The organism is Pseudomonas sp. ABFPK (assembly GCF_001586765.1).
Lineage (GTDB): Bacteria > Pseudomonadota > Gammaproteobacteria > Pseudomonadales > Pseudomonadaceae > Aquipseudomonas > Aquipseudomonas asiatica.
In genome coordinates this window covers 1-57,671 of record NZ_LQXW01000078.1, presented here as the reverse complement: position 1 = coordinate 57,671, position 57,671 = coordinate 1, and the positions used below count along the sequence as shown (strand labels likewise).

Sequence of the window (57,671 nt, the reverse complement as noted above, 5' to 3'; positions counted from 1 at the left end):
CGGTAGTGGTGGTTACCCGCACGGTGACGGTATTGCCGGTGGTGACCGACGAAGTACCGCTGAGGTCCCAGTTGTAACGGTTGTTGGAGCGTGCCGTGACCGTGGCGGTCGTGACCGTGAAGGTTTCGGCGGCGGGCCGTGGCGATACGTTGACGGTGACGGTGCCGGCGTTGGACAGGGCCCCCAGCGAGTCACGAGCCTGGTAGGTGAAGGTAGTGGTGAAGGCCGTGGTCACCGTGGCCGGTGGGGTGTAGGTCACCGTGGTGCCGTCGGTACTGACGGTGCCCCGGCCGGCAGCCGGCTGGGTGACGGCAGCAACGCTCAGCGGTACGTTGCCTTCCGGATCGGTGTCGTTGGCCAGCACGTTGATGGTCAAAGGCACGCCCAGGGTGGCGACCGTTTCCGGGTTGGCGGTCGGGGCCTGGTTGGGCGCCACGTTGATGGTGACCGTGGCCGGTTCCGACTTCAGGCCCTTGGCGTCCACCGCCCGGTAGCTGAAGGTGGCCACCACGGGTTGCGTGGCCCCGGCTGGCGGGGTGTAGGTGACCGAGGTGGTGCCGTTCATCACCACGCCGCCAAGACCGGTACCGGGCTGGGTAAGGTCGCTGATGGTCAGCGGTACGTTGCCATCCGGGTCGCTGTCATTCTGCAGCAGGTTGAGGGTAATCGGGATGCCCACGCTGGTACTGCCGGTATCGGCCTGGGCCAGCGGCGGCTGGTTGGCCGCCTCGACCGGCGCGTTGCCGACCACGACTACCGGTTCGACATCGCTGCCGCCGCGTGCCGACTTCACCGTGATGGTGGCTGGTGGCTGCGGCACGTCGTTGACGGTCAGGCTCTGCAGCGTGCCCGCCTTGGACAGGCGACCGTAGCCTTGGGCGATCAGGTCCGGGACCGCCACTTCGTCACTGGAACTGGCCTCTATCAACAGGCGCTTGTTGGCCCAGTCGTAGCGTGCGGTGCCGACCTTGACCACGTCGGTGAGCTTGCTCGACAGCGCGGTTGGCTGGGTACCGCCGGCGCTGTCGCTGGCGGTGACCACCACCACAGCAGGCGGTGCTTCCTGGCCGAACTGCTGGTGGAAGAACAGCCCGTTGTTGTCGGCGGTGAGGGTGTACTGGCACGGCGAAGGCGGGGTGCCGACCAGGGCAATGCCATTGCGCATGCACAGGCTGGCTGCGCTGGGCGCCTTGGCGAACACTTCCGTACGGGTGCCGGTGGCATTGCGCGAATAGGTGGCGCGTTCCAGGCTGACCGGGGTCTGGGCCCGTTGGTCGAGTACCTTGCCTGAAACAGTGAAGGTGTTGGTCTGGATGGTGCCAGCGGGGCCTTGAATGCGCACGAAGTTGGTATTGAAGGGGCTACCGGTCACCGCCTCGGTGATATTGGGGTCGCCGATGTAGGTTTCGATGGCGCCGGTATCGGGGTTGACCTCGGTGTAAGGCCCGCCAACACCCTTCAGCCAAGGGCCGATCGCCCCCGCCAGCGCTCCCCGGAAGTTGCCTGGTGCGCCAATGCCAATGTCCCGGGTGATGTTGATCGCCCGACGCCCCGCCGTGGTGACGTTGACCGTCTCCACCCCGTAGGGATGGGTGATTGTGTAGGTACCGGTACTTGGAACCGAAGCACGGATGCGGATCCGGGCGAAGCTTTGCTGGTCACCATCGACAGGGTTTTCGGCGGCGAAGGCAGCCTCCACCCCGGCTACATAAACCTCCAGTTCATAGCCGCTGTTGCCGACCTGCGGAATGGTGGTTTCCGCCAGGAACCAGAACATCTCGGGAGGCCAGTTGTCCGGGAACACCAGCGGCAGGGTATCGTCATAGATGCCGGGCTCGGGCAACAAGGTACACATGTAGGCCGGTGCCCCCGGCGCGCCTGGCGCACGCGTACTGGTAGCACGGGACTGGCACAGCTCCAGGGACTGGTCGAGGCTGTCCTTGTACCACATCGGATAGCCACCGGTGGCGAAGGTGTAGGGCCCCGGGTCGACATCGGACAGCGCGGCAAACGCGGCGCTGGTAACGGTAAGGGAGAAACCGGCGGCCAACAGCGCACGGCGCGACCAAGTGTTCATGCTGCCTCCTTGAAGGCTGAGCCTTTGTCTGTTCATGGCACCAGCACCACGTCTTCGGTGTCGCTACCGCCGTTGGTACTGGTGACCTGCACCTTGGCCGGCGGGATCGGCGAGAGGCTGGTGCTCAGCGTCTTCACGGCGCCTGTGCCGCTCAGGTTGCCGATCAGCGTGCCGTTGCCGGTGTGTGCGGTGAGCACTGGCGGCGAGGTTTCGTCGCTGGTGCTGGCCACCAGGGTCAGCTCGCCGGTGGACAGACGGAACTGGGCCTGGGTGATAACGACCAGGTCGGTCAGCGGTACATTGGTGGTGGTCAGGCTGCTGGCAGGGATCGCCACGCTGTTGTCGGCGGTCAGCGTCAGGATCGTCCCGGCGGCCGGGTCGAGCACCGACTGGGCGTACCAGGCACCGGTACCGTTGGCCTCGGTGAGGTTCAGGTTGGGTGTCTGGCTGGTCAGGGTGACGCTGGCCGGTGGCGGCGGGGCCATCACGAAGATGTCCTGCTGGGCGCGCAGGTCGCCGTTCTCGGTATGCCGCGAGTAGGTACTGCGTTGCGGCATCAGCGGGGTTGGCAGGGTCACTTCGGAAAGCTTGCCCGAAACCGCGAACAGCTCGGTGCGCAGGTCGATGCCGCCGGGGCCTTCGATGCGCACGTAGTTGGTATTGAAGGGGCTGCCGGTCACCCGTTCTTCCAGGTTCGGGTCGCCGATGAAGCGCTCGCTGCCTTCGGTGTAGGGGCCGTTGACACTGCGCAGGAACGGCCCGACATCGCCTTTCAGGGCGCCGGTGAAGTCGCCTGCGCCGGCAATGCCGATGTCGCGGGTCATGTTGATCGCCCGGCGCCCGGGCGCAGGTACGTCGAACACTTCGACGCCGTAGGGGTGAGTGACCACGTAGGTGCCGGCGGTTGGCACGTCGACCCGGATACGCACCCGGGCGAAGCTGACCTGGTCGCCGTCGACCGGTTCTTCGGCGGCAAATGCCGCTTCGATCGCGGTGCCGTAGCTGAGGTCGATGCCGCGGGTGGCGTCGACGATGGCGGCGTCGGCGGTGAACCAGAACGCCTCGTCAGGGAAGTTGGTGGGGAAGACAATGGGTTGGGTATCGTCGAACACGCCGGGGGTGGGCAGCAGCGTGCACATGTACGAAGGTGCGCCGGGTGCGCCAGGCACACGCGAGCTGACCGCCTTTGTCAGGCACAGGTCGAGGGTACGACCGTGACTGTCCTGGTACCAGGCTGGGAAGCCACCGTTGGCGGGAACATAGGCGCCTGGATCGACAGCGTTCAAGGCAGCCTGCGCCGGGAGTTGGAGCATGCCGGCGAAAATGGCCAATGCCAGCGGGTGGGGTATCGGTCGGTGCATGAGACATTTCCTCCTGCAAACGGGCCCATGGACTTGGGGCGTCTGGCAGGAGATCGGCAATAGGCGTGCCAAGGCAGAAAAAATGTGCTGCAGCCCTTGCAGGGCAAGGGATCCAATTCTCGTGCAAGGGCGATTGCAGGGGGGGGGCGTTGGGCACCGTGTCCCCAAGGTTGGGGACTGGGGCAGGTGGTACCGACCCAATCAATTGAACGCGGCCCTGTAGGTGCTGTCTTGCGGCGAATACCCCATGTAGCCAGCCAAGGCAGGTCGGCCGCAAAGCCCGCCAGCCCTTTGAAATCAAGCCTGAAACCGGTTTCAAAACATTTCTGAACGCGCTAGATTATCCGGCTGTTTTCTTGATGGCCCATCAAGACCACCCCCCATATTGAAAATCAGATGGCGCTTTTCAAGGCCGCACACAGCCGATGAGGATTCGCAATGCCTGAGCATGCCCCCGACAATCCGCGCAGGGACTTTCTGCGCAAGACCTTGACCTTGATCCCTGTGGTCACAGTGGCCAGCACGGGGCTTGGCGTGGGTGCCAGTCAGCTGCTTGCGGCCCCGCAACACGAGCCCAAAGTGCCGGCCACGCCGCCAGCAGGCAACTACCAGCCGACTTTCTTCACTGCCGAGGAGTGGGCCTTCGTGCAGGCTGCCGTCTCGCGCATCATCCCGGCCGACGAACTTGGCCCTGGCGCACTTGAAGCCGGCGCTGCCGAATTCATCGACCGGCAGATGAACACCCCCTACGCAACTGGCGCGCAGTGGTACATGCAAGGCCCTTTCAAGGCCGACGCCGCGCCCGAACTGGGGTACCAGCTGCAACTCAGCCCGCAACAGATCTACCGCCTGGGCATCGCCGCCGTGGATGGCTGGTGCAAGGCCAATTCCGGGCAAGTTTTTGCTGCGCAAGATAGCGCTACCCGAGACCGCATTCTCAGCAAGGTCGAGGCTGGAGAGCTGGTTTTCGACGCCGTGCCAGCCAAGGTGTTCTTCAGCCTGCTGGTGCAGAACACCCGTGAAGGGTTCTTCTGCGACCCGATCCATGGCGGCAACAAAGGCATGGTCGGCTGGACCCAGATCGGCTTCCCCGGCGCCCGTGCCGATTTCATGGATTGGGTCGAGCGCAACGAGCCTTACCCGTTCCCCGCCGTTTCGATCCGTGGCGAGAGGGCCTGAGGCATGGCAACCGTGATGAAGAAAGTGGACGCGGTGATCGTGGGCTTCGGCTGGGCCGGCGCGATCATGGCCAAGGAACTGACCGAGGCGGGGCTGCAAGTGCTGGCCCTGGAGCGGGGGCCGATGCAGGACACCTACCCGGAAGGCAGCTACCCGCAGGTGATCGATGAGCTGACCTACAGCGTGCGCAAGAAGCTGTTCGTCGATGTGTCGAAAGAGACCGTCACCATCCGCCACGGCATGAACGACGTGGCGCTGCCCAATCGCCAGCTCGGTGCCTTCCTGCCGGGCAAAGGTGTAGGTGGCGCAGGCCTGCACTGGTCTGGCGTGCACTTCCGGGTAGACCCGATGGAGCTGCGCATGCGCAGCCACTACGAAGAACGCTACGGGCGCAAGTTCATCCCCGAAGACATGACTATCCAGGACTTCGGGGTCAGCTACGAAGAACTGGAACCGCACTTCGACTTCGCCGAGAAGGTGTTCGGTACCTCTGGCCAGGCCTGGACCGTCAACGGCCAGGTCGTTGGCGAAGGGAAGGGCGGCAACCCCTATGCGCCAGACCGTTCCAGCCCGTTCCCGCTGCCTTCGCAGAAAAACGTGGTGTCGGCCAGGCTGTTCGAAAAGGCGGCGGCCAGCCTGGGCTACAAGCCCTACAACCTGCCCTCGGCCAACACCTCCGGCTCGTACACCAACCCGTACGGGGCGCAGATGGGGCCATGCAACTTCTGCGGTTTCTGCAGCGGCTACGTGTGCTACATGTACTCAAAGGCCTCGCCCAACGTGAACATCCTGCCGGCGCTGCGCCAGGTGCCGAACTTCGAATTGCGGCCCAACGCCCATGTGCTGCGGGTGAACCTGGACGACAGCAAGCGCAAGGCCACCGGCGTCACCTACATCGACGCCCAGGGGCGGGAAGTGGAGCAGCCAGCGGACCTGGTGATTCTGGCGGCATTCCAGTTCAACAACGTGCGCCTGATGCTGCTGTCCGGCATCGGCAAACCGTACGACCCCATCAGGAACGAAGGCGTGGTCGGGCGTAACTTCGCCTACCAGAACATGGGCACGGTCAAGGCGTTCTTCGACAAGGACACCTACACCAACAACTTCATCGGCGCCGGTGGCAACGGCATCGCCATCGATGACTTCAACGCCGACAACTTCGATCATGGCCCGCACGGCTTCGTCGGTGGCTCGCCAATGTGGGTGAACCAGGCCGGCACACGGCCGATTGCCGGCGGCGCCACCCCGCCTGGCACACCGGCCTGGGGCAGCGCCTGGAAGAAGGCCACCGCCGATTACTACACCCACCAGGTGTCGATGGACGCGCATGGTGCCCATCAGTCCTACCGTGGCAACTACCTGGACCTCGACCCGACCTACCGCGACGCCTACGGCCAGCCGCTGCTGCGCATGACCTTCGATTGGCAGGAAAACGACATCAGGATGAACCAGTTCATGGTCGACAAGCTGAGCAAGATCGCCCAGGCGATGAACCCCAAGACCATTGCCGTGCTGGGCAAGAAGGTCAAGGACCACTTCAACACCGCCAGCTACCAGACCACCCACCTGAACGGCGGCGCGATCATGGGCACCGACCCGAAGACCAGTGCCCTGAACCGCTACCTGCAAAGCTGGGACGTGCATAACGTGTTCGTTCCGGGGGCTTCGGCGTTCCCCCAAGGGCTGGGCTACAACCCGACCGGGCTGGTGGCTGCGCTGACCTACTGGTCGGCCCGCGCCATCCGCGAGCAGTACCTGAAAAACCCTGGCCCGCTGGTTCAGGCTTGAGGAGCGATGCGCATGAAGACAATGTTGATCGCAACCCTGCTGGGTGCCAGCGTGGCTGCACAGGCTGCGCCGAATGACGATGCGCAGGTGCGCCAGGGCGAGTACCTGGCCCGCGCCGGCGACTGCGTCGCCTGCCATACCGCCAAGGGCGGCAAGCCGTTCGCCGGTGGGCTGCCGATGGAAACACCGATCGGCACGGTGTACTCCACCAACATCACCCCGGCGGCCAGTGGTATCGGCCAGTACAGCTTCGAAGACTTCGACCAGGCGGTGCGCAAGGGCATCGGCAAGGATGGCAGCACCCTGTATCCCGCCATGCCATACCCGTCCTATGCGCGCGTCAACGAGCAGGACATGCAGGCGCTGTATGCCTACTTCATGAAGGGCGTGGAACCGGTCGAGCAGCCGAACAAGGCCACCGATATCCCTTGGCCGCTGAGCATGCGCTGGCCGCTGGCGGTCTGGCGCGGGTTGTTCGCGCCAGAGGCCAAGCCCTGGCAGGCATCGGCGGCAGCCGACCCGGTGGTCAACCGCGGTGCCTACCTGGTCGAGGGCCTGGGGCACTGTGGTGCGTGCCATACGCCGCGGGCGCTGACCATGCAGGAAAAGGCACTGAGCCCACAGGATGGCGAGCAGTTCCTGGCCGGCAGTGCACCGCTGGAAGGCTGGATTGCCAAGAACCTGCGTGGCGACCACAAGGACGGCCTGGGTAGCTGGAGCGAAGAGCAGCTGGTGCAGTTTCTCAAGACTGGCCGTAGCGACCGCAGCGCCGTGTTCGGTGGCATGAGCGACGTGGTCGAGCACAGCATGCAACACATGAGCGACGCCGACCTGACCGCTATCGCCCGCTACCTGAAGACGTTGCCGCCAAGCAACCCTGACGACCAGCCGCACGTGTACGACAAACAGGTGGCGGATGCGCTATGGAAGGGTGACGACAGCAAGCCCGGGGCGGTGGTGTACATCGACAATTGCGCGGCCTGCCACCGTACCGATGGCCAGGGCTATACCCGCGTGTTCCCGGCCCTGGCCGGCAACCCGGTGGTGCAGACGGCGGATGCCACATCGCTGATCCACGTGGTATTGGCGGGGGGCACGGTGCCGGCGACGCACGCGGCACCGTCGAACTTTACCATGCCGGCTTTCGGCTGGCGCCTGAGTGACCAGGAGGTTGCCGAGGTGGTGAACTTCATTCGCACCAGTTGGGGTAACCAGGGCAGTGTCGTCACTGCCAGTGACGTGAAATCCCTTCGTTAACTGCATCCCTCTGTCTGCACCCCCAATCCACTGTGGGAGCGGGTTTACCCGCGAATGCGTCGGCACATTCAAAATCGCATTCGCGGGTGAACCCGCTCCCACAGGGTTTCGCATTTACTTTTCTATATTTATCAGTTAGTTAAATAGCATTCTTATTGCATTTACTATGCGTGGATATCGCACTCCCGACCAACGGCATGTTGACGAACGCGTGCGATTTTGCTGTATTGAAACCGGTTTCATCGCTATCACAACAATCATAAGGACAGCCCATGACCGCCGCGCCTGCCCATGCCCGCGAACGGGTCACCATCAGCGAAGTAGCGCGTGTCGCTGGCGTTTCCAAGGCCACCGTCTCCCGTTACATCGGCGGTGACCGCCAGTTGCTCGCCGAAGCCACCGCCAAGCGCCTGGAAGAGGTCATCGAGCGCCTCGGTTACCGCCCCAACCAGATGGCCCGTGGCCTGAAGCGCGGCCAGACGCGCCTGATCGGCATGCTGGTGGCCGATATCCTCAACCCCTATTCAGTGGCCGTGATGCATGGCGTGGAAACAGCCTGCCGCCAGCATGGCTACAGCCTGGTGGTGTGCAACACCAACCGCGACGACGAGCAGGAGCGTCACCATCTGGTGGCCCTGCAGTCCTACAACGTCGAAGGGCTGATCGTGAACACGCTTGGCCATCACCCCGGCGAATTGCTCAACCTGCAGCGCGACATCCCCATGGTGCTGGTCGACCGCCAGTTGCCCGAACTGAATGTCGACCTGGTGGGCCTGGACAATGCCGACGCGGTCGAGCAGGCCCTCAACCACCTGCAAGCTCAAGGCTACCGCGACATCCTGGCGGTAACCGAACCCCTCGATGGCACCAGCTCGCGCCTGGAGCGAGTACAGGCGTTCGGCACCTCGGTCAGCCGTCGCCCCGGCATGCGCCAGCAGGTGCTGGAAATCGGCGCCGGGCTGGATGGCCAGCTGGCTTCGTTCCTCGCCGGCGGGGGTCATGGCCCGCAGGCCATCTTCACCTTCAACGGTGTCGCCACCCTGGCCGTGACCCGGGCCCTGCACGAAGCAGGGCGCAATCTGTTCGTGGACGTCGGGCTGATCGCCCTCGACGACCTCGAGTGGTACCCCTTGGTCGGCAGCGGCATCACTGCACTGGCCCAGCCCACCGAGCGAATCGGCGTGGCGGCATTCGAGAGCCTGCTTGGCCGCCTGCGCGGCGACAGCGGGGCAGCCCGGCGCATCGACTTCAAGGCCGAGCTGATCATCCGAGGTTCAACCCAGCCACAGTAATCACAGGCAGGCACCTGCGTGCCTGCTGTCATCAAAAAATGAAACCGGTTTCATAAGGACAAGAACAATGCACTCGAACCCCGTTTCCATCAGCCTCTCCAGCTACGGTGCCGACTTTGTCCGGCAGCGTGGCCAGGAGCAATTCCTTGACCTGCTGGCTGCCGCCGGCGTTACCCGCGTGGAGCTGCGCGAAGAACTGTTCACTTGTGCGCCGGACACTGCAGCGCTGGCTGCAGCCATTGCCGCGCTGCGCCTGGAGTGCCTGTATTCCTCGCCCCTGGAGCTGTGGACAGCACAAGGCGTGCCTGACCCGCAATTGGCGCAAAAGCTGGAAACCGCCCGCGCCCTTGGCGCGGTCGTGCTCAAGGTTTCCCTGGGCCACTACCATGCGGGCTGTGACGTCGCGGCCTTGGCGACGCTGTTGCCGGCGCATGGGCCATTGCTGCTGGTGGAGAACGACCAGACCGCGCAAGGTGGACGGATCGAACCCCTGCAGCAGTTTTTCCAGCGCGCCGACGAGCTCGGGCTGACCCTGGGCATGACCTTCGACATCGGTAACTGGCAGTGGCAGGGCGAGCCTGCCCGACATGCCGCACGCCAGCTGGGCCGCTGGGTGCGCTATGTGCACTGCAAGGCCGTGCAGCGCCGGGCCGATGGGCGCCTGGTTGCCGTACCGCCAGAGGCATCGGACCTGCAGGAGTGGGCCGAGCTGATGGCCGAGTTCACCCCTGGCGTGGTACGCGCTGTCGAGTACCCGCTGTTGAGCGACGATCTGCTGGCGCTGACCCGTGCCCAGGTGCGCGACCTGGCGGCGCTGGGGCAGGGCGTATCGAGTGAGGAGCTGAGCCATGCATGAGCATGACGTGTTGTGTTTCGGCGAGACCATGGCCATGTTCGTCGCCGAGCAGGCCGGCGACCTGGCCAGTGTCGGCCAGTTCGGCAAGCGCATTGCCGGCGCCGACAGCAACGTGGCCATCGGCCTGGCGCGGCTGGGCTTCAAGGTCCGCTGGCTGAGCCGGGTGGGCGACGATTCGCTGGGCCGTTTCGTGCTCGACAGCCTGCGCCGCGAAGGGCTGGACTGCTCCGGCGTCGAGGTGGATGCCAGCTACCCCACCGGCTTCCAGCTCAAGGCCCGCTGCGACGACGGCAGCGACCCGGCGGTGGAGTACTTCCGCCGTGGCTCGGCGGCCAGCCGGCTGTCGCCGGCGTTGCTGCGCCCGGGCTCTCTGCAGGCTCGCCACTTGCACGCCACCGGCATCCCGCCGGCGCTGTCGGAGGGCTGCCGGGCGCTGTCGCATGCATTGATGGATGCCATGCGTGCCGCCGGGCGCAGCATCTCGTTCGACCCCAACCTGCGCCCCTCGCTGTGGCCTGACCAAAGCAGCATGGTGCGCGAAGTCAATGCCCTGGCGGCCAAGGCCGACTGGGTGCTGCCAGGCCTGGAAGAGGGCCGCCTGCTGACCGGGCAGCACACCCCGGCAGACATCGCCGCTTTCTACCTCGACCAAGGGGTGGAACTGGTGGTGATCAAGCTGGGCGACGCCGGTGCCTACTTCCGCACCGCCAAGGGCGAAGGCCAGGTGGCGCCAGTGCCTGTCAGCCAGGTGGTAGACACCGTTGGCGCCGGCGATGCCTTTGCCGTCGGCGTGCTCAGTGCGCTGCTGGAGGGCCACCCGGTAGCCGAGGCAGTGGCGCGTGGCAACTGGTGCGGCAGCCGCGCCGTGCAGTCGCGTGGCGACATGGAAGGGCTGCCGCTGCGCCATGAGCTGCAAGCCCACGACCTGCGCAGAAGCGCCTGAACACTTGACCCCGAAACACCTGTTGCAACAAAAACAACAAGCTCAGGAGAAACGAACCATGCAAAGCCAAAGCCTGGCACCTCGCCGCTGGTGGTACATCATCCCGATCGTGTTCTTCACGTATAGCCTGGCGTACCTGGACCGTGCCAACTACGGGTTCGCCGCCGCTTCCGGCATGGCTGAAGACCTGCATATCACCCCCGCACTGTCTTCGCTGCTGGGGGCACTGTTCTTCCTTGGTTACTTCTTCTTCCAGGTGCCTGGCGCCATCTACGCCGAAAAGCGCAGTGTGAAGAAGCTGATCTTTGTCTGCCTGATCCTCTGGGGCGGCCTTGCCACGCTCACGGGCGTGGTCAGCAACGTCTACATGCTGATCGCCATCCGCTTCCTGCTCGGGGTGGTGGAGGCGGCGGTGATGCCGGCCATGCTGGTGTACCTGTGCCACTGGTTCACCCGCGCCGAGCGTTCGCGCGCCAATACCTTCCTGATCCTCGGCAACCCGGTGACCATCCTGTGGATGTCGGTGGTGTCGGGCTACCTGGTCAAGCATTACGACTGGCGCTGGATGTTCATCATCGAAGGCCTGCCCGCCGTCATCTGGGCGTTCTTCTGGTGGCGCCTGGTGGATGACCGCCCGGCCCAGGTGAACTGGCTGAGCGCGCAGGAAAAGGCCGCCCTTGAGCAGGCGCTGGCTGCCGAGCAGCAAGGTATCAAACCGGTGAAGAACTACCGCGAGGCGTTCCGCTCGCCGCAGGTGATCATCCTTTCGCTGCAGTACTTCTGCTGGAGCATCGGTGTGTATGGCTTCGTGCTGTGGTTGCCGTCGATCCTCAAGCAAGCGGCCAACCTCGACATCGTGCAGGCCGGCTGGCTGTCGTCGGTACCTTACCTGGCGGCGGTGCTGGGCATGGTGGGTGTGTCGTGGGCGTCCGACCGCCTGCAGAAGCGCAAGCGTTTCGTCTGGCCGCCACTGCTGATCGCCGCCGTTGCGTTCTATGGCTCTTACGCCCTGGGCAGCGAGCACTTCTGGCTGTCGTACGCGTTGCTGGTGGTCGCCGGCGCCTGCATGTACGCACCCTATGGCCCGTTCTTCGCGATCGTGCCCGAGATCCTGCCGGCCAACGTCGCCGGTGGTGCCATGGCACTGATCAACAGCATGGGCGCGCTGGGCTCGTTCGGCGGTTCGTGGCTGGTGGGTTACCTCAATGGCGTCACCGGCGGGCCTGGTGCCTCCTACCTGTTCATGTGCGGTGCGCTGCTGGCCGCAGTGGCGCTTACCGCCGCACTCAATACTTCCCAGACATCCGGCCGGGCCAAGCGCGGCAACTCGCGTCTGGCCATGAACCATTAGGAACCTGTGCAATGAAGAAGCGAATCGTCCTGTACAAACGCCTGTCCGACGACTTGATGGCACGCCTGCAAGAGCGCGTCGAGGTGACCTGGGTGGATACCTCCCAGCCCGATGGCCTGGCCCGTCTGCGCGATGCCTTGCCGGGGGCGCACGGGCTGCTGGGAGCCAGCCTGCGCCTGGACGCCAGCCTGCTCGACCTGGCGCCACAGCTTGAAGTGGTGTCCAGCGTTTCGGTCGGTGTCGACAACTACGACATCGCCGAACTCAGCCGGCGTGGCGTGATGTTGACCAACACGCCCGACGTGCTGACCGAAACCACCGCCGACACGGGCTTCGCCTTGATCCTGGCCACCGCCAGGCGGGTGGTGGAGCTGGCGAACTGGGTGCGAGACGGGAACTGGCAGGCCAACCTCGGCCCGGCGCATTTCGGCAGTGATGTGCACGGTAAGACGCTGGGCATCGTCGGCATGGGCCGCATCGGCGAGGCCCTGGCCCGGCGCGCCGCGGCCGGTTTTGGCATGCGTGTGCTGTATCACAGTCAGCGTGCCAAGCCAGAGGTGGAGGCGCGCCATGCTGCGCGTCAATGCAGCCTGGATGAGCTGTTGCAGCAGGCGGATTTCGTTTGCCTGACCGTACCGCTGAGTGCCAGCACCGAAGGCCTGATCGGCGCGCGGGAGCTGGCGCTGATGAAGCCCCAGGCAATCCTGGTGAACATTTCCCGCGGGCGCGTGGTGGATGAGCCAGCGCTTATCGAAGCGTTGCGTGCCCGGCGCATACGCGGCGCCGGCCTGGACGTGTTCGTGCAGGAGCCGCTGTCGGCGCAGTCGCCGTTGTTGCAGCTGGACAACGTGGTGGCGACCCCGCATATCGGCTCGGCGACCGAGGAAACCCGCCAGGCCATGGCGCGCTGTGCGGTGGACAACCTGCTCAGTGCCCTGGCTGGTGAGCGCCCGGCCAACCTGGTGAATGGCTAAAGCCAGGTCCACAAACCTGCGCGGCTCCCACAGGTATGGCGCATTCCTTCAGCAGGTGGGGTTTCTGTGGGAGCGGCCTTGTGTCGCGAAAGGGCTGCAGGGCAGCCCCCGGAGTCAATGCGATTCTGAACGCTGCGCCTGCGCTGGCGCAGCACTCTCCACCGGCTCCAGCGGTGGGTGCTCCTGCGCCGCGTGCATCAGGTCTTCTGTCACCCGCAGCTCGGCACCGGTCGGCGAGAAGGTGGTCGAAGCGGTGAACGGAGCCGGGTGTTCTGCCGCCGGGCGCTTGCCTCGGCGCCACATGAAGAAGCACACCATGGCCAGGTTGACCACGGCAAAGGCCCAGAACAACCCGGCCTCGCCAAACTCGGTCATCATCGGCGAAATCGCCACCGGCGCCATGGCCGAACCCAGCGAGTTGATCAGCAGCAGGCCCTGGATCATCGGCACCAGTGCATCCGATGGCGCGCGGTCGGCCGCATGGCTGACCGCCACCGGGTAAAGGGTGAACACGCCACCGCCCAGCAGGAACAGCATGGCCGGAAGCAGGATCGAGTCAGGCGGCAGGAACACCGTCACCAGCGACAGCAGCACGCACAGCCCGGCCAGGGCGATCAGCACATCCTGGCGGTCCTTGCGGTCAGACCAGCGCCCGACCGGGTATTGCAGCAGCATGGCACCCAGAATTACCCAGGCCATCATGTTGCCGACCTCGCCCACATCCAGGCCGATGCGCTGCAGGTACAGCGGCAGCAGGGCATAGATGCCGGCAATGGCCACACCCGAACCGAAGCAGCCGACCAGGCCCGACGGCGCAACGCCCAGCAACTGGCGCGGCTTGAGCGGTTCGACCTGGTCCAGCAGTGGCGACACCCGCGGCAGGATCACGATGGGCAGTACCGACAGGGCGGCGAGCACGCCGGCCAGCATGAACGGTGCGGTGTCACCCATCTGGGTGATTTCGCCAAGGCCGGCCTGGGCGATGACCCCGGCGCCGTAGAAGGCGATCATGTACAGCGCCAGCAAGCGGCCGCGGATCTTGGCGTCACCGGCCAGCAGCAGCCAGCTTTCGATCACCAGGAACACGCCCACTGCCGCCCAGCCGTTGATCAGGCGCAGCACCGACCACCAGGTGACGTCGTAGAACAGGCCTTGCAGCAGGATGGTCACGGCGATCAGCGAGGCGAAGCTGGTGTAGGCGCGGATATGGCCGATGCGCAGGATCAGCCGGTCGTTGAAGATGGCACCCAGGGTCAGGCCGATGAAGTAGGTCGAGGAGACCACACCGATGGTGGTGGCTGATTCGCCGGCAGCGCCCAGGCGCAGGGTGGTAAGGGAAGACATGAAGCCGTTGCCCAGGGCAATGATGAACAGCCCGAGCAGGGGCGCCAGCGCCATGGCCAGCAAACGCGGAGACATAGGTACCTCTAGTTGGATGAGCGGAATGAGCGCCTTTTCGGACGCGCACACCGGCTCGACCCGAACGGGGCCGAGTGGCTGCACGGATGTGCCTGGGCTGGATGCGACGTTGCCGGTTGCCACCGTTCAAGGCGACGGGCGAAAAGGAAGCGCGATTCTACGGGCTTGCGCGGTTTTGCCCAAGGGGCTTGGGTGTGCGACGAGACGCCGCAGCCTGTGGGCGACACGAATGCGTCTTGGGCGGACATCCCGGGGCCGCAAAGCAGCCCCGGCAATCCCGAAGACTGCGGCATAATGCGGGGCCCACCCCCAAGGAAGGCCCCCCATGTTCGCTTCGCTGTTCGCCGTCCTGGCCCCGGTTTTCATCGTCGCCGGCATCGGCTATGCCTGGGCCCGCAAGGGCCTGGACTACCCCACCGAATTCATCGCCCGGGTGGTGATGACCGTCGGCACCCCGTCGCTGGTGCTGTCCACGCTAAGCCGCACCGAGCTGGACCCGAACGCTTTCACCAGCATGGCCATGGCCTGCCTGCTGTGCACCTTGGGCATGGCCCTGGCCGGCTTGCTGGTGTGCCGCGCTTCGGGCATGCACTGGCGTGTGCTGTTGCCGGCGTTCATGTTCCCCAACACCGGTAACATGGGCCTGCCGATCAGCCTTTATGCCTTTGGCGAACACGGGCTGGCCCTGGCCGTGGCGTTCTTCCTGACACTGTCGATCGTCCAGTTCACCCTCGGCATGGCCATTTCCGGTACTGCGGCTTCGTTCAAGGCACTGCTGCGCAACCCTATCGTGATCAGCCTGGCCGGTGCCATGCCGATCATCTTTCTCGATTTCGAGTTGCCGCGCTGGCTGGCCAATACCGCAGACCTGCTGGGCGGCATGACCATCCCGCTGATGTTGCTGACACTGGGCGTGTCGCTGGCCAGCATTCGCCTGCGCCATGTGGGCAGCGGCATGCTGCTGGGCGGCTTGCGCATTGGCCTGGGGGCAGCCGTGGGCTGGGCGGTAGGTGCGGCGCTGGGCATGGGCAACCTGGAGCGTGCGGTGCTGGTGGTGCAGTCGGCGATGCCGGTGGCGGTGTTCAATTACCTGATGGCGGTGCGCGCCAACCGCGAGCCGGAGCAGGTGGCGAACCTGGTGATGTGTTCCACGGTGCTGTCGTTTGCCTGGTTGCCGGTGGTGCTGGCCTGGTGGATGTAAGTCTGTACCGGCCCTTTCGCGGGTAAACCCGCTCCCACAGGTACTGCGCAGGTCTCAAGGCCTGTGATGGACCTGTGGGAGCGGGTTTACCCGCGAAGAGGCCGGCACGGCAAACGGCTATTTCTCCTGCAACCGCCACCCCTGGCTGGTCAGCACCATCGCCCGGGTTTCCTTGAGCGGTGCTTCATTGCTGGCCACCGCCTTGCCCAGTTCGGCAATGCTGGCCTTGACCCCGTCATCCCCGGCCCAAGCCGGTAACCCGGTGATCTTGTAGGCATAGGTCACATTCGACATCTTCTGCCCGGTCACCTCGCTCGGCTCACTGAACTGCTCGATGGCGGTGACCTGAGCCTTGCCGAAGCACAGCCCGTTATCTGCCTTGTAATACTTGCGGCCTTCGTCGGTGAGGTCATAGGCGTAGTAGATGTCCGTGCGTGCCGCTTGCCACAGGCGGGCGGGCACCTCGGTGCGCGAGATCTCCTTTTCGCTGACCACACCTACCTGGGCCAGGGCATGCAACGCCTTGTTGGTGCCATGGACGTCGAAGTCCTGGGTTCTGGTGGGGAATGAACTGATGACGAAGCAGTGTGGGTACTGGGTATCGAGGTAGGCCTGGGCGGCCTTCTGGAAACTGGCCTCGCTGGTTTCCTCGCTGTTCGAGCAACCGGCCAGGGTTGCCAACAGCGCCAGCGGCACGATCTTCCTGTACATGGTGACACTTCCTTGAGTGACAAAGGCAAACGGGTCGTGCGCGATTAGAACCTACGGGCTAGAGCGGCGCAATCATGGCAAGACGGCATCTCTGCATGTGCTTCGCTGGCCTCTTCGCGGGTAAACCCGCTCCCACAGGGTCACCACAGATCTTGCAAGCTGTGTAAGTACCTGTAGGAGCGGGTTTACCCGCGAAGAGGCCGGTGCAGGCGCTACAAGGCCTTGGCCAGAAACGCCGCAGTGCGGCTTTCAGCACACCCGGCCACCACCTGTGGCGTGCCGCTGACCACCACCTGGCCCCCGGCATCCCCGGCCCCAGGCCCGATGTCGATCACCCAGTCGCTCTGCGCGACCACCCGCATGTCATGCTCGACCACCACCACGCTGTGCCCGCCATCGACCAGGCGGTTGAGCTGCACCAGCAGCCGGTCGATGTCTTGCGGATGCAAGCCGTTGGTAGGTTCGTCAAGTACATACAGCGTCGCCCCGCGGGCCATGCGCTGAAGCTCGGTGGCCAGCTTGATGCGCTGCGCCTCGCCGCCGGACAGTTCGGTGGCCGGCTGCCCCAGGCGCAAATAGCCCAGGCCGATGTCCTGCAGCACCTGCAGGCAGCGGCGCGCCGCTGGCTGCTCGGCGAACACTTGCAGGGCCTGGTCGACGGTCAATTGCAGCACCTGCGCGATGTTCATGCCTTGCCAGCTCACCGCCAGGGTTTCCGGGTTGTAGCGAGCGCCATGGCAGGTCGGGCAGGGCGCATAGACGCTGGGCATGAACAGCAACTCGACACTGACGAAGCCTTCGCCCTCGCAGTTCTCGCAGCGCCCCTTGGCAACGTTGAAGGAGAAACGCCCGGCATCGAAGCCTTGTGCCTTGGCCTGTTCGGTGGCAGCGAACAGCTTGCGTACATGGTCGAACAGGCCGGTGTAGGTGGCCAGGTTGGAACGAGGCGTGCGGCCGATCGGTTTCTGGTCGACCTGCACCAGGCGCTTGATGCTGCCAAGGCCGGCGCTGACAAACCCGCCGCTGGCCTGTTCGGGTTCATCTTCCAGGCTCTGCTCCTCAGGCTCGCTGCGCAGGTCGGCATGGCCCAGGTGCGCCCCCACCAGCTCCAGCAGAGCCTGGCTGACCAGGCTCGACTTGCCCGAGCCGGAAATACCGGTGACGGCGGTAAAGCAACCCAGCGGGAATGCGGCACTGAGGTCGTGCAGGTTGTTGCGGCTGATGCCTTCGAGCCTCAGCCAGTCGCGGGCCTGGCGTGGTGTGCGCGTGGCCTGGGCCGATGTACTGAACAGGTAGGCCCGGGTGCATGACTGCTCGACCCGGGCCAGGCCGGCGGGCGGCCCGCTGTAGAGAATGGTGCCGCCATGCTCGCCAGCGGCAGGCCCTACATCCACCAGCCAGTCGGCGCGACGCATGGTATCCAGGTCGTGCTCCACCACATACACCGAATTGCCAGCCTGCTTCAGGCGCTGCAGCGCTTGGAACAGGGCTTCGCTGTCGGCCGGGTGCAAGCCGGCCGACGGCTCGTCCAGCACGTAGATCACACCGAACAATTGCGAGTTCAGCTGGGTGGCCAGGCGCAGGCGTTGCAGCTCCCCAGAGGAAAGGGTAGGGGTGCTGCGCTCCAGGGCCAGGTAGCCCAGGCCCAGGTCGAGCAGGGGGCCGATGCGTTCGAGCAGTTCGTTGGCGATGCGTTGCGCGGCGAGGCGTTTTTCCAGGGTCAGGTTGCCGTCGTGCTGCTCCAGATAACCTGGCGCAGCAACCTGACGGAACACCTCGGCCAGCGCCTGCAACGACAACCGCGACAGCTCGCCTATGTCGCAGCCGGCGAAGGTTACGTCCAGCGCCTCACGCTTGAGGCGCTTGCCCTGGCACTGCGAGCATGGGCTGGGGCGCATGTACTGCGACACACGCTTGCGCATCTGCGCGCTCTGCGAGTGCATGAAGGTGTGCAGCACGTAGCGCCGGGCACCGCTGAAGGTGCCCTGGTAACTCGGCTCGAGCATGCGCTTGAGCGCAGCGCGGGTCTGCGCCGGGGTCAGGCCGGCATACACCGGCACCGTGGGTGTTTCTTCGGTGTAGAGAATCCAGTCGCGTTGCTGCTGGGGCAGGTCGCGCCAAGGGGTATCGACGTCATAGCCCAGGGTCACCAGAATGTCCCGCAGGTTCTGCCCCTGCCAGGCCATCGGCCAGGCCGCTACGGCCCGTTCGCGGATGGTCAGCGACGGGTCGGGGACCATGGTCGCTTCACTCACTTCATAGACCCGCCCCAGCCCATGGCACTCCGGGCAGGCACCTTGCGGGGTGTTGGGCGAGAAGTCCTCGGCATGCAACATCGGTTGCCCGGCCGGGTAGCTGCCGGCGCGGGAGTAGAGCATGCGGATCGAACTGGACAGGGTAGTCACGCTGCCCACCGAGGAACGTGCACTCGGCGTGCCGCGTTGCTGCTGCAGGGCCACGGCCGGCGGCAAGCCTTCGATGGCGTCGACGTCCGGCACGCCGACCTGATCGATCAGGCGCCGGGCATAGGGCGCCACCGATTCGAAGTAGCGGCGCTGGGCTTCGGCGTAGAGGGTGGAGAAGGCCAGCGAGGACTTGCCCGAGCCGGACACCCCCGTGAATACCACCAGCGCGTCGCGAGGGATATCCACATCGATGTTCTTCAGGTTGTGCTCGCGGGCGCCACGAACGCGAATGAAGCCGGTGGGGGCGGGTGAACGTGGCGGCATCTGAGCGGTCCTTGGCGGTTGAGAGCACTCACGTTAGCAGTATTTGTGGTGGCTGTACCGGCCTCTTCGCGGGTAAACCCGCTCCCAAAGGGACCGCGTACAACCTGGGTGGGAGCGGGTTTACCCGCGAAGAGGCCGGTGTAGCCGATACAGCATCAGGATCTTGGCTCGCGGGTGCCCAGCACGTCGCGAATGTTGTCCACCACGTTGCTGTCCTTGATCACATCGCTCAGCCAGCCTTCCAGCGGCATGTTGCCCCACTTGATGGCGCGTTCGATCAGGTAAGGCACCGGGCTTTGCGGTTCGCTCTGCTTGAAGAACTGGGCGATACCCGCAAGCATGGTGAAGGCTTCGTCGCGGGTCAGTGGCGTCGTGCGCATCGGCGCAGGCGTGGTGGCCTGGACGGGTGTGTTCATCGGTTCACCTGCTTCGCTGGTGGGGGCAACAGTGGCTTCGGGTTCTGCCGCTGCCACAGTGGCGGGGTGCAGTTCGACACCGCGGTCCTTGAGCAGTTTTTCAGCCAGCTGGCTGGCGCGCGACAGCATGTCGGCAAGGCTGGCAAAGCTGGGCGCCTCATGGCCGAACAGGCGGTCGGCACTGGCTTGCAGGGCTTTGCAGGCCTCCAGGCTGGCGGCGATCTGCAGGGCCTTGGTGCGCAGGTGTTCGGTGTCGCTGAGCGCCACCGAGCGCTGGAAGATTTCGGCGTTGATCTTGCCTTCGTTCAGCGCGGTCTGCATTGCCTTGGGGTTCTGCAAGGCAAGGTTTTCTACGTAGCGTGATTCGTCATAGCGCAACACGCCAAAATTCTGCCCTTGGGTAATGGGCAAGCCACCGGCAATGTCGGTGAGCGTGGTCTTCAGCCAGGACAGCCGCGCAGCGCGTTCGTCCAGGCCATCTTCGAGTGTTGGGTACAGCGTGTCCCAGAATGCTTCCAGTACCTGTTCGGTCAGCCGAAGGCCAAAGGTGATGCCTTCGAAATGTTCACGCTGGGCCAACCCTTCGCTGAGCCAGGCTACCAGCATCAGGTCCTTGCTTTGCTGCGCCAGCCCTTGGGCTGACAGGTTGACCACCTGCTCCCAGTCGGCGGTCTTCAGGTCAGTTTGCCAGTCGCCCTGGGTCAGGTAGTCAGGGTCTGCCCGGCGCGCCTCCTTGATCTGGTCGAACAAGGCAGAGAAGCTCAAGTCTTCGCCACTGCCACCCTCGATGGGTGCGGTCAGCGTTGCCAGCGAAAGGTCATTGAGGATTTCAGGCATAAAACACTCTGGTCATGGCAGATGAACAGCGTGCCAGGTCACCTGGCACGCTGTGGGATGTGGGCCGCCGTAGCGGCCCCCGGGTACGCAGGTTATCAGGCAAACACTTTGTTCGCGGTGCGGTCCCAGCCGCCGACGATGTTGCCGCCAGCCTGGCCGTCGGTGCGGTTCTGCTGGGTGTAGGTGGTCTTGATGCGGGCGAAGTTGAAGCTGATTTCTTCGACCGGCAGGTCGCTCACAGCCTTGTCTTCACCGTTCTGGTTGCCACCGGCGATGAAGCGCACCGAGGAGACCACGACTTCTTCCATGTCGATGGTCAGGTACGTGACCTTGTCACCACCGGCACGGTTCACGTTCAGCTTCAGCTTGGCGATGTGCTTGCCGGTGCAGCAGTGTTCGAACAGCTTGGCCGAAGCCTTGTCCACTGCCTTGCGGATCTTGAAGTCGCTCAGCGCAACACGCTCGGAAGATGCACCGCCCGAGGAGCTGGCAGTAGCCGAGGTGGCCTGGGTGGCGCCGTACTCGTAGCCCAGCACTTCGATCCAGTCCTTGTGCTTGTCATCCAGTACTTCGCCCGGGATACCGTCGATTTGGATATACGCGTCAAATGCCATTGTGAAACTCTCCATTAACAACATTAAAAGGGTTGCTCATGCGCCCCTTGGTTTTGACCTCGCCGAACCTGTCGGCAGAGGTAGCTTTCCGCTACCCGGGCCTCCTCCTGTGAGGCCCGGGTAGCCGGTTCTTGCAGCGGGCTTCAGTTGAGCCCGCGTACTTCGATTTCCACCCGGCGGTTGGGCTCCAGGCACTTGATCAGTTGCGCCCGCGGTTGCTGCAGGTCGCAGTTGACCAGCGGCTTGCGGCTGCCTTCGCCCTGGGCGACCACCAGTTCGGCAGGTACGCCCTTGCCGACCAGGTAGGTGCGAATGGTCTGCGCCCGCTGTTTCGAAACCTGCAGGTTGCCTTGGCTGTCGCCGAGCTGGTCGGCGTGGCCGGAAATGATGATCTTGCCGATGTTGGGCGTGTTCAGCAGTTTGCTGGCAATCGCGCTCAGCTGGCTCTGGCCTTCGCTCTTCAGGCTCTGGAAGTCTGCGCGGCCGAAGGCGAACAGGGTGTCGGACTCCAGCGTGATGGTCTCGATCGAACGCAGCGACTGGGCGCGCAGGCTGTCGATGTAATTGCGCGAACTGGACATCAGGAAGGCGTTGTCGAGGATACGCGGCACATCCGGCTCACGAATCTGGTCGCTGTAGAAGGTGATCTGGCGGCTGGCGTACAGGTAGTCCTGGTTGCCGCCGGCCTCGCTGGCGGCCGCGGCCATGCTCTTGCCGGTATGGCGAGCGATGGCCGGGTACCAGTAGTCGGGCAGGTGCGCCTTGAGAAACGCCGGGTCGGCGTTTTCGCGTCGGGCCGGCGAGAGCATCACGTAGGTATCCAGCGCCGCCTTGCCGAAGTCGGCGATCGACTGCGCGCGGTTGTCATGTGGCAGCGCCTCGGCCTCGACGCTGTCCACGCCGCTCACAGGCTGCAGTTCGCGGGTGTTGCGCTGGTACACCTTGATCGTCGTCAGCAGGTACAGGGTGCGGGTCAGGTTGTCTGCCGTGGGCTTGAGCATCACGTTCTGCAGCGTGGCGAAGTAACGGCTGCGCAGCAGCGGCTCGACCTCGTGGCCCTGGTACAGGCCCAGGCGCATGCCCAGCGGCACGCCCTGTTCGCGGTGCTGCCGATAGTAGTGCTCGGCCCAGAAGCGCAAGCGGTCAAGGCTATGCCAGGCGGCGTACTGGCCGCGGGCAGCCTGGTCGTCGGCCTTGGCCTGGGCCAGTTCGCCGGCGATGCTGGCCAGGGTGGCGCGGTTGTTCAGGTACGACCAGCCCCACAGGCTGCACAGCACCAGGGCTGCCAGGCCGGTGGCGGCAACCCAGCCCGCCTTGCGCCGGCGCTCCCGCGTGTTGCTGGTGTACAGCGCCACCAGGTGCTGGTCGGGGATGATCACCTTGCGGAACAGGCTGTTGATGAACAGCGGCGCCGGCTGGCTGACGGCAGTGGCGGTGCCTTCGGCATGTTCGAGGGCGAAGCGTTCGGCCACATGCTGGCCGTGGCTGCCCCACAGGGCTTCGTCGGCCTGCAGTGCGGCAGTGAAATAGAAACCGCGCAGCATTTCGGCGTTCTGGTACGGGTTGGCGCGCAGCAGGCTGTCGACGAATTGTTGCAGGCGCGGCTTGAGTGCGGCCAGCTCCAGCGGGAAGCGATAGGCCGCATTGTTCTGCCGGGTCACCTGAATGTCTTGCTGCACCAGTTGCTGGTTCGCCACCTGCTGCCAGTAACCGGTCAGCTCGTCCATCGCCTTGCCGAAACGCTGGCCCCAGTCGGCCTGTTCGTAACCCTTGTGCGAGAAGGTCTTGCCCATCACCTCTCCACGCGCGGCGTCGTCCAGCTGGCGATAGAACGGGGTGAAGCCGGGGATCAGGTCGCACTTGGTGAACACCAGGTAGATCGGCAGGCGCACTTCCAGCAGCGCGCAGCTTTCCTGGATCCGTTCACGCAGGCGCTTGGCCACGCGGTCCTGGTCCTCGGCCGAGCCATGCAGGATGTCGGCGATGCTGACGCTGACGATCAAGCCGTTGAGAGGGCGGCGTTGGCGATGCTGGCCCAACAGCTGCAGGAAGCCGCGCCACTTGCCGGCTTCTTCGGGGCTGTTCATGTAGCGCCCGGCGGTATCCAGCAGCACGGCTTCGGAGCTGAAGAACCAGTCGCAGTTGCGCGTGCCGCCAAGCCCCGCAACCCGTGCGCCTTCGCGTTCGGCATAGGGGAAGTTCAGGCCCGACTGCAGGATCATCGTGCTCTTGCCGGCGGCCGGCTGGCCGATCACCAGGTACCAGGGCAGGGCGTACAGCGCGTCCTTGGCCGAGGTGCCGCGAGGCGTGTTGCTGCGCAGGCGCTCGATGCTCTGCAGCAGGCGTTCGCGCAGCAGGCTTACTTCTTCGCGATCGGCGGGGGTGGCATTGAGTACCGCCTGGTCGGCATCGTCGCGCAGCAACCCTTCGAGGTTGTGGTGCTGGCCGGCGCCGCGGTACAGCAGCAGTACATAGCCCGCCGACAGCAGCAGAAACACGCCGATACCGGCCAGCAGGCTATGCAGCGAGGCAAAGCCCAGGGCGCAGCCGATGGCCCAGACCAGGAAGATCGCCAGGAAGAACGCCACTCCCAGCAGGTAGGGTTGGTAGCGCAGGCAGTAGTACTTGATCTTGTTCATACAGGCGTCGCATCCAGCGCATCGACGAATTGGCCGATGACATGTTCAAGAGATCGGTCGTAATCGTGCAGCCGTGGCGCTACCGTCAGCGGGTCGAGCGGCTCCAGATGCTGACCTGCTTCGGCGCAACCACTGAGCAGGCGGTAGGCACAGTTGGCGTGGCGCGACGGTAGGCAGTACAGCCGTGGTTTCATGAAGTCGTCGGCCAGCAGGCTCACCGCCGGCACGCCGGGCTGCCGGCTCATGCGGGTCAGCCAGGTCAGCCAGAGGTCGGCGGTAGGGTTTTTCAGCCCGCGTTCGGCCGGCAAGGGCAGCTCGATGCCACCGGCGAAATCGTTGTGCAGCACGGCTCGGCTTGACTGCAGCAGCGCAAGCGCCTTGTCACTTTTGAAGTCCGGCCAGGAGCGCAGCAGGGCGCGGGCGACATCGGCCAAGCTGAAATCCTTGAGGAATTTGGCGTGCACCTGGCGGAACAGGTCGAGGTCCTGGGCCTGCAGCGGCCGCAGGGCCTTGATGCGTTCGAACAGGCTGGCGCAGTCAGCACCCTGCACCGCCTGGTGCAGCATCGGCTTGATCTGCGCGCTGAAAAGCTCGCCGAGGGTGAACGGGTTCACCAGCATCGTGGCTCCCTCGCCCTTGAGCAACTGGAAGATGAAGAACGGGTAGCGTCGCTGGCTGGCATCCCGCGAGCTGAGCAGGCCACCCAGCAGCCAGTTGCCGTTGCTCGCGCGGTAATTGAAGAAGCACATCGGCAGTGCGTCGAACAATGCCTGCCAGTCTTCGCGGTGGCGCATGGCCGCCAGCGCAGACTGCAGCCAAGCGTCGAACTCGCAGACTTCTTCCGCCGCGCCATGCAGGCTGACGAAGTCTGCGCTCGACGGCAGCTTGCCGAAGCAACCGATCATTGGGCGCCCCTGTCGTTGAGGGCGCTCAGCGCCTTGACATCACCCAGGTCGGTCAGTTTCACCCCACCGAAGTTACGCACTACAAGGCTCACGCGGCCGCTGGCGGTGTTCCAGCTGAAGCGTTGCTGAATGCCGTCCAGGTCCTCGACTCGGGCGCTTTCGTTCATGCGCAGCAGGCCCCAGCGCCCGGGGAAGTCGAACACAGTGACCCGCGCGCCACTGAGGGTGACCACATCCAGGCGGGCACCCGGAGCGTTGCTGGTGCCCGGCCAGGCGAAGCGGTTCCAGCTACTGCGGCCGTTGCGGTAGTGCTGTTCCTGGCCATCGAGGGTGAACACGATGTCGGTGAAGTTGGCAGAAGGTTCCAGCATGATTTCGAAGCCGTTGTCACGGTCCGACAGGCTGGCGATCACCTGGCCCACGGAGCTGGCCTTGTCGATGCTGTTGAGCATGCCTGGGTTGACCAGCGCCGGTGCCTTGCCGTCGCCCACACCCAGGCCTTCACCCCCGGCCAGGTTGCCGATTTCGTTGCGCTTGAAGGCCGGCAGCAGGCCACTGTCGGGGTCGACGAAGCGCTGCAGGTCCTTTACCGACGCCTCGTTGCGGCTGCTGCCGGCAATCGGGTAGCGGTGCGCCATGACCTGTTCCCAAGGTTTGGCGATCTGCTGCGCCCAGGCCTTGGCGATTTGCTGGCCGGCCGGGTCGCGCAGGGTCGCCCAGGCATACTGGATAGGCAGGCTGAACAGCCCCTGCAGCGAGCGCGACAGGCCGTCCTGGCTGGTGTCGACGCTGCTCTCCACGTAGTTGCGCACGGTGGTGATCTCGCTCGGCTGGCCTTCCAGGGTCTCGCTGATCAGCTGCTTGCTGCTCTTGCCCACATCCTGCGAACGCTGGATGTTGTTCATGCGTACCTTGAGCTTGCGCAAGGCGGCCAGGTAGCGGTCCATGATGGTGCTGTCGGCACCTTCGGCGTTGTTTTCGGCGAATACCCGCGCCACCGGTTCGAAGCGCTTGGCCAGGCTGCCGTCGTCCACCGCCGGCAGGGTCGGGGCGACGTTGGCGGGCAGGGCGTCCTTGGTGTCGAGCAGGCCGGAGACCTTGCTCCAGAAGCCGTCATCGCGGGTACTACCGGGGGCCGGGATGGCGTGCTTGACCGGCAGGTCCCACTGGGTGTTGTCATTGACCGCCGCTAGCAGGTTCTTTACCGGCGAGTTCTGCACATCGCTGAGCAGCCCCAGCTGCTGGGTGGCCGAGGCCAGGTCGGCGAAGTGGCGTACCCCCACGCTGCTGACCATCTTGTACCAGGCCTGGGTGTAGTCGCGTTTGTAGCGGGTCATGAACTCGCGCACGAAGTTGGCCTTTTGCACGATGGCATCGCCACCTTCACCGTCCAGCACCCAGTCCGATTCGTTGCGCAGGTTGCCCGACACCAGCTTGATCAGTTCCGGCTTGACGAAGGTGTCCCAGCCCTGGCGGGTATAGATTGCCGGTACGCCAGCAGAGCCATACAGCAACGCGCGGCCCGGTTGCGGCACCAGGTCGTTCAGGCTCAGTGCCGGGAACTGGCGGCTCGACTCGAGTTGCAGGCGCAGGTACTCGCGATCGACCAGCGAGCTGGAGATCATGAACGACTTGAGATTCTGCCGGGTTTCGTTGATCAGCTGTTCGTTACGCGGCAACGACGGCGCCTGGCCTTGTTCCAGCAACTGTACGTAAAGCGGGGCATTTTCTGCGATCACGGCTGCGTCGGCCGGAGTGCCTTCGGTGGCGGCGCTGGCCCAGGCCTGGGGCAGGTTGGCAGCGACGAAGGCCGGGTCCGGATGGCCTTGGGGCTCGGTCAGCAACAGGTACAGCTTGAGGGTGTTGTAGGCATCGATGATCGAGGCCACCTGCTGTTCGTCGAGGCGCCCGAGCATTTCTTCGGACAGTGACAGGCCACCGGTGGTGGCAGACAGCTCGGCGGCATCGCTGGCGGTGGCCAGGTTGACCTTGGCGGCATAGGCACCGGCGCGGCTGTTGCCCAGCGCAGCCTGGGCCTTGGCTGCAATGGCCGGGGCCAGCGGCTTGCCGTTGCGTTTTTTCGGTGTCGGGGCCGGGGTGAATTCCAGCTCCTGGTTGATACCGTTGGCAAAGGTGTTGAAGGCCCGCATCTGCACTTGCAGGCTGCGTGCGATCGGCTCCAGCGCCTGGCTGCGCAGTTGCGCCAGGTAGGCGGTGCGAGTCACCTGGTGGATGGCTTCGCCATGGTACAGGCCACCCCCCAACTGCAGGGGTACACCCTGCAGGCGATGGGTTTCGACGCGGGCCATTTGTTCGCGCAGCACTTCCAGGCCCTTGCCTGCGGCCAGCTGCTGCTCGCGGTCTTCTGCCTGCTCGATCTGCGCCAGCTGCCCGCGCAGGCTGTCCAGCCATTGGCGGTTATTGGTGAACGACAGTGCCTGCCAACCGATGAACAGCAACCCGGTCGCGGCGGCCAGGCCCAGCAGCAGCGGGCTGAACGCAGCCTGGCGGCCCAGGCGCGACTGGTACAGGGTCAGGTCACGATCGGGGAAGATCACCTGGCGGAAGGTGTCGGTGATGAAGTAGCTGCGGTTGCCCGCGGCCTTGCCGACGCTCTCGGCGTGCTCATCGTAGGCGGCTTGCAGGGCGAATTCGTCGGCGATGACGTCTTCGTATACCTGGCCCAGCTGCTGCCCGGTCTGCAGGGCGCTGGTGAAGTACAGGCCGCGCAGCAGCAGCGGGGCACCGCCGCGATGGCCGCGGGTGAAGTGCTCCAGGAACTGCTCGAGGACACCGCTGAGTGCGGCGAAGTATTGCGGGAAGTTCAGCAGGGTGCTGTCGGCTTCGGCACCGAGGGCGATCACCTGCGCGTCGACATGCTGGCGAATGTGATTCTGCAGGTTGCCCAGGCGCGTCTGCAGTACGGCGTGCAGGCCGTTGTTGCGGATTTCCGACAGGCCGAAGGTCATGCCCAGCGGTTGCTGGCGTTCATGCAGGTCGAGGCCGTCGAACGCCTGGCTGAAGCCCGGCAACTGGTCGGTCTTGCTCAGCATCAGGTAGACCGGCGGGTTGGCGTCAAGGCACTCGGCGTACTCTTCCACCCGCGCCACCAGCTGGGCCGCCAGGGCATTGCGTTCGTCGCTGTTGGCCGCCAGCAGCTCGGGCAGGCTGACCACCATTACCAGGCCATTGATCGCCGCCTTGCCGCGCTGCTTGCGCAGCATGCGCAGGAAGGCCGAGAACTCGCTGGCCGACTGGTCATCACGCAAATAGCGGCCGGCGGTGTCGATCATTACCGCGTCGGGGCTGAAGTACCAGTCGCAGTGCTGGGTGCCGCTTTCGCTGTCGTTGGCCGTGGCAATGCTGGCCGACAGGCCGGAATGGGTCAGCAGCGAGGTCTTGCCGGCTGCCGACATGCCAACCACCAGGTACCAGGGCAGGTCGGACAGTGCCGCCTTGCCACCGCCTCCAGCGGAGCGGTCGGTGCGCAACATGGCAATGGCATGCTTGAGGCGTTCGCGCAGCACCTGCTGGTCACGGAACTCGCCAGTGGCATTCCACGAGCGATCAACCTCGATCTGCAGCAGGTTCTCCAGGTTGTGCTCGGCGCGAATGCGCTGGTATTGGCGCAGCACGATCACCAGCAGGAAGCAGGCGCTGATGATTGCCAGTGCTTCGGGCAGGTGCTGTTGCAGCCATGGCAGCAACGGGGCGACCAACCAGCAGGTCAACAGGCTCGCCAGCCACAGCAGCAGCAGGAGAAACCAGAAATTCTTCAAAAGGCGCAGTAATGTTTTCATGTCTTCCTGACTCGGCTACCTGACGTTTGCTCAGGCACTGAACAGCTGGCGGATTTGTTCGGAAAGGGCGGCGACGTCCTTGTCCAGCAACCAGTCCAGCGTCAGGTACACGGCGACGCAGACCAGCGCGATCAGCGCCAGGTAAACCCACAGCGGCACCTCGTGGCGCAGCATCTGCGACACCTGGTCGGGCAGTGCCCAGTCCGGTGACAGTGCTTTGGGCGCCTTGCGGTAGCGGGCAATATCCTGGCCCAGGGTATTGGCCAGGTAGCGCAGCTGGTCTTTCTGGCCGAGGCTGAACTTGCCCTCGAAGCCCAAGGCCAGGCACAGGTGGTAGACCTCGAGTACATCGATGTTCTGCTTGACGTCGGCACGCAGCGCATCGACCTTCTCGAAGAAGCCTTCACCCGCCAGGTGCACGCCGAAGTAGCGGAACTGCAGCGGCTGCAGCTCGAAGTGCTGGCGCAGCTGGTTGTCGCTCGCGCGCAGCACGCTCTCGTCGAGGAAGGCACACAGCGCGTACTGGGTGTCCTTGACCTGTTCGGCGCTGTAGTTGGCAGCGCGGGCTTCGCGTTCCAGGTTGGCGAAGAACCGTTCCACGCTGGCTTCGAATGCCGGCACCGAGGTGACCTGACGACCACGCCGCACGATCAGGGCCATGCTGATGAAGTCCTGGACCAGGTCCTTGAGCGTCGGTTTGTCGTTGGCGGCCGCGACGGCGCCCTGTTGCAATACGGCTTCGGTCATTTGAGCACCGCCATCAGTTCAAGCTTGAGGTTGGTAAAGGCGCTGGGCGCGTAGAAGCAGATGGTCTGGGCATTCATCATTCGCTCATAGACATGGCCGTGCGGCTCGATGGCGAAGTACTGGTTGTCCAGGCGCACCGGAATTGCGTTGGGCAGCCGTGCGGCATGGTTGAGCGTGACGCCGGGCATCGCGCTGTTGACCACCACCTCGATGTCTTCCGGCGAGCCGACCTTGAATGCCCGCGGTACCAGCTCCAGCAGGCTGGCACCAGGCATGTCGGCATGGACCGAGATATAGAAGTCGGCCTCGGTCAGGCGTGGATCGTGCAACTGGCCCTGCCAGTACGACGGCTTGGTCTGGTTGAGGTTGATGACGATGCACTGGTTGGGCACCACGTTGTCGAGCATCACCCGGATCATCTCGTCGAGCTTGACCAGCGACGCGGCCGGGTCGTGATGGTCGTATTCGGGGATGTCGCTGAGCTGGGTGTCCAGGGTGAACGTCAGCAGGCCACCCGCCAGGTCGGCAAGGAACAGGTACAGGCGCTCGGGGTGCAGGCGCGGGTGCGCCAGCAGATGGGCCAGCTGCGGGTGGGCGCGGTTGACGGTGTTCAGCAGCCAGAACAGGGTTACGTCGCTGGAGCCGAACTCGGCGATCTGGTCGGCGCGTTCGCGGCGTCGGCCGGACAGGGCCTTGCTCTTGGCCTGCAGGGCGCCGAGCAGGCGCTTGCCGATGCCGGCCAGGGTCTCGTGGCTGCCCAGATGCAGAGTGGGGTGGACGAAATGCGGGTCGAGATTGAAACCGCCCATGCTGTTGCGGGACAGCCTGGCCAGCGGGCAGTGGCTGTAGCCGTCCAGGCTGTCACCGTCCACCAGCAGCACCACGTTCAGGCGCAGGCTGGTGATTTCGTTTTCCAGCTCGCCTTCATTGAGGTCGGGCAGGGTATCGAACTGCTTGCGGAAACGCCGCGCGGCCTTGTGTTCCTGGCCGTCCTCGACATAGTTCAGGCCGAATGGCTCGGGCAGTTTCAAGGCAGCATGAACCTTGAGGTCGTTGGCCTTGAGCAGGTCCTTGAGGTCGCGGGCAGCCGGCAACGGGTCGTGCTGCGGTGCGTCGTAAAGGCTGCCGTCAGGGAACACCAGCTTGAGTCGCTTGAGCTGCAGCGAACCGTTGGCCAGGGCGTCCTCATCCACCTGCAGTACCTGCACACCCCAATGGAATGGGGTGGTGCGCAAGGTCGCCTCGGCCAGCTGGTGCTGGTGGAACTCATCCTGGTACTGGAAGTGCTGAGGCAGCAGGAACATGCCTTCCGACCACATCACCCGGCTCTGCTTGCTCATTTGACGCTATCCACTAAAGAGTTGAAGGTTGAATCCATGGTGTTCTGTGCCGATTTGCCGGCGGCATCGCTGGCCTTGTCGAGCACGGCGTCCTGCACCTTGTCGGTGAGCGTCGGTGCGTTGTCCCGGGCCTTCTGCGCGGCTGCCAGCTGGTCGGCGGTCGGCGGTTTGTTCAGTACGTCGACGCCACGCATGGCGCTGATTTCGGTGTTGTCCACCAGCACCCGCAGGCCGTCGGAAGAGAACCAGATACCGTCCTTGCGCAGCGAGTTGGCGTCGAAGGCGACCTTCCAGCGCGCGTCCTGTTCGTTGCGGAAGAACGCTGCCACGCCGACGTAGCGAGCGCTCTTGGCCAGTGGCCACTGGTCGATCTGGCCGATGCCCGGCAGCAGGGTGATCTCGCGGGCTTCCACCAGGGTGTTGCCCAAGGCCTTTTCCGGGGTGTCCCACAGGGTCTCGGCATCGGTCGCGGCGAAGCGTTCGAGGTCGGTCAGCTGGTACACGCGCATCACCACCGACAGCGGCTTGCCCTCGGCATCGGGGTTGAGCTGGTTGCCGCCGTCGGAGGTCAGAATGACCTTTTCGCTGTCGGCCAGCATGTCGGCCGCCCAGCTGTCTTCCATGCGCTTGCCGATACGGTCGGTGACCCCGCAGCCGGCCAGCGCCACCAGCAAGGCAGCTGTGGTCAGGCGTTTGAGGGCGGTGTGCTTGTGTTGCATGACGGCAAAACCTCCGTGTACTGGTCAGGCCACGCGATAGGCGAAATCGCCATCGCTGCCCAGCTCGATCGCAAGACGCTGGATCGGCGTGTCCTGGGCCATGCGCTCGAGCACGCGCTGGGCGAGCTCGGGCATCAGGGTCTGGGACAGGATGTTGTCGATGTTGCGCGCACCGCTGTCGACCTCGGTGCAGCGCGCGGCGATGGCCTTGACCAACGCCTGGTCGTAGCTGAGCTCGGCCTGGTGGTTGCGGGCGAAGCGCTTGGCGATGCGTTCGAGCTTGAGGGCGACGATGCGCTCGAGGATCTGGTCCTGCACCGGGTAGAACGGCACGATGCTCAGGCGGCCGAGGAAGGCCGGCTTGAACACATGGTTGAGCTGGTCACGCAGGTCTTCGACGATCGCTGCGGGCGTCGGTAGCTCGGTGGCGTTCAGGCAGGTCTGCATGATGCGCTCGGTACCGGTATTGGAGGTGAGGATGATCACCGTGTTGCGGAAATTGATCTCGCGGCCTTCGCCATCGTCCAGCACGCCCTTGTCGAATACCTGGAAGAACAGTTCGAGCACGTCGGGGTGGGCTTTTTCCACCTCGTCGAGCAACACCACGCTGTACGGCTTGCGGCGCACCGCCTCGGTCAGCACGCCGCCTTCGCCATAGCCGACATAGCCGGGAGGCGAGCCCTTGAGGCTCGAAACGGTGTGAGCTTCCTGGTACTCGGACATGTTGATGGTGATGAGGTTGCGTTCACCGCCGTACAGGGTATCGGCCAGGGCCAGCGCGGTTTCGGTCTTGCCGACGCCGCTGGGGCCGAGCAGCAGGAACACACCGATCGGTTTGTTCGGGTCTTCCATGCGTGCGCGGGAAATCTTGATGCGCTTGCCGATCTCGTGCAGGGCGTGGTCCTGGCCCAGCACGCGCTCACCAAGCAGGGCCGGCAGGCGCTGCACGGTGTCGATCTCGTCACGCAGCATCTTGCCCAGCGGGATACCGGTCCAGCCGCTGATGACCTGGGCGATGGCGCCGCTGTCGACCAGGGCATGGACCAGGGGCTGATCGCCTTGCACGCGGGCCAGTTCGGCACGCAGGGCGTTGAGCTGCTTGGCATCGGCCTCGCTGGCGGCGTCCAGCGCCTTGAGCTGTTCGACCAGTTCCAGCTCCTGTTGCCACTGCGTGTTCAGCTGCTGCTCCCGCTGCTGCTCGGCCTGCAGGGCAGCCTGCAGCTCGCCCAGGCGGCGAGTGTGGTCGTGGCCTTTGCCGGCTTCGTGGCCGAGCACGGCGATTTCGGCCTGCAGGTTGTCGATCTGGCGTCGGCAGTCTTCCAGGGCGCCAGGTTGCGACGATTGCGCCAGGGCAATGCGTGCGCAGGCGGTGTCGAGCACGCTGACCGCCTTGTCGGGCAGCTGGCGGCCGGTGATGTAGCGGTTGGACAGGCGCACGGCCTGCACCAGCGCTTCGTCCATCACCGCTACCTTGTGGTGTTCGCGCATCTTGCCGAGCAGGCCGCGCAGCATGTGGATGGCCTTGTCTTCGTCGGGTTCCTCCACCTTGACCACCTGGAAGCGGCGGGCGAGGGCGGCGTCCTTCTCGAAGTACTTCTTGTATTCGGCCCAGGTAGTGGCGGCGATGGTGCGCAGCTCGCCACGGGCCAGGGCCGGCTTGAGCAGGTTGGCGGCATCGTTCTGCCCGGCCTGGCCACCGGAACCGATCAGGGTGTGGGCTTCGTCGATGAACAGGATGATCGGGTGCAGGCTGCGTTTGACCTCTTCGATCACTGCCTTGAGGCGGTTCTCGAACTCGCCCTTGACCCCGGCGCCGGCCTGCAGCAGGCCCAGGTCGAGGGTGTGCAGGGCCACATCCTTGAGCACCGCCGGCACGTCACCTTGGGCGATGCGCAGGGCCAGGCCTTCGACCACGGCGGTTTTGCCGACCCCGGCTTCGCCGGTGAGGATCGGGTTGTTCTGCCGACGGCGGGTGAGGATGTCGACCATCTGCCGTACTTCGAACTCGCGGCCCAGCACCGGGTCGATGCGGCCTTCGCGGGCGCTCTGGGTGAGGTTGACCGTGTACTGGTCCAGCGCCGGAGTCTTGCCGCCGGCCTTGTTCGCACTGTTCACTGGCGCCGCAGGGCTGGCCAACGGGCTGGCCTGCCGGGACTCGGCGCTGCCTTCCACCAGCGCCGCAAGGTTCAGGCGCAGGTCATCGGCGTTGATTTTCTCCAGCTCCGGCGCCGAGGCGATCACCACGCGACGCAGTTCGGCATCGTCGAGCAGGGCCTGCAGCAGGTGAGCGCTGCGCACCTGGCCGACGCCGTATTCGATCGACGCCAGCAGCCAGGCCTGCTCGATCATGCGGGTGATGTGCGGCGACAGCGCCGGGGTGCGGGTATTACCTTTCTTGAAGGTGCCCAGGGCCGTGACCAACTGCGCCTGCAGGCGCTCGGCGACTACTTCGTAGTGGCGCAGGATCGTCGCCAGGTCGCTGTCGCTGTTGTCGAGCAACTGCAGCAGCAGGTGCTCCACCTCCACGTCGTAATGGTGCTCCGACAGGCACAGGGCCGCCGCGCTTTCCGTGGCCGTGCGGCTGGTTTCGTTGAGCTTGGCGAACAGAGACTTCAGGTTCACAAGGCGACCCCATCGTAAGGAATGTGGAAGACGGCGCAACGCGAAGGCTCCGCGTCACGACCAGGGCGTTTGAGCCAGCCCAGCCAGCCCAGGGCGACATTGCCACTGCGGCCCAGCTGGGCGCGTGGCACCGCCTCGCGCTTGAGGCGCGGGGCAATTTCGAAATCCAGTTCGGCGCCTATATAGAAGCGCACCAGCTCGACCAGCTTGCGGTAGCACGCGGTGCCCGGCTGGAAGCGCTGGTAATCGGCCAGGCTTAGCGGGCCCAGCTCGATGCGGATGCACGACTGGTAGTCCCAGACCCGGTTGCCGGCTACGGCGCTGTGGCCGAGCTGGGCATTGCGGCGGCCGAGCTGGGTGCATTGTTCGGGCTGCAGGTGCAGCCAGCGCCCGGCGAACTGGCGGACCTTGATCGGCAGCGAGAAATAGAAGCCGAGCATGCGTTCGAGGTTCAGCGCGTTGCGCGGCTTCTGGCTGAGCAGGCCGGCAAAGTAGCTGAACAGCTCGCGGCGCAGCGCGGTTGGTTGCTGCTCGAACTTGAGTTGCTGCGCGCGCGGGCCGAGGCCGACCAGGTTGAGCAGGTAGCCATCGAAGCCCGAAGTGCCATTGCGCTCGTGCTCGATATGAAATTTGTACTTCTGCCAGGCTTCGTAGAACAGCGTGGTCATGCGGTGCGAGAAGATGTCGAGAAACGCGTGGGCGGCATCGTCGCGATACTGCACGTGGCGCTCCAGCAGCAGCTCGGTATACGGGCGCGGCAGTACGCCTGACGGCCCGACCAGGCCCATGAAGGTGACCTGCACTTCCGACAGCGGCAGGCCGGCCGGCGACACCTTGCCTTCGCGCTCGAAGTGCAGGTCGCTGACCTCGCTGGCCGGGAACGCCAGCGACAGCTGGGTACGAAAACGCAGCGGGTCTTCGTGCGGCCGGGTTGCCAGGTCCATGCGCCCGGTACGGCTGTAGTGCAGGCGGAGCAGGCGCACCAATTGAAAGAATTCGAATCGGTGCGGCTCGGCTCGGGCCTGATCGATCAGACCAGGGGCTGATCGCCGGTGCGTGCTGGCCATTGGACGACTCTCTTTTCTCGTTGTTGGGTGCGCAGGGTCAGTTGGGTGAAGCTGTTCATCGAGCAGTACTGGCCGAAGAAGTGGTCCAGCACCATGCCGAACAGGTACACGCCACTGCCGATGAACTGGCTTTCATCCAGGGTCAGCGTGATGCCGACGCCACGTACGAAGTTCGGCCGCGGGTGGCCGATGCGTGCGACCACCGGCTCGCTGCTGATCGCCTTGATGCCGTTGATCTGTTTGCGAATGGCGGAAACATTGCGGTAGTTGTACAGCGACAACAGCTCCAGCAGCACTTCGCGGCCCTGGCTGACCAGCGACATATGGTTCAGCGACAGGTGGGCGATCAACCGCCAGATCAGGCCCTTGCCCAGGGGCACACGCACCGTGGCGGTGGGCTTGCGCAGGCAGCGGATATCCTTGATCACCGAGTTGGCGGGAATGTTGAAGTCACCACGTTCGCCCCCGAACGGCAGCATCAGCGGTACATCTCGGTTGCTGCAGGTAAGGCCGATGCTGAGGGTGTCGCTGCTGGCGTCGATCAGCTCCAGGTCCCGGTCGACCACGCGGATGCTCATGGCGGTGGCGTCACCCTGGATGCGCCGGCGCGCCACCCAGAAGCTGCTGTGCGGGTCCTGCTCGCCACGGGGTTCGAAAAACGGGTGGCAGGTGGCGACCTGGTCGATGCCGCCGAGTTTGCGCACCCGCCGTACGCGGTCGATCGAGACGACTTCGGCAGCGTTGTGCAGCCGTGTATCGGGAGTGACCGGGTATTCGTGCTGGGTGTGGGTCAGCTTGATCGGTTCGGCTTGCTGGCGGAACAGGTTGATGATCGGTGTGCAGTTGAGCTTGAAGTTGTTGCGCCCGATGTTCTGTGTCAGCCGCGCCAGGCGCTCGCTGAGGTCGTAGTCGGAGAAATAGAAGTTGATCTCGACCTGCTCGATGGCCTTGCCCTGCAGGATGCGGGCAAAGCCGTTCAGGTCGAAGAACATGAACTTGTCGGGGAAGGTGAAGTACTCGTGCAGCAGGCGGTAGCCCAGGAACGAGCGCTCGGAGTAGTCCACCAGGCCTTCGTCACGGGCGTAGCCCACGGCTTTCAGGGCATCGGCCGGCAAGGCCACTTCGCGGCTGCGGCCCTGGTCCTGGAAGCTCAGGGTGGCCTTGGCCAGGTTGTTGAACAGCAGCTCGTACAGCTGCAGCATCAGGGTCGCCTCGCCGTCGAGGAAGAACCGCAGGCGGTCCAGTTCCATCTGCCCGAACAGGGCATAGCCGGTGGCTGCCAGGCGGATGCGCAGGCGTGCGACCAGGTCGGCGCTGTGGCCGTTGAAGGCCGAACGCTCCAGTTCGGCGAACGAGGCCTGCTGCACGGCAATCGGCCACAGCTCAACCGGGTAGCAGGTGCGGAACTTGCACACCACACCTTCTACGGCATTGGCATGCATCTCGGTATGGCGCGCCACCCGGTAGGCTTCGGTGACTTTCTCGTGCTTGCCCAGGCTCAGCTCGGCAATCGACATCGATGGGGTAGGGCGCAGGTAGTGTGGGTACAGCACCTCGAGGAAGGATTCGACGATTTCCGGAAACTCGTCATCGAGCTTCTTGTGCACCCGCGCAGACAGGAACGAGAACGCCTCGATCAGGCGCTCGGTGTGCGGGTCTTCGCAGTTGTCGCCCTCGATCAACAGCCGCGAAGCGATTTTCGGGTACTGCGCGGCAAACTCCTGGCCGAGGAAGCGCAGGTGCGACAGTTCCTTTTCGTAGTAGGGCAGCAGTTCGTCGAGCATCAGTTGAGGTTCTGCACTTTGTATTCCTGGGTGTTGACCTGCAGCACGGCGTCGAATGACACCTGGCGGCTGATGTCCTGCAGACGCAACACGGCGTCCACGCGGAAGGTCAACATGCGGTGGCCGTTCTGCTGGGCCAGCAGCTGCACGCGGACCCGGCGAAAACGTCGGTCCCCTGTGCTGATCGCCCGCTCCAGTTGCTGCTGGATCAGGCGCCGATCATGCGGGTCGAGCACGCTGCGGCTGATGAAGTCGGGCATGCCGTATTCGAGGATGGAGCCACCGAGCTGGCTGTAGCCCTCCAGCTCTTCGGCGACCAGGCTCTGGCGAGTGTTCACCAGTACCTCCAGGTCACGGACGATGCTGGCCTTGTACTCGCTCAACGAGCAGGTGCGTTGCACGGCTGGCTCGGCCGACTGGTACGGACGGTCGTCCAGCAGTCGGTCGAGCAGCGAGGGCAGCAGGCGGGCCTGGTTACTCATGTGTCATCCCTGTACACACCGGCCTGTCAGCCGCGCGCGCCCTGTGGCAGCTCGGCAACCAGGCGCAGCGAAGCGGTCAGCTCATCCAGCTGGTAGTGCGGGCGCAGGTAGGTCACGGCCTTGTACACACCTGGCTTGCCCGGCACTTCGAACACCTCGGCGCGGGCTTCGCGCAGCGGGAACTTGGCCTTGGCTTCCTGGCTGGCGGTGTCGTCGAGCAGCACGTAGCTGGCCAGCCACTGGTTGAGGAAGCGCTCGACATCCATGCGCGAGGCGAAGCTACCGATCTTGTCGCGCATGATGGCTTTCATGTAGTGGGCGATGCGCGAAGTGGCGAAGATGTACTGCAGCTGGGCCGACAGGCGCGCGTTGGCGTTGGCGATGTCGGTGTTGTACTGCTTCTGCTTCTGCGCCGACTGGGTGCCGAAGAACGCGGCATAGTCGGTGCCCTTGCAGTGCACCAGGGGAATGAAGCCCAGGTCCGACAGCTCTTTTTCGCGGCGGTCGGTGATGGCGATTTCGGTCGGGCACTTGAGGGCGATTTCGCCGTCGTCGGTCTTGAAGGTGTGGGTTGGCAAACCTTCGACCAGGCCGCCACCTTCCACGCCGCGGATGGCCACGCACCAGCCGTAGCGGGCGAAGGCATCGGTAACGCGGGTGCCGAGGGCGTAGGCAGCGTTCATCCACAGGTACTTGTTGTGGTCGCGGCCATCGACGCTTTCGACGAAGTTGAATTCTTCCACCGGGGTGGTATCGGGGCCATACGGCAGGCGACCGAGCACGTGCGGCAGGGTGAGACCGACGTAGCGCGAGTCTTCCGAGGCGCGGAACGACTTCCACTTGGCGTATTCGACGGTGTCGAAGATCTTTGCCAGGTCACGCGGGCCGGACATCTCGGTGAAGGAGTCCCAGCCGAACAGCTCGGGGGAGGCGGCCGAAATGAACGGGGCATGGGCGGCCGCGGCGACGTGCGAGATCTCCTCCAGCAGGTACATGTCTTCGGGGTTGCGGTTGAACTCGTAGTCACCGATCAGCATGCCGAAAGGCGCGCCGCCGAAGGTGCCGTACTCTTCTTCGTAGACCTTCTTGAACAGCGCGCTCTGGTCGAATTCGCTGGCGGCCTTCAGGTCGCGTACCAGGTCCTTCTTCGAGGCATTGAGCAGGTGGATCTTCAGCGTGGTGCTGGTCTCGGTCTGGTCTACCTGGTATTTCAGGCCGCGCCAGGAGGCTTCCAGCTGCTGGAATTCACGGGCGTGCATGATTTCGTTCATCTGCTCGGAAAGCATCGCGTCGATCTCGGCGATACGCGAATCGAGCACGGCGATCAGGTCCTTGCTCGGGGTCATCTCACCCTCGAGCACCTGGTTCACCAGTTCGCCAATCAGGTCGCGGGTGCGGTTGCGCTCGGTGTCGGAGCGGGCCACGCGGCTTTGCGAAATGATGCTGTCGAGCAACGATGCCTGTGGCGCGAAGTTTTCCACTTCGACCAGTTCGCCGGCCTGTTGCGGTGCGGTTTGCTTGTCGGTCATGTTCGGGCTCCTGCTCAGGCGCGATCGCTGCTGGATGGGTCTTTCACTTCGGCTTCACGGCCGAATTCCTTGCCCAGGGTCTTGAGCTTCTCGGTGTTCTGCAGCACGTCCATCAGCAGCTCTTCGAGCTTGTCGTTGCCGCCCATCTTGTTACGCAGGTCGGCCAGCTTGTTGCGCACTTCCAGCAGTTTGCGCAGCGGTTCGACCTGCTTGACCACGTTCTGTGGCTCGAAGTCTTCGAGGCTGTTGAAGTTCAGCTCCACGCCCAGCTGGGTGCCGTTCTTGGCCAGGGTGTTGTCGACGCGGTAGGTCAGGCGTGGCTTGATGCCCTTGAGCACGCCGTTGAAGTTGTCGCGGTCGATGAACACGAACTTGCGGTCCTTGAGCTTGGGCAGGGGCTCCAGCGGGTTGCCGGAGAAGTCGCCCAGTACGCCGACGACGAAGGGCAGCTCCTTTTTCTCGATGGCATCGCCGATGTCCACGTCGTAGGTGATATGGACCCGAGGCGCGCGAACGCGGTCGAGTTTGTGCTGAGTGCTTTCCTTCTTCGCCATCGTGTTCTCCAGTGCGAGCAATTCGCTGCGAATCATTGCGCGGCCCGTTGCCGGGCGCTGCGCGTTACAGTCCTTCGATCGTCAGCAGCAGGCGCTGACGGATTTCGTCGTTCATTTCCAGGATGTTGTCGCGGCCCACCAGCTCTTCGAAGCTGGTGTTGCCGGCAATTTGCGTGCTGCTGCGGATGACCGAGTCGTCGGGCAGTTCAGAGCGCACCGGCGAGCTGATGACGCAGAACGGCAGGTCGCCAAAGCCCTTGAGGCGCTCGAAGCTCAGGTTGTAGCGCAGGCCCTCGAACAGCCGGCCAAGGCCAGGCGACTTGCTCAGGCAGTAGAACAGCACCAGGTAGTGCACCACGAAGCGGTACAGCTCGGCGCTGCTGCGGTTGGGGTCTTTGATGACGTTGCGAAACCGCGCCAGGTCGAAGGCGTGGAAGCCCACCACCCAGCGGGTCGGGCTGGTGATGCGGATGACCTGGCCGCTGTGTTCCAGGGCCTTGTCGTATTCCAGCGGGAACAGTTCGGGGGTGGTGCTGATCAGGTTCAGCGGTACTTCCAGCTCGGTGACCAGCTGGAACGGCGCGGCCGAGCCGATACGTTCGTAGAGTTCGACCAGGGCCTGGAAGTGGCCCTGGGTTTCGCGCCCGCTGCTGCGCTGGGCGCCTTGCAGGTATTCGCCAAACAGGGTTTGCGGACGGATCAGCGGTGCCACCGTGGCGAGGTAATCCGCCGCCTGCGCCTTCAGCGCATCGGAGATCGCCCGCGTCTGGCTACGCAGCTTGATCAGTGCTTCGACATCGAATGTCTGTGTCATCGGTGCATCGTCCATGTGCCTGCTTGATCGTCCTGAAACGCCAATGGCGTGGACCTGAAATTGCGCCTCTCGACGGCGGCAAACTTGAGTGCTGGCACATGAATATCGTGTTGCCAGCAATGCCGAGTAGGGCACCTCGCTGCGGAAGAAGTTCCGGCGAGGAAGGCAATTTTTTCCCCGCTTTGTGATGTGACGCAATGATGGCGTCGTGATATTGACTGGGGTTTCGGGCGCGGGAAATGGGAGTTCAAGCCCTAAAATTTGGGTGTGCGAGGGGTATGAGCGTGAGAAAATTTCTTTGCAAAAGTTTTTTGCAAAAAGTGAATCCGGTCTCATTTTTTGCGCGGATCGTATTCTCCGGAGGTGTTGCCAAAGCACGTCTGGATGATGGCAGCGCGACGGAATGCGCCGCGCGCAAGGGTGTTATCAAGCGTGGTCCATCCGTTTGGATGGCCTATGCCGTACCTGCAGAGGCAACGGTCTGGTCAATAACCTTGAAAACGAGCATGATCACTATGGGAGCGGGCACGCCCGCGAAGCAGGCGACGCGGTGGATGGCCGCCTGCTCCGGTCGCGCAGGGGCAGGTCAGTGACATGGTCTGCGGTGGGCCTTTCCACCTCGCGCCAGGTGGATGAACTCGACGAGCTGGCTTGCGACAGCCATTGATGGCCAGGCTACGTCGGCTAATGAAAAGTGACGGGTAGAGTCGAGTTCCATGATCACTACTGAACGTTTTTTTGGGGGCATTTGGGCGTTCTGGTTTTTGCTGCTGATGATTTCAGTGTTCATGCTGGGGGTGGCGCCAAAAATTGTCTTCGTGCCCATGGCAGTGGCGACAGTCATGACGTTCTGCTGGTGCGTGAAATGCGCTCATCGTTGACCCAGAACAATTGCCAGGCAGAGCCCGATATCACCAGCTTAGGGCAGGGCGAGTAGCCTCTGCCAAGCAGCGCAAGGGTCGTCAGAACCATAACGGCAGGGACGACGTAGAGCAGCGTCTTCAGGGAAAGCCCGAACATCAGCGCCTGGAAGCGGTGCAGTCGTGTGCCTGCGGGCGGGTCGAATTTTTTCCCGGTCCAGGCACATATCGCACAACCAACCAGCAGAATTGCCACCGCCGGCGGTGCCATGAGCAGGCCGAACGCGAGGTAAGGTGTTTCCACGACAGGCGCGCCACGCAGTAATCTGCCGTACAGCGGGAACAGGTAGTTGATGTAGGCGTAGACCGAGAAGGCCGCGACCAACAGCATGGCGATGATCATGCCGACAGCCAGCAGTCTGATATTAAGGGGCGATGATACAGATGAAGTTTATGAGTATCGAATTTTCATCTATAGAGCCCTGCTGTACTAGTGTTTCTCACTGCTGTCCATCAGCTTTCGTGCAAATAGCTCGATTGCCAACACGCTTGCAGGGTTGCTCGTCGCTGTTGTAAAAATCAGGTTTGAAGCAATATCGCACATCATTGACCCAGTACACCTTCCAGGCCGACCCTGAAATCAGGAGTTTCTGGCACGGGGTGTACCCCTTCGACCACAGGCCAAAAGTCACGAGTAATGCCAGCGCCGGCGCAATATAGATCATTGACCAAAGTGTCAATTTGTATGAGTTATGTTGAAAGCGGAACATCCGGGAATGGGGGGGCGGGTCGAATTTTTTCGCGCGCCAGCAGGCATGCAGTGATGTAACAACTATGATTGGGGTGACCGTACACATGGCGATGAGCATAAACACCAGATAGGGCGTCACCACGATTGGGGCATTCGTTAAGAGCCTTCCGAACAAGGAGAGTAGATTGCTCCCAAGCCAATAAGCTGACAGAATGCCCAATATCGAAGTTGCTAGGCCAGTCGCGAGGGCCATGAGACGAAACAGGTGGGGAGAGCGCTCGTGGAGCTCATGAGGTTGAATAGTCATGGTTAAAACTTTGGAAAGTTGAACGTCGGGAGTGAGGGCATAGAGGGAAGTTCAGGCACAGTAGGCCATCCAGGCAGATTGAGGTCTCCTGGCCGAAGTTTTTGCAGTGCCCAGCGCTTGGCCTCATTATAGAGAGTGTCTGCCACCTCGCTAGCAATATTGGTGATTTGTTTCTCTGCGTATTTTTGCAAGTCCTTGGTACTAATCTGCATGGCCTGCTGGCCCAAATATTCAATTTGGTCCACGGCATACCGAAGGCCCGCTTTAACCGAGTTTTTTATTCCATAGCGGACATCAAGCTCGTTAAGCCCAACGCCAACTGCGAATACAACGGCAGCCCCCAGGATGACGGGTGCGGCGGCGAAAGTGGCCATTGAGCCAATGGCCAGCCCGAAAGCATACCCGATCGCCGAAGCTATACCGGCTTTGATCAGCTCAACGCCAATACCGCCAAACAGGTCGCTCATCACATGCTCGTCGGCAAATACCCATTCTGCGACTTCGATGGCTACCGCCACATAACACGAAAGCTTGAAGCCTTTGATCGACGAACCGCGCACACCGTATTTGCCGATGCCCATGCTGACCAGCTTGGCGTTCTGGATGCCATAACGGGGAGCATTTAGCGTCTTGCGCAGGCCTGGGTAGCCGGTGAGGATCACGTACTGCTTGCCGTTGCGTATGGTGTAGCGCACCTTTGTGCCCAGCCCGTTCATGTCGCGAATGAAACCGGCAGTATTTTTCATGTCCCATGCGGCCATGGCCGTGGGCACGCCCCAGGTCGTATTGACGAAGGTGTGGGGCAGGCCGTTGTAGGTGGATTTCACGCTCTGCCAGGTGCCGGTCAGCATGTCGCCCTGGGTGCGTGTGCACACTTGTGGAGCCTGCGTTGCACCGTGAGTTCTCTGGGCGAACTGGGCTTGTGCCTGAAAGTCCTCGATCGACATGATCACCATCTCCCGGTGATTCTGGTCCATCTCCCGGTCCAGTTGGCTGAGTTGGTTTTCACTCACGCTCATGGCGATTCTTCTCCCTGAAATTCGCAGTGTATTGCCTCTCGGCTGAGCGCAAGGAGCGTACACCCCCGATGACCGACTGATCAAACCGATGGACACAATACGATGCAATTAACCAAAAAACCGCCTGCTGCTCTACAGTCCGCGATACTGCTTCCCGTAGAAGCATTTTGACGTCAGCTTGATGGAATCTGGCGTATCGCCATCATTTGACAGCCTCTTTTAAGCGCGTTTTCATTGCAAGATTTCCAGCTTGATGCAGGATGCATTGACATGATTACGGACGCCCTCGAATCGATCCTCACGCAGCATCAACGTCTGTTTACCTTCGACTCGCCGCTGCCGCCCGAACAAGAACTGCAACTGCTGAGCTTCAGCGGCCGCGAGGGGATTTCGGAGCTGTTCAGTTTCCAGGTGCAGCTTATCTCCCAGGATGCGCGCATCGAGCTCAAGAAGCTCATCGGCAAGAAAGTGACGGTAGGGATCGCCCTGGCTGATGGCAGCACACGCTACATCAGCGCGCACGTGTCGGACTTCGTCCATGCTGGTGCCGACGGCGGCATTGCCAATTACACTGCCGAACTCGTGCCGTGGATATGGATCCTCAGCCGTCGCCGCGATTCGCGGATATTCCAGGACAAGACCACCGAGCAGATCGTCAAGGACGTCTTTGCGTACTACCTGACCCTGGCCGATTACGAGTTTCGTCTGAGCCAACCGCTCAAACCGATCAGCTACTGCACCCAGTACCAGGAGTCGGACCTGAACTTCGTGTTGCGCCTGCTCGAGCAAGAAGGGCTGTTTTTCACCTTCGAGCACTCCCAGGAAGGCCATCGCATGATCATCAGCGATGACAGCAGCATGCTTCCGCAGCTGGAGCGCCAACCGCTGATTCGTTACCACAGTGCTTCAGTCACCGAAACCGCAGACTCGATCACCAAATGGTCTTCGGCGCGGCGGATGCAACCAACGCGCCTGGCCTTGAAATCCTTCGACTACAAGCAACCGGGCAACCCACACCTGGTGCAGTTGAATTCCGTCAACCAGCAGGGTGAGGTCGGCCAGTATGAAGTCTTCGAATACGAAGGTCTCTACGGCTACGCCGATGCCGATGAAGGCGTGCGCAAGGCGCGGCGTCGGCTGGAGGCGATGGAAGTGGACGGCAAGACCTTCCATGGCGAGAGCAACTGTCGCGTCATGGAGCCTGGCTACTACTTTGAATTGAGTCAGCATTACGATCACGACAATGACGCCCCGGATGACCGACAGTTTCTGCTGCTTTCGGTTACCCACTGGGGGCAGAACAATTACACCAACGACGGTGAGGCGGGCTACCGCAACAGCTTCAGCTGCATTCGCCGGAAAATTCCGTTCCGCCCTGCATTGAACACGCCTAGGGCGGGCATCAGCGGGCCGCAGACTGCCATCATCGTCGGCCCCCCCGGCGAAGAGATCTACACCGATGAACTGGGCCGGGTGAAGTTACAGTTCCACTGGGACCGCAACGGCGAGTTCAACGACCAGAGCTCCTGCTGGGTACGCGTCGCCCAAGCTGGTGCCAGCGGTGGCTTCGGCAGCATCCAGATCCCACGCGTGGGCGACGAAGTGGTGGTGGTGTTCCTCGATGGCAACCCCGACCGCCCGCTGATCATGGGCAGCCTGTACAACAGCACCAACACCCCGCCATGGTCGCTGCCGGCGAACAAGACCCAGAGTGGTTTCCTGACCCGGTCGATGAAGGGCGACGGCGGTACCGCCAACTTCTTCCGCTTCGAGGACAAGGCTGGCGCCGAGCAGATCATCATGCATGCCGAGCGCAACATGGATACCGAGATCGAGTTGGATGAGACCCATGATGTGGGGAACAACCGCACGATTACGGTGGGCGGCACGCACACCGAAACGGTCAAGAAAGACACCATGGTGCAAGTGACCGAAGGTTCCTACACCCTGCAGGTCGACAACCAGTTCATACAGGTGGCTGCCAAGCAGCACATCATCCTGCAGGTGGGCGACAGCAGCATCACGCTGACCCCGGAAGGCATCGAGATCAAAGGCAAGGTCATCGTGACCACCAGCACCGACACCACCCAGATCACTGGCGCTGCAGTGCGGATCAACGACTGAGGCAAGGTTCATGTACAAGCCCTCGATCTACGACCGCATCTCTGCCAGGCGCGAAGCGCAAGAGGAGGCTGCGCGGCTGGCCAGGTTGGCGGAAGCCGCTCATGTGCCTGAGCCTGTGCCCGAGCCGGAACCGGTGCCAGCCGCGTTGCAGGATGTGGGCAGCGGTTTCACCTTCGCAGGTTTCACTCTGCAGTTTCCGATCGGCTTTCGCTTTCGCGACATCCAGACCACCATCGAGCATGAAGGCGAGCCGATCAGCCTCAGCATCCGCCGCCGTGATGTACGCGCCAGGCAGCCGCTGGAGCAATTGTTCGACGGCGCGATCCAGGCTTTGCGCGAATTGAACCCGCAACTGCGCGTGATTCGTCAACGTGATTGCCTCCTGGCTGGCAACCCGGCCAAGGTCCTGGATTTCCACTTCAATGCTGGCCACGAGCCCCGGCACGGTCGCCTGGTCGGCGCGCTGGTGCCCATCGCCGGCAGCCAGTCGGTGCAATGGCTGGATATTTCCAGCGTGATCGACCCAAGCAAGCCGGGCCTGAGCCAGTGGCTGGCCGAGTTCGACCGCATGCTCGATGGCTTCGCGCAGGGCTGAACCCCGATTTTTTCGCTATCAGGAATTTTCATCGCATGGATTACGAGTTGCAGGAAGGCGGCATCGCGCTGCCGGCAGGTTTCGAGGACCGCACGGTCAACATGTTCGTCTTGGGTGCCAGTGTTCCAGCACCGTTGAGCATCACCATCTCGCGTGACACCTTGCTGCCGGACGAAGCGCTGCAGGCCTATGTCGATCGCCAGGTGAAGATGCTCACCTCCAAGCTGCGTGGTTACACCCGCATGGGCAACAAGGCCGTCTCGCTCTCGGCTACCGCACCCATTGCCGGCATCCAGATCGACGCCTACTACATGAACCAGGGCCGCCCGCTGTATCAGCGCCAGGCCGCTTTCATCATCAGCCCCGGGCGTGCCCTGATCTTTTCCACCACCGCACAGGCCGACTTCAGTGCCCAGCAGAACCAGGACTGGGACAACTTGCTGGCCAGCTTCACGCCGCGAGCCCCGTCCGTAACCAGCGCCGAGTCCGGCGAACAGGAGTAATCCCTCATGTTCGAAGCGGCCAGGTTCGGCGACGAGATATCGCACACCAGCGCGCTGGGGGGCTTCCTGATCGGGGCCGCCCTGGGCATCGCACTGGTGGCGACGGTGGCCATCGCCACCTTCACCTGCGGGTTCGGCGTGGCCTTGCTGGCCGGCCTCGCAGCCGGCATCGGGGGCAGCTTGCTGACCGCCGCCGGAGAGGCGATAGGCAGTATGTTCTCGTCCCCCTCAGGGACGATAACCACTGCCTCACCCAACGTTTTCATCAACAGCCGCAAGGCCGCCCGCGTCGAAAAAAGCATCGGTGCCTGCGACAAGCACCCAGGGCCGGTGCAGATTGCCGAAGGCTCGACCAACGTCTTCATCAACAGCGTCGCGGCTGCACGCAAGGGCGACAAGCTGACCTGCGGCGCGACCATTTCCGGTGGGTCGGACAACGTCATCATCGGCGGTGGCACCTACCGCTATCTGCCAGTGGATGACGAGATCCCGGAGTGGCTGCGCACCACCGTGGATGTGCTGATGGCCATTGCCGGTGCCGCTGGCGGTATTGCGCAGCTGATCAAGGCGGGTACCCAGGCCGGCATGAAAGCCATAATGCCTTGCGCCCTGAAGTTCACCGCCGGCTTCGTCGCTGGCGAGGTAGCCAGCCGCTACGTGGTCGAACCCGTCGCCCGCAGGGCCATCGGCGGCCTGGTCGGCAACCCGGTCGACCTCACCACCGGCCGCAAACTGATCCCCGACGAAATCGACTTCAGCCTGCCTGGCCTGATGCCGATCGAGTGGTCACGCTTCTACGCCAGCGACCTGACTGTCGATAGCGTGCTCGGTCGCGGCTGGGTGCTGCCTTGGGAGCAGAGCCTGCGCCGCCAGGGCTCGTTCATCTACCTCACCGACAACCAGGGCCGCGAAATCCCGTTCGTGACCTTGCAACCGGGCCAGCGCATCTACAACCCGCACGAACAGGTGTACCTGGTATGCACCGAGGGCGGCCACTACATCCTGCAAACCCTCGACAACCTGTTCTTCTATTTCGACGAAGTGCCAGACACCAACAGCGAAGTGCCGCTGCAACGCATCGAAAACGCCCTCGGCCACTTCCTGCATTTCACCCGCACGCCCGATGGTACGCTGACCGACATCAGCGCCACCGGCGGTACCCGCGTGCACCTGCACTACGACAACCCGCTGGGTCGCCTGACCGACATCAAGCGCGTGGTGAACAACGAAGCGGTGGAAACGCTCACCCAGTACCGCTATGACGAACACGGCCAGCTGAGCGCGGTGATCAACCGCAACGGCGACACGGTGCGCAGCTTCAGCTACGCCGAAGGCCTGATGGTGACCCACAGCAACGCGCTGGGCCTGGGCTGCCACTACCGTTGGGAAACCCAGGGTGGCAAACCACGGGTGGTCGAGCACTGGACCAGCGATGGCGAGCACTACCATTTCCGCTACGACCTCGACGCCCGCACCAGCTGGGCCACCGACGTGCTCGGCCGCGAGCTGGAAGTGCAGTACAACGCCGATCATCGCGTGCTCGCCAGCCGTGACTACGGTGGCGAACGCTACGCCATCGAGCTGGACGAGCAGGGCAACATGGTTGGCCTGGATTTGCCGGACGGCAACCGGCTCGCCTTCAAGTACGATGAATACGCCCGCCTGTTGGAAGAAACCGACCCGCTGGGCCGCAAGACCACCTACGAATATCACCACCTGACCACGCTGGTGACCCAGGTCAGCTATCCGGACGGCAGCACCTGGCGAGCGCGCTACGATGACAAGGGCAACCTGCTCGCCGAATTCGATGCCCTCGGCCAGATGACCGAGTACCTGAACAGCGATGACGGCCTGCCGCATACCATCATCGATGCGACTTACAAGTCCAAGTACCTGTGGTGGAACACCCTGGCCCAGGTCGAGCGTTATCAGGACTGCTCGGGCAAGAGCACCTGGTACCGCTACGACGAACGCCAGCACCTCGTCGCGGTGACCGATGCGCTGAACCAGACCACCACCCTGGAGCGCAAGCCCGACGGCGAAGTGCTGCGCATCAGTCACCCGGACGGTACCGCGGAAACCTTCACCTACAACGTCTACGGCCAGGTAATCAGCCACACCGACGGCAAGGGCCAGACCACACGCCTGATGCGTACGGCGCGTGGCCTGCCGAGCAGCCGCCAGGATGCCAAGGGCCAGCGGGTACGCTACGAGTACGACAAGGCCGTGCGCCTGATCGCGCTGGTCAATGAGAACAACGCCACGTACAGCTTTGCCTATGACGCTTCGGACCGGCTGAGCGAAGAAGTGCGGGTAGATAACCTGACCCGGCGTTTCAGCTACAACGTCGGAGGCCATCTCACGCGACTGGATGAGATTGGCTATGGCGAAAATGCCGAGCGGCCGGAGCGGCATACGCTGTTCGAGCGTGACACCATTGGCCGTCTGGTCGCCAAGATCAATCGCGATGCGAGCCAGAACTTCGCGTACGACGACGGCGACCGGTTGCTGAGCATCGAGCGGCAACCGACCGGGATCGGCAAGCAGCTTGGGATCACGGAAGAGAAGCTGGAGTACGCCTACGATCTGCTGGGGCGGTTGACCAAAGAAATTACCCCCGACGGCACGCTCGGCTACGAGTACGATCCACTCAGCAACCTGACCACATTGACCCTGCCGGATGGCCGCAAGGTCAACCACCTGTACTACGGCAGTGGGCACCTGCACCAGCTGAACCTGGACGGTCAGGTGATCAGCGATATGGAGCGCGACGACCTGCACCGCGAGGTGTACCGGACCCAGGGCAAGCTCACCAGCTGCTTCGGTTATGACGCGATGGGGCGCAAGGCCTGGCAGTTTGCCTCGAGCTTGCCGGCCGACAAGCTCTCGCAGGTGCACAACACCGGTATCAATACCTCGTTGCTGGTGGAGCATGCCTACAACCCGATCCACCGTCGCTATCAGTACGACCCGGCGGGTGAACTGGTGCGCACGCTGGACAAGCTGCGTGGCGAGATCAAGTACGAGTACGAAGCTAACGGCCAGTTGCGCAGCCGCGATACCGGCTCGCTGGTGGGCAGCGAGGAATTCCGTTACGACCCGGCAGCCAACCGCCTGGACTTCAATGCGCGGCAGTTCGACAAGGTCAAGGACAACCGGATCAAACAGTGGCGGGATCAGGAGTACCGTTACGACCCGTGGGGTAACCTGATCGAGAAGCGCTCGGGGCACAGCAAGCTGCAGAGCTTTAGCTATGACTGCGAGAACCGGCTGGTGCGGGCGGAAACGTTGGTCAATGGCAAGCTGGAGAGTACCGGGCACTACCGTTACGACAGCCTGGGGCGGCGGGTTGCCAAGCAAGCGGAAATCAACGGCGAAGTCGAACAGAAGCGCTTCCTCTGGCAAGGGCTGAGAATGCTGCGGGAGGAGACGCCGGGGCAGAGCATTCTGTACCTGTATGAGCCGGGTAGCTATGCGCCGTTGGCGCGGGTTGATCAGGCAGAAGGGGAAGAGCTGCAGGTTTACTACTTCCATACTGACCAGATTGGTACGCCGCTGGAACTGACGGATAGCGACGGGCAGATTGTTTGGCAGGCGACTTATCGTTCATGGGGCGAAATAGAAACTTTAAGTGTCAATGAGATTGAACAGAATCTGAGGTTTCAGGGGCAGTACTTCGATAGTGAAGTTGGACTTCACTACAATACCTTCCGGTATTACGATTCTGAGGCGGGAAGGTATATCAGTCAGGATCCAATTGGGGTTGATGGCGGTTTTAATCTTTATTTTTATGCCGATAATCCTGTCTCATGGGTTGATCCGTTGGGGTGGGTGGCTGAGACTGCTCCTGGTTATTTTGTTTATGCACTGTATGACAAGGGTGTAAAAGATCCATATTATATTGGCATAACGGATAATGTTACTAGGCGCCGTGGTGAGCATGTGGCGAGCGGGCGACTCAATGGAGGAAAAATGAAAGTACTCGATCGTAATGTTACTTACGGTCAGGCCCGAGGCTATGAGCAAGCTTATATTGAGCACCACGGAACTAAAACCGGCATCGTAGGGGAGCAGATTTCGGATACAAACAGGGGTAATAAAATCAATTCCTATGACCATCAAAGCAAGACGAGAGCTGCAGGGCGACAGCAGTACTTTGAAAATAGTTTTAATGAAAAATCTGCTAGTCTTAACGGGCGGAAATCAACACCTAATGCAACGGCCTGTTGAGGAGTTTAGTTATGGGGTGGTGGAGCGCGCCGGGACATGATGAGATCGTTGTCGGAGATATACCTCTAGACCTAGTTGGCAAACTTCTAGAGGAACTGCAGGTGCTCTATATTGAGTCTCTGGGCAGAAGGCCTAAGCTCGAAGAAATAAGGTATTTGATTGAGTTGTCAATTAAGGTAAATGGCCCCAGCTTGTTTTGTGGGGAGGATTTGAAAAGTCATTCGGAGGATGTTGGAATGGGCAAAGGCAAAACTAAAAAATATACGGCTGGCGATGTTCTTTCGTTTAAAATCGCTGACGGCTTATACGGCTTTGCAAGGCTAATTAAGCAAATAGAGCTGGGCTATGTTTCTGAAATTTTTGCCGAAACATCTTCCTCGCCGAGAGAAGAGTTGGGTAAGTTACAAACCATTAAGCAGTTTCCGGTCATTCTCGATACATTTTCCTTGCTGGAGATGGGCGAGGGTGAGTGGGAAGTGGTTGGACATCTGGAATTGGGTGAAGATGACAGGGTTGAAGGGTTGAGGTTTGTGTTTGGTACACCTCCTTATGATTTGAAAAGCATTGATGTTAATGAGAATGAGAAAAAGATCTCGGAGCAAGAGGCAATGGGGTTGTTCCCTTACGAGCAGATGGGGGATGAAGATGTAAAAGAGTTGTTCTGAGGTCGGCGAGATTGGGGCGGGGTGAGGTTTACTTAGGTTCTTTAACAATACACACTTTCGAAGTGGCTGCCAACTTTGTTTCGGTCACTTCGCTTTCAGTGTTTTCTCCAGGTTCGATCAGTCATAAGGTATGCTTAAGCTTCACTGTGATGTCTTTGATCTTTGTAGCTATAATTGTGATCGGCAGCACAGTAGGTTACGACATCTAATCATGGGCGCTAAGTCCCGCACATTAATCCTGAGGTTCAGCTACAGCGCTTCCAGAACACCGTCAGCCACTTCCTACACTACCATCTCCGTTACAACTTCGACGCCCGCAGCAGCTAGGCCACCGACGTGCTCGGTCGCGAGCTGGAAGTGCAGTACAACGCCGACCACCGCGTGCTCGCCAGCCCGATCACATGGGTTCACCCCCTTGGACTCGCTGCATGCCCTATGCGAGAGGTTAATGGAGCAAAAATATTCGGCAAAGGTCAAAAAGATGGGACTCGGGGGCATGATCAGTTCTCCGAGGCCATTGCTAATAAGCTGGCAATGAGCGGTAAGTTCAAAGAGATATATTTGAATAGGTCGTACAGTTTCGCTAATGGTAAAAGGGGTAACAGGGCGGCGCCCAGATATTATGGCTATTGATAAGTCTGGAAAAGTTCATGCAATCGAACTGGCCTCTAAGACTGACATGGGGAAAAGTTACCTTCATTGACGGTGCGGAATCAGACTGCGATGGGTAGTCTGCCGAGTTCCGGCCAAGGAAACATTATTGTGTTGAATCATCCTTATAATATTTCAAAGATAAAAAGTGTTCTAGACAACTTAATTGATAGTATATAGGTGCGATGATATGTGTGCGGCCAATGCGATGGCAATTTACGGCATCGAAAAGATCACTCCTGAATTCGTATATGAATTGGGCAGGAGTACCGTTACGACCCGTGGGGTAACCTGATCGAGAAGCGCTCGGGGCACAGCAAGCTGCAGAGCTTTAGCTATGACTGCGAGAACCGGCTGGTGCGGGCGGAAACGTTGGTCAATGGCAAGCTGGAGAGTACCGGGCACTACCGTTACGACAGCCTGGGGCGGCGGGTTGCCAAGCAAGCGGAAATCAACGGCGAAGTCGAACAGAAGCGCTTCCTCTGGCAAGGGCTGAGAATGCTGCGGGAGGAGACGCCCGGGCAGAGCATCCTGTACCTGTATGAGCCGGGTAGCTATGCGCCGTTGGCGCGGGTCGATCAGGCGGAAGGAGAGGAGCAGCAGGTTTATTACTTCCATACTGACCAGATTGGCACGCCGCTGGAGCTGACGGACAGTGATGGCAAGATCGTTTGGCAGGCGACGTATCGTTCTTGGGGTGCAATAGATAGTCTGCCGGTCAAGGATGTCGAGCAAAACCTACGGTTCCAAGGTCAGTATTTTGATTGCGAATCGAGCCTGAATTACAATACTTTTCGGTTCTACGATCCAGAAATTGGGCGATTTGTCACTCAGGATCCAATAGGTGTCAGAGGCGGTGCTAATTTATATGTTTATGTGCCGGCGCCGACTACTTGGGTTGACCCTTTGGGTTGGGTGCCTTGGGAGAAAAACGGGTTTGATAGCTGGTTTAATAGCGCCTCAGTTCAAGATATTGTTGATAATAAAAAAGCTGTAGAAGCCGCCCTTAGAAATCCGGGAGGTAAACATGAGATGTTCCCTGTCTCTATAGCGTCGAAGGCAAAAGAACTTGGCTTTACCGCTCAAGAGCTTAAAGAAATGACAGTGTCAACCAAAGATATTACTTTTGTGGGTGTGACAGACAAACATGGTAATCCTGTGCCGGACGGTCCGCACCATGGTAGTAGGGCTGGAAGGCTGTTCCATAATAATTTAATTAAAGACCTGAATGGTGCGCAAAGCAAAGCTCAAGCGCTTAGCGTGATCGATTCACATCACAGCAAACACATGAAGCTAGGAGCATGCTAAATGGATTCTTATGATATTGATCGGTATGAAAAAGTTCATGTTTGGGTAGGTACAAATTTCTCTTCGGAGGATGAATATCTAAAGTATTTTGAATTGGACTATTCTGTGGATTTGGATGATCCAGCATATAAGGTTTGTGGGTTTTGCAAAGATATTGGTGTGAGATGGTATGACGAGGATTTCATAGGGATTATACCAAGAAAAGCGGAGGAGGTGAATTTAGAGGAGATCTTGCTTGAATCTGCGGTTGATTCCAGTTGCATTGAGGATCTAAAGGCGGAGTGTTTGAGACTTGGAATTACTAAGGCTAATGCAATTTTCTGGTACTCTGATGGTGGCACGGAAATTTCCAAGCCGCTAAAGTCGAATTATAATGGTTTGAAGTATGTTGGGTTATATGAGGGCGAATAAGCTCGACGAAGGTCCAGAAGAACCTGGAATTGGCGCTCTGCGTCAACATTTTTAGTGTTTGGATCTGATTTTCGATGTGCGGTTATGTGTTGTTTTTAATTTAAATTTTTTGTTGTGAGTACTAGGGTAATAAGGATTCGATCTTTAATAACTAATAGTTTATTTGGCTCTGCCAAAGTATAGGTAGAGCCGATATTCTTTCACTGCATGTGCCGCCGGGCGCATCTACAACCCGCACGAACAGGTGTACCTGTATGCACCGAGGGCGGCCACTACATCCTGCAAACCCTCGACAACCTGTTCTTCTATTTCGGCGAAGTGCCAGACACCAACAGCGAAGTGCCGCTGCAACGCATCGAAAACGCCCTCGGCCACTTCCTGCATTTCACCCGCACGCCCGACGGTACGCTGACCGACATCAGCGCCACCGGCGGCACCCGCGTGCACCTGCACTACGACAACCCGCTGGGTCGCCTGACCGACATCAAGCGCGTGGTGAACAACGAAGCGGTGGAAACGCTCACCCAGTACCGCTACGACGAACACGGCCAACTGAGCGCGGTGATCAACCGCAACGGCGACACGGTGCGCAGCTTCAGCTACGCCGAAGGCCTGATGGTGACCCACAGCAACGCGCTGGGCCTGGGCTGCCACTACCGTTGGGAAACCCTCGGCGACAAGCCGCGCGTGGTCGAGCACTGGACCAGCGATGGCGAGCACTACCACTTCCGCTACGACCTAGACGCCCGCACCAGCTGGGCCACCGACGTGCTCGGCCGCGAGCTGGAAGTGCAGTACAACGCCGACCACCGCGTGGTCGCCAGCCGTGACTACGGTGGTGAACGCTACGCCATCGAGTTGGACGAGCAGGGCAACATGGTTGGCCTGGATTTGCCGGACGGCAACCGGCTCGCCTTCAAGTACGATGAATACGCCCGCCTGCTGGAAGAAACCGACCCGCTGGGCCGCAAGACCACCTACGAATATCACCACCTGACCACGCTGGTGACCCAGGTCAGCTATCCGGACGGCAGCACCTGGCGAGCGCGCTACGACAAGGGCAACCTGCTCGCCGAAATCGATGCGCTGGGCCAGATCCTGAACAGCGAAGGCCGGGCATCAGCGTTACCGGTGGGACTTCCTCATGGTAGGTCTGTTTTGCAAGTTGAAATACATTTTGGGTTACATTCGGGCAGTTATAGTAATAGCGAAGGTAATTGAGCTTTTTGATGATAAAGGCTGGCGAAAATATCAGGCGCAAAAATTTTATTCGCAATATGTTAAGTTGAGGAGTTTGCTGGCGTGCACATAAACTTATCAAGGTCTGGGCCTCAGATAGATCAAAGGGATATGGATCTTCTAGAGGCCCAGTTGTCCGCAAACTTGCCTGATTCATTCAAGAGGTTTTTCCTAAAACATAATGGTGGAGTGTCAGACAAGGATTGGTGGGTCAGCGGAGATGGTTATGAGCCTATTAGAGTGAAAAGTTTCAAGTCTATAGCCAGGGCTACCGCCACAGATGCACTAAATACCAAGTATATTTGGGCGTGTTACCAAGCCATGACGGCGCGACAGGTTGTTCCTTTGACAATTCTTCCATTCGCCACTGATGACGGTGGAAATTTTTTCTGTTTTGACCTGGTGGAAGGTGGGGTGTGTTATTTTACGACCGATTCTTATGATGCTGATTTGACAACTGCCGAAAATCATTTTAATGCGTATCGCTGGTTGGCTGAATCATTTGATGATTTTGTATCTGGGCTCAAAGATGAGTCGGAAGTCGCGTAATGAACATTGCGTGTCGGAGGTATTGGAGGGCAGTGAAAATGATTTTTCAGCTTGATCTGAGGGTGTCGTAACTAGGCTGGATTATCTCATGGGTTTTGGCGGGCTTGATACATATGAAGACCCGGTTGAAGCTGAGTGCTATAGACAGATTTTTTTGAAAATAGTGAATTCTATGGTGCCAGGATTGATCGAGTGTTGTCAACATCTGGAATCCTTAAGGATTGCTGCTTAAAAAGGGGGTATTGGTGAGTGTGTTTAAAGTTTTTAATTGGGATGAAAAGGTCAGAACAAGCCTGAAAAAAATAAAAGTTGGCGATATTTTCTGTTTTGCAATAGAAGGTAAAGGATATGGTGTTGGGCGTATTATGGCACCAAATAGCCTTGGTCACGTTGCAGAAATATTTGATCAGATTCTTATCTCGCCTGTAGTGGATTCGGTATTCTTTAGTCGGTTGGGCGATCCTGTAATTTTGGACTCTTATTCGCTATTTGATCGCAAGACTGAAGGTGATTGGCGGGTTGTGGCATACCAAGAAAATTATCAGCCTTCAACTGAAAAAGGTGTAAGGTTTGTGTACGGTGTCGCAGATAATGTGAAGCTTGTTGATATTTTTGATAATGAGACTGCTTTCACTGGAGGAGAAGGTGCATACCCCTCATACTCGCCTATGGGGGATAAAGATGTAAAGGATCTATTGAGGGGGATTGATTGATGTAATTGGTCTGCTCGTAGTTGCGCTGAATCAGTTGCTGGAAAATGTCTTCGATAATGGGCTTGTTGATATACATTCTGTATTTAAGTATGGTGCAGGTGGCGCAAGATCAACTACGATTTATGGCGTGTTCAGAGATAGGAGCTTGTCGATGGTGAAATATTCAGTGGCCGACCTAAGTGACGGCTTTAGAGGAGCCCTGTCAGGCTTTATGAGGGAGATGTATGGGTGGGAGGTTAAATATTATCATAAAGGTATCAATGCCTTTGAGAGTGGTTCGCCTGAGTCGGATCTTGACGAGGAAATGCGCAACGACCTTTTGATGGTTTTTCATAAATATGTGGTGCGCGGGGCAGGAATTATGATCGAGTGGAAAGTTTAGTTTGTGGTAGGCATCCTGAGTACGACGAGGAAAGTGATCAGGTTGATGTGATCGATGTTGGCGAAAAAGAGATAGTAGTTTTAATAAGGAAGACAAGGGGGCTTGCGTCTGTGTTTAGGCTGACTTTTACTGTAAATGATGGCGTTTATAAGGTCGCTGGTCGAGATCTGCAGGGCGGGGAAAAGTGGCAGAAGACTTATGTGTAAAATAAAATTCCATATTTATGGGTGTGTGGCTTCCAGATCTTATCAGAATGTTTGTAAGAATTCATAGTCTTGGATGGCTTCTTGGTGTTGAGATTTAACTGGCAAGCATGGAGAGCAGTGGATTATGCATGATGAACTATTTGTTGACGCGATTGTTTCTGAGTTGTTCGAAAAAAATTTCTCCCAATACAGGGTGGCGCTCACTAAGCAAGTCAATGGCGATAACGATTCATATGCTAGCGCGCGCAATGCTCTTGCGCTCTTGGCCGATGAACAAAAGCTTGACGTTGTAAGCTTTCTTAAGGTGGTTATTGCAGATAGTGCCTCTGTGGTACTGGGGACATTAGATGGCGTCCATTTTCCTGGCGATCTAGAAGCTGACTTTGTCGTCAGCATGGATGGTAAGGAAATTCAGGGCGATTTGCAGGATATGTTTCTCGGAAAAGTCCAAGAAAATGGTTCTTATGATTGAAATGTGTGCGCCTTAGGTGGGTTAGATTTCATATGCCGGCTGCGCGGTTGCCAGGATGAGGGGGGATTGATTGAAGGACCTGATAACATTCTCACATCTGATTTATGGCAAGGGTTTTTTTGAAGCCCTTGCTGCGAGCGTCGAAAATTGGGAGGAGCTGCTCGATAGCCGAGAACAACCATCTTTTGACAATGCTTGGATAAGCAATTTTAAAACGCTGCAAGGGATTAGCTATCAGGAATCGAATAACGACGCTGATATAATCGGGCTGAGAGAATTTGCGTTTAAGGAGATGTTTCGTCTCACTGCGGACGCCGAAATTGCAGGTTACATCTCTGACGATATCGGCTTGCTTGCTGAGGCGCTGGCAAAAGGTCACCTGACGACATGGTGTGAAAAGTTGCTTGCCAGTTACCAATCTGGGCATTTCCCGTGCTAGGGAATCTCCGAACAAGCCTTCAGTTATGCGAGAATCCCCGCAACACCTGATCCGAGCCGCCCATGAGCCAGATGAGCTTTTCCGACTTTGAGTACGCCGGCAAGCGCAAGCAAACCCGCCGAGAGCGCTTCCTCGCCGAAATGGATCAGGTGGTGCCCTGGGCAGGCCTGCTGGAGCTGATCGAACCGTTCTACCCCAAGGCCGGCGGCGGTAGAAAACCCTATCCTCTGGAAACCATGC

Annotated in this window: 46 protein-coding genes and 3 pseudogenes (1 of these 49 running past the window's edge); 25 read left to right on the top strand and 24 right to left on the bottom strand. The window is 61.4% G+C overall.

What is annotated here, in order from left to right; translation table 11 throughout:
- Together WM94_RS26960 and WM94_RS26955 are read right to left on the bottom strand one after the other, a co-directional pair.
- Window positions 1-2,077, bottom strand: partial view of an Ig-like domain-containing protein gene (locus tag WM94_RS26960; protein WP_061552538.1) — the 5' portion only. Its footprint begins 155 nt before the window's first position; 2,077 of the gene's 2,232 nt are visible here — the first part of the coding sequence; it begins with the start codon at window positions 2,075-2,077; its stop codon lies beyond the left edge, outside the window.
- Between the two features lie 32 nt (window positions 2,078-2,109).
- Window positions 2,110-3,438, bottom strand: a complete 1,329-nt coding sequence (locus tag WM94_RS26955) for a hypothetical protein (protein ID WP_061552537.1) — start codon at window positions 3,436-3,438, stop codon at window positions 2,110-2,112.
- A gap of 438 nt (window positions 3,439-3,876) precedes the next feature.
- Between WM94_RS26955 and WM94_RS26950 the strand changes: the two genes are divergently transcribed.
- From WM94_RS26950 to WM94_RS26915, 8 genes are all read left to right on the top strand, one after another.
- Entirely contained in the window at window positions 3,877-4,617 is a 741-nt protein-coding gene (locus tag WM94_RS26950) for a gluconate 2-dehydrogenase subunit 3 family protein (RefSeq protein ID WP_061552536.1), read from the top strand.
- A 3-nt stretch (window positions 4,618-4,620) separates the two neighbouring features.
- Window positions 4,621-6,405, top strand: coding sequence for a GMC family oxidoreductase (locus WM94_RS26945; RefSeq protein WP_061552535.1), 1,785 nt, complete (start codon window positions 4,621-4,623; stop codon window positions 6,403-6,405).
- A 12-nt stretch (window positions 6,406-6,417) separates the two neighbouring features.
- On the top strand, window positions 6,418-7,662 hold the full coding sequence (locus WM94_RS26940) for a cytochrome c (protein ID WP_061552534.1): 1,245 nt from the start codon (window positions 6,418-6,420) through the stop codon (window positions 7,660-7,662).
- 272 nt (window positions 7,663-7,934) lie between these two features.
- Complete coding sequence (gene ptxS, locus WM94_RS26935) at window positions 7,935-8,954, top strand: transcriptional regulator PtxS (protein WP_061552533.1); 1,020 nt, start codon at window positions 7,935-7,937, stop codon at window positions 8,952-8,954.
- Window positions 8,955-9,021: 67 nt separating this feature from the next.
- Window positions 9,022-9,810: a TIM barrel protein gene (locus WM94_RS26930; protein WP_061552532.1), complete on the top strand. Its 789-nt coding sequence runs from the start codon at window positions 9,022-9,024 to the stop codon at window positions 9,808-9,810.
- The gene (locus WM94_RS26925) at window positions 9,803-10,753 is read left to right on the top strand and encodes a sugar kinase (protein ID WP_061552531.1); all 951 of its coding nucleotides are present in this window, start codon (window positions 9,803-9,805) and stop codon (window positions 10,751-10,753) included. Before WM94_RS26930 ends, WM94_RS26925 begins: the two co-directional genes overlap by 8 nt.
- A gap of 58 nt (window positions 10,754-10,811) precedes the next feature.
- The gene (locus tag WM94_RS26920; RefSeq protein ID WP_039613684.1) at window positions 10,812-12,104 is read left to right on the top strand and encodes an MFS transporter; all 1,293 of its coding nucleotides are present in this window, start codon (window positions 10,812-10,814) and stop codon (window positions 12,102-12,104) included.
- Window positions 12,105-12,115: 11 nt separating this feature from the next.
- Window positions 12,116-13,078, top strand: coding sequence for a D-glycerate dehydrogenase (locus WM94_RS26915; protein ID WP_061552530.1), 963 nt, complete (start codon window positions 12,116-12,118; stop codon window positions 13,076-13,078).
- Between the two features lie 114 nt (window positions 13,079-13,192).
- On the opposite strand, the gene WM94_RS26910 is transcribed toward WM94_RS26915, so the two are convergent.
- On the bottom strand, window positions 13,193-14,497 hold the full coding sequence (locus WM94_RS26910; RefSeq protein WP_015270504.1) for an MFS transporter: 1,305 nt from the start codon (window positions 14,495-14,497) through the stop codon (window positions 13,193-13,195).
- Window positions 14,498-14,822: 325 nt separating this feature from the next.
- Between WM94_RS26910 and WM94_RS26905 the strand changes: the two genes are divergently transcribed.
- On the top strand, window positions 14,823-15,698 hold the full coding sequence (locus WM94_RS26905) for an AEC family transporter (protein WP_013972763.1): 876 nt from the start codon (window positions 14,823-14,825) through the stop codon (window positions 15,696-15,698).
- Window positions 15,699-15,815: 117 nt separating this feature from the next.
- Here WM94_RS26905 and WM94_RS26900 read toward each other — a convergent pair whose 3' ends face one another.
- The 17 genes from WM94_RS26900 to WM94_RS26820 form a co-directional block, all read right to left on the bottom strand.
- Window positions 15,816-16,409 carry a hypothetical protein gene (locus WM94_RS26900; protein WP_061552529.1) on the bottom strand — a complete coding sequence of 198 codons (594 nt, stop codon included), beginning with the start codon at window positions 16,407-16,409 and terminating at the stop codon, window positions 15,816-15,818.
- 212 nt (window positions 16,410-16,621) lie between these two features.
- The gene (gene uvrA, locus WM94_RS26895) at window positions 16,622-19,138 is read right to left on the bottom strand and encodes an excinuclease ABC subunit UvrA (RefSeq protein ID WP_061552528.1); all 2,517 of its coding nucleotides are present in this window, start codon (window positions 19,136-19,138) and stop codon (window positions 16,622-16,624) included.
- Between the two features lie 155 nt (window positions 19,139-19,293).
- Window positions 19,294-20,391, bottom strand: coding sequence for a type VI secretion system protein TssA (tssA, locus tag WM94_RS26890; RefSeq protein ID WP_003260519.1), 1,098 nt, complete (start codon window positions 20,389-20,391; stop codon window positions 19,294-19,296).
- A 95-nt stretch (window positions 20,392-20,486) separates the two neighbouring features.
- Window positions 20,487-21,005, bottom strand: coding sequence for a type VI secretion system tube protein Hcp (locus tag WM94_RS26885; RefSeq protein WP_039613679.1), 519 nt, complete (start codon window positions 21,003-21,005; stop codon window positions 20,487-20,489).
- Between the two features lie 143 nt (window positions 21,006-21,148).
- On the bottom strand, window positions 21,149-23,644 hold the full coding sequence (gene tssM, locus WM94_RS26880) for a type VI secretion system membrane subunit TssM (RefSeq protein ID WP_061552527.1): 2,496 nt from the start codon (window positions 23,642-23,644) through the stop codon (window positions 21,149-21,151).
- On the bottom strand, window positions 23,641-24,549 hold the full coding sequence (gene tagF / locus WM94_RS26875; RefSeq protein ID WP_061552526.1) for a type VI secretion system-associated protein TagF: 909 nt from the start codon (window positions 24,547-24,549) through the stop codon (window positions 23,641-23,643). Before tagF ends, tssM begins: the two co-directional genes overlap by 4 nt.
- Window positions 24,546-28,349 carry a type VI secretion protein IcmF/TssM N-terminal domain-containing protein gene (locus tag WM94_RS26870; RefSeq protein WP_061552525.1) on the bottom strand — a complete coding sequence of 1,268 codons (3,804 nt, stop codon included), beginning with the start codon at window positions 28,347-28,349 and terminating at the stop codon, window positions 24,546-24,548. Before WM94_RS26870 ends, tagF begins: the two co-directional genes overlap by 4 nt.
- Window positions 28,350-28,379: 30 nt before the next feature.
- On the bottom strand, window positions 28,380-29,096 hold the full coding sequence (gene icmH / locus WM94_RS26865; RefSeq protein ID WP_013972755.1) for a type IVB secretion system protein IcmH/DotU: 717 nt from the start codon (window positions 29,094-29,096) through the stop codon (window positions 28,380-28,382).
- Window positions 29,093-30,436 (bottom strand): type VI secretion system baseplate subunit TssK, encoded by a 1,344-nt coding sequence (gene tssK / locus WM94_RS26860; protein WP_061552524.1) that lies wholly within the window; start codon window positions 30,434-30,436, stop codon window positions 29,093-29,095. The genes icmH and tssK overlap by 4 nt, the downstream gene beginning before the upstream one ends.
- Window positions 30,433-31,155, bottom strand: a complete 723-nt coding sequence (gene tssJ / locus WM94_RS26855; protein WP_013972753.1) for a type VI secretion system lipoprotein TssJ — start codon at window positions 31,153-31,155, stop codon at window positions 30,433-30,435. Before tssJ ends, tssK begins: the two co-directional genes overlap by 4 nt.
- A gap of 24 nt (window positions 31,156-31,179) precedes the next feature.
- A complete protein-coding gene (gene tssH / locus WM94_RS26850; RefSeq protein WP_061552523.1) occupies window positions 31,180-33,777 on the bottom strand; it encodes a type VI secretion system ATPase TssH in 2,598 nt (865 codons plus the stop codon).
- The gene (gene tssG, locus WM94_RS26845; RefSeq protein ID WP_015270493.1) at window positions 33,774-34,844 is read right to left on the bottom strand and encodes a type VI secretion system baseplate subunit TssG; all 1,071 of its coding nucleotides are present in this window, start codon (window positions 34,842-34,844) and stop codon (window positions 33,774-33,776) included. Before tssG ends, tssH begins: the two co-directional genes overlap by 4 nt.
- Window positions 34,808-36,628, bottom strand: a complete 1,821-nt coding sequence (gene tssF / locus WM94_RS26840) for a type VI secretion system baseplate subunit TssF (RefSeq protein ID WP_061552522.1) — start codon at window positions 36,626-36,628, stop codon at window positions 34,808-34,810. The genes tssG and tssF overlap by 37 nt, the downstream gene beginning before the upstream one ends.
- The gene (gene tssE, locus WM94_RS26835) at window positions 36,628-37,110 is read right to left on the bottom strand and encodes a type VI secretion system baseplate subunit TssE (protein ID WP_013972749.1); all 483 of its coding nucleotides are present in this window, start codon (window positions 37,108-37,110) and stop codon (window positions 36,628-36,630) included. Before tssE ends, tssF begins: the two co-directional genes overlap by 1 nt.
- A gap of 26 nt (window positions 37,111-37,136) precedes the next feature.
- Window positions 37,137-38,639 carry a type VI secretion system contractile sheath large subunit gene (gene tssC, locus WM94_RS26830; RefSeq protein WP_039613672.1) on the bottom strand — a complete coding sequence of 501 codons (1,503 nt, stop codon included), beginning with the start codon at window positions 38,637-38,639 and terminating at the stop codon, window positions 37,137-37,139.
- Between the two features lie 14 nt (window positions 38,640-38,653).
- Window positions 38,654-39,193 (bottom strand): type VI secretion system contractile sheath small subunit, encoded by a 540-nt coding sequence (tssB, locus tag WM94_RS26825; RefSeq protein ID WP_012272397.1) that lies wholly within the window; start codon window positions 39,191-39,193, stop codon window positions 38,654-38,656.
- 64 nt (window positions 39,194-39,257) lie between these two features.
- Window positions 39,258-40,007, bottom strand: a complete 750-nt coding sequence (locus tag WM94_RS26820; RefSeq protein ID WP_043936170.1) for a hypothetical protein — start codon at window positions 40,005-40,007, stop codon at window positions 39,258-39,260.
- Between the two features lie 284 nt (window positions 40,008-40,291).
- Here WM94_RS26820 and WM94_RS30345 point away from each other — a divergent pair, with 284 nt between their 5' ends.
- On the top strand, window positions 40,292-40,600 hold the full coding sequence (locus WM94_RS30345; protein ID WP_177342437.1) for a hypothetical protein: 309 nt from the start codon (window positions 40,292-40,294) through the stop codon (window positions 40,598-40,600).
- Here the strand turns inward: WM94_RS30345 and WM94_RS30340 are convergent.
- The 4 genes from WM94_RS30340 to WM94_RS26800 form a co-directional block, all read right to left on the bottom strand.
- The gene (locus tag WM94_RS30340; protein ID WP_061552521.1) at window positions 40,594-40,851 is read right to left on the bottom strand and encodes a hypothetical protein; all 258 of its coding nucleotides are present in this window, start codon (window positions 40,849-40,851) and stop codon (window positions 40,594-40,596) included. The genes WM94_RS30345 and WM94_RS30340 overlap by 7 nt on opposite strands.
- The gene (locus WM94_RS26810; protein WP_233694840.1) at window positions 40,848-41,270 is read right to left on the bottom strand and encodes a hypothetical protein; all 423 of its coding nucleotides are present in this window, start codon (window positions 41,268-41,270) and stop codon (window positions 40,848-40,850) included. The genes WM94_RS30340 and WM94_RS26810 overlap by 4 nt, the downstream gene beginning before the upstream one ends.
- Window positions 41,271-41,367: 97 nt before the next feature.
- Window positions 41,368-41,925: a hypothetical protein gene (locus WM94_RS26805; RefSeq protein ID WP_061552520.1), complete on the bottom strand. Its 558-nt coding sequence runs from the start codon at window positions 41,923-41,925 to the stop codon at window positions 41,368-41,370.
- Window positions 41,926-41,927: 2 nt separating this feature from the next.
- Window positions 41,928-42,944 carry a hypothetical protein gene (locus tag WM94_RS26800; protein ID WP_061552519.1) on the bottom strand — a complete coding sequence of 339 codons (1,017 nt, stop codon included), beginning with the start codon at window positions 42,942-42,944 and terminating at the stop codon, window positions 41,928-41,930.
- A gap of 270 nt (window positions 42,945-43,214) precedes the next feature.
- On the opposite strand from WM94_RS26800, the gene tssI reads away from it, so the two are divergent.
- The 15 genes and pseudogenes from tssI to WM94_RS29925 form a co-directional block, all read left to right on the top strand.
- On the top strand, window positions 43,215-45,068 hold the full coding sequence (gene tssI, locus WM94_RS26795; RefSeq protein WP_061552518.1) for a type VI secretion system tip protein TssI/VgrG: 1,854 nt from the start codon (window positions 43,215-43,217) through the stop codon (window positions 45,066-45,068).
- 10 nt (window positions 45,069-45,078) lie between these two features.
- On the top strand, window positions 45,079-45,663 hold the full coding sequence (locus tag WM94_RS26790; protein WP_061552517.1) for a hypothetical protein: 585 nt from the start codon (window positions 45,079-45,081) through the stop codon (window positions 45,661-45,663).
- A 35-nt stretch (window positions 45,664-45,698) separates the two neighbouring features.
- Complete coding sequence (locus WM94_RS26785) at window positions 45,699-46,166, top strand: DcrB-related protein (RefSeq protein ID WP_003260502.1); 468 nt, start codon at window positions 45,699-45,701, stop codon at window positions 46,164-46,166.
- Between the two features lie 6 nt (window positions 46,167-46,172).
- A complete protein-coding gene (locus tag WM94_RS26780; protein ID WP_256207064.1) occupies window positions 46,173-50,396 on the top strand; it encodes an RHS repeat-associated core domain-containing protein in 4,224 nt (1,407 codons plus the stop codon).
- An 11-nt stretch (window positions 50,397-50,407) separates the two neighbouring features.
- On the top strand, window positions 50,408-51,061 hold the full coding sequence (locus WM94_RS26775) for an Imm26 family immunity protein (protein ID WP_061552516.1): 654 nt from the start codon (window positions 50,408-50,410) through the stop codon (window positions 51,059-51,061).
- A gap of 912 nt (window positions 51,062-51,973) precedes the next feature.
- Window positions 51,974-52,624: pseudogene (locus tag WM94_RS26765) on the top strand (RHS repeat domain-containing protein); the annotation flags it as partial.
- Between the two features lie 396 nt (window positions 52,625-53,020).
- Window positions 53,021-53,431: an immunity 22 family protein gene (locus WM94_RS26760; RefSeq protein WP_060480624.1), complete on the top strand. Its 411-nt coding sequence runs from the start codon at window positions 53,021-53,023 to the stop codon at window positions 53,429-53,431.
- 220 nt (window positions 53,432-53,651) lie between these two features.
- Window positions 53,652-54,577: pseudogene (locus WM94_RS26755) on the top strand (type IV secretion protein Rhs); the annotation flags it as partial.
- A 204-nt stretch (window positions 54,578-54,781) separates the two neighbouring features.
- The gene (locus tag WM94_RS29940) at window positions 54,782-55,219 is read left to right on the top strand and encodes an SMI1/KNR4 family protein (RefSeq protein WP_082810654.1); all 438 of its coding nucleotides are present in this window, start codon (window positions 54,782-54,784) and stop codon (window positions 55,217-55,219) included.
- A 245-nt stretch (window positions 55,220-55,464) separates the two neighbouring features.
- Window positions 55,465-55,932: a phosphotriesterase gene (locus WM94_RS29935; protein ID WP_082810660.1), complete on the top strand. Its 468-nt coding sequence runs from the start codon at window positions 55,465-55,467 to the stop codon at window positions 55,930-55,932.
- On the top strand, window positions 55,925-56,314 hold the full coding sequence (locus WM94_RS30335; protein WP_156486016.1) for a hypothetical protein: 390 nt from the start codon (window positions 55,925-55,927) through the stop codon (window positions 56,312-56,314). Before WM94_RS29935 ends, WM94_RS30335 begins: the two co-directional genes overlap by 8 nt.
- Window positions 56,302-56,520 (top strand): hypothetical protein, encoded by a 219-nt coding sequence (locus tag WM94_RS29930; protein ID WP_177342436.1) that lies wholly within the window; start codon window positions 56,302-56,304, stop codon window positions 56,518-56,520. The genes WM94_RS30335 and WM94_RS29930 overlap by 13 nt, the downstream gene beginning before the upstream one ends.
- A 124-nt stretch (window positions 56,521-56,644) precedes the next feature.
- Window positions 56,645-56,992, top strand: coding sequence for a hypothetical protein (locus WM94_RS26745; protein WP_061552512.1), 348 nt, complete (start codon window positions 56,645-56,647; stop codon window positions 56,990-56,992).
- A gap of 70 nt (window positions 56,993-57,062) precedes the next feature.
- Window positions 57,063-57,431: a hypothetical protein gene (locus tag WM94_RS26740; RefSeq protein ID WP_061552511.1), complete on the top strand. Its 369-nt coding sequence runs from the start codon at window positions 57,063-57,065 to the stop codon at window positions 57,429-57,431.
- Between the two features lie 62 nt (window positions 57,432-57,493).
- Window positions 57,494-57,671: pseudogene (locus WM94_RS29925) on the top strand (IS5/IS1182 family transposase); the annotation flags it as partial.

Bases quoted from the DNA above. Each gene is read 5' to 3' on its own strand.
- tssM (WP_061552527.1), bottom strand. From the start codon at position 23,644: ATGAACAAGATCAAGTACTACTGCCTGCGCTACCAACCCTACCTGCTG.
- WM94_RS29940 (WP_082810654.1), top strand. From the start codon at position 54,782: ATGGATCTTCTAGAGGCCCAGTTGTCCGCAAACTTGCCTGATTCATTC.
- uvrA (WP_061552528.1), bottom strand. From the start codon at position 19,138: ATGCCGCCACGTTCACCCGCCCCCACCGGCTTCATTCGCGTTCGTGGC.
- WM94_RS26800 (WP_061552519.1), bottom strand. From the start codon at position 42,944: ATGAGCGTGAGTGAAAACCAACTCAGCCAACTGGACCGGGAGATGGAC.
- WM94_RS26955 (WP_061552537.1), bottom strand. From the start codon at position 3,438: ATGCACCGACCGATACCCCACCCGCTGGCATTGGCCATTTTCGCCGGC.
- tssC (WP_039613672.1), bottom strand. From the start codon at position 38,639: ATGACCGACAAGCAAACCGCACCGCAACAGGCCGGCGAACTGGTCGAA.
- WM94_RS26760 (WP_060480624.1), top strand. From the start codon at position 53,021: ATGGATTCTTATGATATTGATCGGTATGAAAAAGTTCATGTTTGGGTA.
- WM94_RS26775 (WP_061552516.1), top strand. From the start codon at position 50,408: ATGGGGTGGTGGAGCGCGCCGGGACATGATGAGATCGTTGTCGGAGAT.
- WM94_RS26885 (WP_039613679.1), bottom strand. From the start codon at position 21,005: ATGGCATTTGACGCGTATATCCAAATCGACGGTATCCCGGGCGAAGTA.
- WM94_RS26900 (WP_061552529.1), bottom strand. From the start codon at position 16,409: ATGTACAGGAAGATCGTGCCGCTGGCGCTGTTGGCAACCCTGGCCGGT.
- WM94_RS26805 (WP_061552520.1), bottom strand. From the start codon at position 41,925: ATGACTATTCAACCTCATGAGCTCCACGAGCGCTCTCCCCACCTGTTT.
- tssJ (WP_013972753.1), bottom strand. From the start codon at position 31,155: ATGCAACACAAGCACACCGCCCTCAAACGCCTGACCACAGCTGCCTTG.
- WM94_RS26905 (WP_013972763.1), top strand. From the start codon at position 14,823: ATGTTCGCTTCGCTGTTCGCCGTCCTGGCCCCGGTTTTCATCGTCGCC.
- WM94_RS26920 (WP_039613684.1), top strand. From the start codon at position 10,812: ATGCAAAGCCAAAGCCTGGCACCTCGCCGCTGGTGGTACATCATCCCG.
- WM94_RS30340 (WP_061552521.1), bottom strand. From the start codon at position 40,851: ATGACTGTCGCCACTGCCATGGGCACGAAGACAATTTTTGGCGCCACC.
- tssF (WP_061552522.1), bottom strand. From the start codon at position 36,628: ATGCTCGACGAACTGCTGCCCTACTACGAAAAGGAACTGTCGCACCTG.
- tssK (WP_061552524.1), bottom strand. From the start codon at position 30,436: ATGAGCAAGCAGAGCCGGGTGATGTGGTCGGAAGGCATGTTCCTGCTG.
- tssI (WP_061552518.1), top strand. From the start codon at position 43,215: ATGATTACGGACGCCCTCGAATCGATCCTCACGCAGCATCAACGTCTG.
- tssB (WP_012272397.1), bottom strand. From the start codon at position 39,193: ATGGCGAAGAAGGAAAGCACTCAGCACAAACTCGACCGCGTTCGCGCG.
- WM94_RS26915 (WP_061552530.1), top strand. From the start codon at position 12,116: ATGAAGAAGCGAATCGTCCTGTACAAACGCCTGTCCGACGACTTGATG.
- WM94_RS26940 (WP_061552534.1), top strand. From the start codon at position 6,418: ATGAAGACAATGTTGATCGCAACCCTGCTGGGTGCCAGCGTGGCTGCA.
- WM94_RS26820 (WP_043936170.1), bottom strand. From the start codon at position 40,007: ATGACACAGACATTCGATGTCGAAGCACTGATCAAGCTGCGTAGCCAG.
- WM94_RS26950 (WP_061552536.1), top strand. From the start codon at position 3,877: ATGCCTGAGCATGCCCCCGACAATCCGCGCAGGGACTTTCTGCGCAAG.
- icmH (WP_013972755.1), bottom strand. From the start codon at position 29,096: ATGACCGAAGCCGTATTGCAACAGGGCGCCGTCGCGGCCGCCAACGAC.
- WM94_RS26925 (WP_061552531.1), top strand. From the start codon at position 9,803: ATGCATGAGCATGACGTGTTGTGTTTCGGCGAGACCATGGCCATGTTC.
- ptxS (WP_061552533.1), top strand. From the start codon at position 7,935: ATGACCGCCGCGCCTGCCCATGCCCGCGAACGGGTCACCATCAGCGAA.
- tssE (WP_013972749.1), bottom strand. From the start codon at position 37,110: ATGAGTAACCAGGCCCGCCTGCTGCCCTCGCTGCTCGACCGACTGCTG.
- WM94_RS26810 (WP_233694840.1), bottom strand. From the start codon at position 41,270: ATGATCATCGCCATGCTGTTGGTCGCGGCCTTCTCGGTCTACGCCTAC.
- tagF (WP_061552526.1), bottom strand. From the start codon at position 24,549: ATGATCGGTTGCTTCGGCAAGCTGCCGTCGAGCGCAGACTTCGTCAGC.
- WM94_RS26785 (WP_003260502.1), top strand. From the start codon at position 45,699: ATGGATTACGAGTTGCAGGAAGGCGGCATCGCGCTGCCGGCAGGTTTC.
- WM94_RS26780 (WP_256207064.1), top strand. From the start codon at position 46,173: ATGTTCGAAGCGGCCAGGTTCGGCGACGAGATATCGCACACCAGCGCG.
- WM94_RS26745 (WP_061552512.1), top strand. From the start codon at position 56,645: ATGCATGATGAACTATTTGTTGACGCGATTGTTTCTGAGTTGTTCGAA.
- WM94_RS26930 (WP_061552532.1), top strand. From the start codon at position 9,022: ATGCACTCGAACCCCGTTTCCATCAGCCTCTCCAGCTACGGTGCCGAC.
- tssA (WP_003260519.1), bottom strand. From the start codon at position 20,391: ATGCCTGAAATCCTCAATGACCTTTCGCTGGCAACGCTGACCGCACCC.
- tssG (WP_015270493.1), bottom strand. From the start codon at position 34,844: ATGGCCAGCACGCACCGGCGATCAGCCCCTGGTCTGATCGATCAGGCC.
- WM94_RS26910 (WP_015270504.1), bottom strand. From the start codon at position 14,497: ATGTCTCCGCGTTTGCTGGCCATGGCGCTGGCGCCCCTGCTCGGGCTG.
- WM94_RS26945 (WP_061552535.1), top strand. From the start codon at position 4,621: ATGGCAACCGTGATGAAGAAAGTGGACGCGGTGATCGTGGGCTTCGGC.
- WM94_RS26790 (WP_061552517.1), top strand. From the start codon at position 45,079: ATGTACAAGCCCTCGATCTACGACCGCATCTCTGCCAGGCGCGAAGCG.
- WM94_RS26870 (WP_061552525.1), bottom strand. From the start codon at position 28,349: ATGAAAACATTACTGCGCCTTTTGAAGAATTTCTGGTTTCTCCTGCTG.